The organism is Pseudomonas sp. SGAir0191 (assembly GCF_002812565.2).
Classification (GTDB): domain Bacteria; phylum Pseudomonadota; class Gammaproteobacteria; order Pseudomonadales; family Pseudomonadaceae; genus Aquipseudomonas; species Aquipseudomonas parafulva_B.
Map to the genome: position 1 here is coordinate 1,539,564 of NZ_CP025035.2, position 57,671 is coordinate 1,597,234.

Sequence of the window (57,671 nt, forward strand, 5' to 3'; positions counted from 1 at the left end):
GCTGTAGCGCTCTATCACTCCCCGTTCTGGAGCAATGTGCTGGAAGATCAGGAAGGCTTCTTCCAGTTCCTGATGGACATCGGCGTACGCATGGGCAATAAACGCAAGCGCGACCCCGACCCCGACCCCGCCAGTTGAGTCAGCACCGGCCCACGCTGGCGATCAAATCAAAGCTGGCGCAAAAGCTGCATTCGTCAGCCATTCGCCGGCTTTTTTGACGCCGGCCACTGGAGGAATGATGCGGAGCCTGGTCTTGGTGCTGACGCTTGCGGCGTTGGGCGGGTGCATGAAAGTGAGTGATATGGGGGAAGGTGTTCGCTATCACATGAGCGATGCCGGCCTGCTGGATCACAGCGATACCCGTCGTACACTGTCGATTCGACTGCAGCCCGATTCCTTCATCTTCATTGGGCAAGGCGCATTCGTGCCGCCCGGCAAAGGCCCTGTTCCGCAGCACAATGCAGTGGCCGAAGAGGCCTTCAAAAGCTTCGTCGAGTATTTCCCGATGGTACGCCGTGCCGAGGCACCGCTGGGTCTGGAAGAGGCGATCGCGCAGGCACGTTCATTTGGGGCCGACTACGTGCTCTATACCCGTTTCGCTCGCACCGATGACCGCATCGGCAATGGGGACGAGTGGTATGACGAACAGGCCGTGGACCGACTGGGTTGGGATAGCGGCGTGGTTCAGATGATGCTCATCGAAACCAGTACCCGCTACCTGATAGACACGGTCCGTATCAAAAGCCGTGGCGGTTTGTTGACGTTCCATGACCAGACGCCCAGGGATTTGCTTGCGGCGCCCATGCGCGAGTACGCTCGTAGCCTTCTTGGCATGAGTCGGTGAGGCACTGCGATGAATGAGACGGGCAAGGCCAATGACCTGCTGACGCAGCTACCAACGTCCAAGGGCTTGCCGCCTGTGCACCTCTGGAATCCCGATTTCTGCGGCAACATCGACATGCGTATCGCACGGGACGGGACGTGGTACTACCTGGGCACGCCTATCGGCCGCAAACCGATGGTAAAGCTCTTTTCTTCGATCATCCGCCGCGACGGTGATGATTACTTTCTGGTGACGCCGGTCGAGAAGGTCGGCATCAAAGTGGATGACGCGCCGTTCGTGGCCGTGGCCCTGGATGTGACGGGGGAGGGGGAGCAGCAGGTGTTGCGCTTTACCAACAATGTGGATGATCAGGTTGAAGCAGGGCCTGACCATCCGCTGCGGGTAGTAACTGACCCCGTCACCCGAGCGCCTTCACCTTATGTGCTGATGCGCAGCAATCTTGAGGCGTTGATTCACCGCAATGTCTTCTATCAACTGGTCGAGTTGGCCGTTACCCGGCAAATCGCAGATCAGCAATGGCTGGGCGTGTGGAGCCGAGGTGAGTTCTACCCCATAGGGCAGGTGGATCACTCCTGACTTACGCTTCACCGCACGTTTCACGGAGGATGAAGGCCGTGTGGAAGGTGGTTGATAACTAGCGCTCAACAAACACTGTAACGGCTCAACCTCACGGCTTCATACACCGTGAGGAACCTTGCCATGGGCCTGCAGATTCTGACCCCGCACGCCGAATCCGAGCTACGCGCCATCGCCGCCCCACTCGTGGCAGCCTGCCCCGATATGCGCCAGTCGGCCCGAGACACCGCTGCGGCGCTGTTGAGAAAACACAACTTGTCGCACTTAGACCCTGACCAGGTCTACCTCAACCGTTTCGATGCCGCCCAGAGCAGCCCTCGCACCTTCAGCGGCTGGCAGCACCTGGACCCGCCTGTCCAATCCTTCACACTGCCGCAGTTGGTCATGCACCGTTTCGACGTTCATGACCAGGACAACAGCGACCTGCTCAGTTATCTGACCGGCTTTTACAGTAATGGCCCTGGCCCTGGTTTCTATGACGAGCACAATGAGATCCGTTTGGAGCCCCAGGCTGTGCTCGAGGATTTCTGGCAAATCGACTTCAGTACCCAGTTCCACCATAGGCTCCAGGCGTTCTGGCAAAAACATGCTGAGCATTTTCGCGTACTGGCGAAGGTCAACTTCCTCGCCAAGGTGATCGAGATGTGCGCGGCCGACAGCAGTACCGCGTTGGCCCACCTCGTTCGCCGCGTCGCCACGGCGCTGACGGGTCTTGATATCGCATCACCCACGTTGGAGCAACTTCAGGCAGTTGTACCGCCAGCCGCGGGTTATCGCGTGTGTACCTTCGACATTGGCGGGCACGTTGCCAGCGACTTTCTGCGCATTGTGCTGGAGGATGGTTCGCAACTGCTGTACACCCCAGGTGAAACGGAGGCCCTGCACTTTTTCCCAACGCGTCAGGACCTTTACTGGTGGGTATTGAACAATACCAACGAAGCCGAAAACCGGACGCGCTTCATGGCGCACTTCCCATTGTCCAGCCGTGCGCAAAAAGACGATCGCCTCGGCCTCAATCACCTGATCGATCTACTGTTCTTCAATTGGGGTGGTGATGATCACAAGTGCCTCAATCAGCTCGATTCGACCCTGTCGGGCGATGCGTTCAGCCACCTGCGCGATGCCGCGCACCAGCGCATGATCGACGACGCACAGTTCGCCCTGCGCAGCAACGCTGACCTGCGTAAACAACTGTGGATCGGCTACCTCAAGGCCTTCGGCCAGGTAGCAGGGCCCATGGCAGCGGTCGACTGGCCGATTGCACTGGCGGTGGTCGGCGCAGGCCTTGCGGATATGGGGCTGAACATCGACCAGGCTGTCAACGGTCACACTACGAGCGAGCGACAGGCCGGTGTGACCGGCGCAATCTTCGCCGCCATTGATACCTTGTTCAACGCCGCCATGCTGGCCGGTGCCGTAGGCGTAGGTGACGAGCAAATGCTGATTGATCCACAGGTGCCTGAGGGCGACACCCTGGCCACGCCGGAAGAGGAGGTGGCCTGCGCGACACCCGCCGAGATTGAAACCTGGGTACCTGAACCGTTCCGACCGGTTGACCAGCACGACCTGCTGGCGCCTTTTGAAACCAACATCATCCTCAGCGCTGAGCCTGGGAGTGGCGGGCAGGAGGGTATCTATCTTCAGAATGGCAAGTTCTATGCGCTGATTGACGAGCGACCCTTCGAGGTCCGTTTTGTGCAGCAGATGGGCATCTGGGTGGTCATCGACCCGCAGAATCCATACTCGTTCTATCGCAACCTGCCCATCCGCATGACAGCAGACGGCCAGTGGCAGCCTCTACAGCGCTCGGGTTTACAGGGTGGCGGGCTGCCCCGCAAATTGCTCGGGGCATGGGGGCGGCGAAGCGATGCGCCTGCCGTGCAGCCTCTGCCTGCAACGCCCTACGAGATTCCGAGCGAAACGCGTCCTCTGCTTGAGGCCGCCGCCAATGCCCCGGGGGAGGGGCGCGCGCTGAGTGGAATCATGGGCAGCTTAGACCCTCAGGTAGAAGCAAGCTACCGGGCATTCCGTGCCAGCCGCGACGCGCTTGCCACCGACGCCGTCGGCTATCTTGAAAATGTCATACCGCCCGCGCGGCCTGCAATACCGACTCTGCCTCGTGATGCCAGTGCCAAGCTGACCATCCGCAGCCTCTACCAGAACAGCGGAGGGCTGGTCATCGGTGAAAGCCATTCGGGGCTGGGCAGCAAGCAGTTTCTGATAGACAACATGCCTGTGCTCAAGCGCGAAAAAATCAAGGTGCTCTACGTTGAGCATTTCATGACCGACTTCCATCAGGCTGACCTTGATGTATTCAACCGCTCGGGCAAGATGCCCGCCCAGTTGAGCACCTATGTGAATAATCTGGATGAAGGTCACGGGGTCGATCTGGCCAGCCGCTATTCGTTTCGCAACGTGCTGATTGCGGCGCAGAAGTCCGGCATCCGTATCCAGTCCATCGACTGCATGGCCAGTTATCGCCAGGCTTGGGCCAACCCGCCATCGGCGGTGATCCGCCAGCAAATGATGAACTTTTACGCGCATGAAATCATCGAGGCGGACCAGGCGGTGCGAGGCCCGAGCCGGTGGGTTGCGCTGATGGGAAATAGCCACGCCAGCGATTTCGAAGGCGTGCGCGGCGTAAGCGAACTTCAGGGGGCAATCAGCTTGCGCGTCGAGGATATTGAGGTGGGTCTGCCCGGCGGCATTGGTGCCGATCCTGGGCTGGCGGCCATTGATGAGGCCATGGAGGTACGACGGGTCCAGAGCGATCTTCGCCTGCAGGTACCGATTAAAGCGGCGAAGCCGGCCAGCGAGGAACTGTCGGTCATGCTCAGGCATACCGGCGCATTCACGTTCGAGAGCACCGATGGGCAGTTGCAGTTGGTGCATCGCAGCCGCACGTGCGGGTTGGTGTCTACGCCCATCGTCCAAGAAGGCGAGCGTTTTCATATCCGGCGGCCCGAGTGGCCATGGATCAGTGAGCGACGGCTAGCTAGCCTGCGAGAAATGCGGACCCTGCTGGAGCAGCATGGATTACGGTATGTGTTGACGTGATGCGTCGATGGGCTGGCACGTGGATATGGCCTACGCCTCATTGAGCGTTTGAACGGCACCCGTGCCGTGCTGACCAAACGATGAGCATTGGCCCAGGCATATCGACGTCAGGCACAAAAAAGCCGCTTTGGGTATGCCTGTTTCGACAGCATTCCTCAAAGCGGCGTTTCTGGATTTGCTACAAAACCCTGTGAAGGATCTTGATTATCTGGCTCCGCGACCTGGACTCGAACCAGGGACCCAATGATTAACAGTCATTTGCTCTACCGACTGAGCTATCGCGGAATGTGCACGTATCTTACTCAACAGCTGGGGTAAGTCAAGTCACCCCAGCGAAATCAATCAGTTACAGCACTTCAACGATGGCTTTGGTCACCACATGGATATTGCTCTGGTTCAGCGCAGCCACGGCTATGCGGCCAGTGTCCAGTGCGTAGATGCCGAACTCGTTCTTCAGCCGGGCCACTTGCTCCACGGTCAGGCCCGAGTAGGAGAACATGCCGACCTGGCGACCCACGAAGCTGAAGTCGCGCTTGGCACCATAATGGGCCAGCAACTCGACCATCTGCTTGCGCATGCCATGAATGCGCTCGCGCATTTCTGCCAGCTCGGTTTCCCACATCTGCCGCAACTCTGTGCTGTTGAGCACCGTCGCCACGATCGTGGCGCCATGGGTAGGCGGGTTGGAGTAGGTGGTACGGATGACCCGCTTGACCTGGGACAGGACGCGGGTGCTTTCGTCTTTGGACGCCGTCACGATCGACAATGCGCCCACGCGCTCACCGTACAAGGAGAACGATTTGGAGAACGAGCTGGAGACGAAGAACTCAAGGCCCGACTCGGCAAACAGGCGTACGGCAAAGGCGTCCTCGGCGATGCCGTCTCCGAAGCCTTGGTAGGCCATGTCCAGGAAGGGCACATGACCTTTGGCCTTGACCACTTGCAGGACGTTCTTCCAGTCTTCCAGGTCCAGGTCCACCCCGGTCGGGTTGTGGCAGCAGGCGTGGAGCACCACGATGGAGCCAGCGGGCAACGCTTCGAGGTCCTCGAGCATGCCAGCCCGATTCACGCCGTTGGTCGGGGCGTCATAGTAACGATAGGTATGAACCGGGAAGCCCGCTGACTCGAACAGCGCGCGGTGGTTTTCCCAGCTAGGATCGCTGATGGCTACCACGGCCTCGGGGGATACGCGCTTGAGGAAGTCGGCGCCGATCTTCAGTGCGCCCGTACCGCCCACTGCCTGGACGGTGACTACACGGCCATCGGCCAGCAATGGGGACTGGGCACCGAACAACAGTTTCTGCACCGCTTGGTCATAGGTCGCGATGCCGTCGATCGGCAGGTAGCCACGCGAGGCGTGCTGGGCGGCACGCTGGGTCTCGGCTTCGATCACGGCCCGCAGCAGCGGAATGCGGCCTTCCTCATTGCAGTAGACGCCCACCCCAAGGTTCACCTTGTCGGTGCGTGGGTCGGCATTGAATGCTTCGTTGAGGCCCAGGATAGGGTCGCGGGGTGCCAGCTCGACAGCGGAAAACAGGCTCATTGTTACCTTGGCTCGGATAGGAGTGTAAGGGGAGTATCCGCTCCAGCCGAATGCACTGAAGCGGGGCACAAACGGGGAGTCAGTATAGTGATCCGGCACGGTCACTGCGACACTGCGACGCCGCTTTTACGACTATTTGCGCAAAAAATTTTCGACCCTTGCAGCCTTTGCCCTGCCCACCGTAACACGGGGTCACCGTTGGGCCTTCAAAGCGTCCCCCAGCGTGCCCATTTGGGTATAGACTACTGGCTAAATTTACAGTGCAGCACCGCGAGGTTCGACATGTCCGAGTTCCAGCTCGTCACCCGGTTCCAGCCAGCAGGCGATCAGCCAGAGGCCATTCGGCAAATGGTCGAGGGCATCGAGGCGGGGTTGGCACACCAGACTTTGCTGGGCGTGACCGGCTCTGGCAAGACCTTCAGCATCGCCAACGTCATCCAGCAGGTGCAGCGCCCCACGTTGGTCCTGGCACCGAACAAGACGCTGGCGGCGCAGTTGTACGGCGAATTCAAGGCCTTCTTCCCCAACAATGCGGTGGAGTACTTCGTCTCCTACTACGACTACTACCAGCCCGAAGCCTATGTGCCCTCATCGGACACCTTCATCGAGAAGGATGCCTCGATCAACGACCATATCGAGCAGATGCGCCTTTCCGCCACCAAGGCGCTGCTCGAGCGGCGCGACGCGATCATCGTCACCACCGTGTCCTGCATCTACGGCCTGGGCAGCCCTGAAACCTACCTCAAGATGGTGCTGCACATCGACCGGGGCGATAAGCTCGACCAGCGCGCGCTGCTACGCCGGCTGGCCGACTTGCAGTACACCCGCAATGAAATGGACTTCGCCCGTGCCACCTTCCGTGTGCGTGGGGATGTCATCGATATCTACCCGGCCGAATCGGACCTCGAAGCCATCCGCGTCGAGCTGTTCGACGACGAGGTGGAAAACATCGCCGCATTCGATCCGCTGACGGGCGAAATCCTGCGCAAGTTGCCAAGGTTCACGTTCTACCCCAAGAGCCACTACGTGACGCCGCGAGAAACGCTGCTTCAGGCGGTGGAAGGCATCAAGGAAGAATTAGCCGACCGGCTTGAGTACCTGCACAAGGCCAACAAGCTCGTGGAGGCCCAGCGTCTTGAGCAGCGTACCCGCTTTGATCTGGAAATGATCATGGAGCTGGGTTACTGCAACGGTATCGAAAACTATTCTCGCTATTTGTCCGGTCGTCCTGCAGGTGCACCACCACCTACGCTGTATGACTACCTGCCCGCCGACGCGCTGCTGGTCATCGATGAGTCGCACGTCAGCGTTCCCCAGGTGGGTGCCATGTACAAAGGGGACCGTTCGCGCAAGGAAACGCTGGTGGAGTACGGGTTTCGTCTGCCGTCGGCGCTGGACAACCGCCCCATGCGCTTCGACGAATGGGAGAGCGTCAGTCCGCAGACCATCTTCGTATCCGCAACGCCCGGCCCTTACGAAGAGGCCCATGCTGGGCGCGTCGTCGAGCAGGTAGTGCGTCCGACAGGTCTGGTCGACCCGCAGATCGAAGTACGCCCTGCGCTGACCCAGGTAGACGACCTGTTGTCGGAGATCCGCAAGCGTGTGGCCCTGGGCGAGCGTGTGCTGGCCACCACATTGACCAAGCGCATGTCCGAGGACTTGACCGATTACCTGGCAGACCATGACGTAAGGGTCCGTTACCTGCACTCAGACATCGACACCGTGGAACGTGTCGAGATCATCCGCGACTTGCGGCTGGGCACGTTCGATGTACTGGTCGGCATCAACCTGTTGCGCGAAGGCCTGGACATGCCCGAGGTTTCGCTGGTTGCCATTCTGGATGCGGACAAGGAAGGCTTCCTGCGCTCCGAACGTTCACTGATCCAGACCATTGGCCGCGCTGCGCGCAACCTCAATGGCCGGGCGATTCTGTACGCCGACGCCATCACCGGTTCGATGCAGCGGGCCATTGACGAGACCGAGCGGCGTCGAGAAAAACAGATCGCCTTCAACCAAGCGCACGGTATCGTGCCCAAGAGTGTGGTCAAGGACATCACCGATATTCTTGAGGGTGCAACCGTCCCGGGCGCTCGCAGCAAAAAACGCAAGGGGATGGCCAAGGCGGCAGAGGAGAGCGCGCGCTACGAAGCCGAGTTGCGCACCCCAGGCGAGATCACCAAGCGTATCAAGCAGCTCGAAGACAAGATGATGCAGTATGCCCGTGACCTGGAGTTCGAAGCCGCTGCCCAATTGCGTGATGAGATCACCCAGCTGCGAGATCGCCTGATCGCAAGTTGATGCCTGGTGGCCTGCATGAGCAGGCGACATCGCCCTCCACGCAAGCCGCCCCACGGTAGGCCATACCGAGGGCGCGGCATCATGAGGGCAGGCTCAGGTTAACGGCATCGCTGGAGCCCGGTGCCCACCACCTGCTAACATCGAGGCTTTGTTTCATCTTCCGTTCGAGACTCCCATGACCACCGTACGCACGCGTATCGCGCCATCGCCTACCGGCGACCCCCATGTCGGCACCGCTTACATCGCCCTGTTCAACTACTGCTTCGCCAAGCAGCACGGCGGCGAGTTCATCCTGCGCATCGAAGACACCGATCAGCTGCGCTCCACGCGCGAGTCAGAGCAGCAGATCTTCGATGCGTTGCGTTGGCTGGGTATCGAATGGAACGAGGGCCCGGACGTGGGTGGTCCGCATGGCCCGTATCGGCAGAGCGAGCGCGGTGAAATCTACGCCCAGTATGCCAAGCAGCTGGTCGACGCCGGTCATGCGTTCTACTGCTTCTGCACCGCCGAGGAGCTGGAGCAGATGCGCGCCGAACAGCAGGCCCGCGGCGAGACGCCTCGTTACGACGGGCGTGCACTGCTGCTGAGCGCCGATGAAGTGCAGCGCCGCCTGGACGCAGGCGAGCCCCATGTGATCCGTATGAAAGTGCCCACCGAGGGTGTGTGCGTGGTGCCGGACATGCTGCGCGGCGACGTGGAGATCCCGTGGGATCGCATGGACATGCAAGTGTTGATGAAAAACGATGGCCTGCCCACGTACTTCCTCGCCAATGTGGTCGATGATCACCTGATGGGCATCACACACGTACTGCGCGGTGAAGAGTGGCTGCCGTCGGCGCCCAAGTTGATCAAGTTGTACGAGTACTTCGGTTGGGAGCAACCCAAGCTGTGCTACATGCCCCTGCTGCGTAACCCGGACAAGTCCAAGCTTTCCAAGCGCAAGAACCCGACGTCGGTGACCTTCTACGAGCGCATGGGCTTCATGCCCGAGGCCATGCTCAACTACCTGGGCCGGATGGGTTGGTCCATGCCCGATGAGCGCGAGAAGTTCTCGCTGGCCGAGATGGTCGAGCATTTCGACCTGTCTCGCGTTTCGCTGGGCGGGCCGATCTTCGACATCGAGAAGCTTTCCTGGCTCAACGGGCAATGGCTGCGTGAGCTCCCGGTGGAAGTCTTTGCCCAGCGCCTGCAGAAGTGGGCGTTCAACAGCGACTACATGATGAAGATCGCGCCGCATGTGCAGGGCCGGGTTGAAACGTTCAGTCAGGTGGTGCCCCTGGGCGGGTTCTTCTTCGAAGGCGCACTGAAGCTTGACGCCAAGCTGTTCGAAAGCAAGAAGTTGTCGGCCGATCAAGTGCGCCAGGTCCTGCAATTGATCCTGTGGAAGCTAGAGAGTCTGCGTCAATGGGAAAAAGAGCGCATCACCGGTTGCATCCAGTGCGTGGTCGATGCATTGGAACTGAAGCTGCGTGACGCCATGCCCTTGATGTTCGCCGCCATTACCGGGCAGGCAAGCTCGGTGTCGGTGCTCGATGCCATGGAAATCCTCGGCCCTGACTTGACCCGCTATCGTCTGCGTCAGGCATTGGATTTGCTGGGCGGTGTTTCCAAGAAAGAAAACAAGGAGTGGGAAAAGCAGCTGGCTACCATCGCTTGAGATGAGGAAGGCGGGCAGGCTGTCGTTGCCATGACGGTCTGCCGGTCTCGCGCGCAATGATCCAAGGCTGCAGGCTCTTCTGACCCTGCTGATCGGCCGATATTGCGGGGCAGGGCGGTAAGTGATTGTTATCTGTGAAAAAACTTTTGGTTTTTTTGAAGATTTAGTTTGACAGGCCTGCACCTGGATCTTAATATGCGCCCCGTCCACAGCGATGAACATAAACGAAATGCCAGGCACCCAGCCAGCGTATCGGTTCAGCGTGACTCTGTGGGGCTATAGCTCAGCTGGGAGAGCGCCTGCATGGCATGCAGGAGGTCAGCGGTTCGATCCCGCTTAGCTCCACCAAATTCCTGTTGTCAGCCAGTGGCTGGCACGTAGAACGGGCACCAGCAGCACGTTCTTGAAGGTAAGAAGGTTCGTCCCCTTCGTCTAGTGGCCTAGGACACCGCCCTTTCACGGCGGTAACAGGGGTTCGAGTCCCCTAGGGGACGCCAGTTTTATACAAGCAGTGTTTCGACAGTGCTGGGCCGCGAGGCTAAAAATCTGGGGCTATAGCTCAGCTGGGAGAGCGCCTGCATGGCATGCAGGAGGTCAGCGGTTCGATCCCGCTTAGCTCCACCAATTACTGCCAGGGTTTGCATTGCAGACTTTTGCGAAGGTTATGTCCCCTTCGTCTAGTGGCCTAGGACACCGCCCTTTCACGGCGGTAACAGGGGTTCGAGTCCCCTAGGGGACGCCAGTTTTACACAAGCAGTGTTTCGACAGTGCTGGGCCGCGAGGCTAAAAATCTGGGGCTATAGCTCAGCTGGGAGAGCGCCTGCATGGCATGCAGGAGGTCAGCGGTTCGATCCCGCTTAGCTCCACCAATTACTGCCAGGGTTTGCATTGCAGACTTTTGCGAAGGTTACGTCCCCTTCGTCTAGTGGCCTAGGACACCGCCCTTTCACGGCGGTAACAGGGGTTCGAGTCCCCTAGGGGACGCCACGTTTACCCGCGTTTTGCGGGACTTTAAAGGCTCATTCGCATATTGAATGGGCCTTTTGTTTTTTCTACCGAAAAAAATCCCAACGCCGCCCTCCGTTCTGGGGTAGACATTTTTCGTTCGCTCACTGCTAAATCCCTTTTTTGCCCTTGGGACATCAACATGAGCTGGGACCTGCCCACACCTTTCATCATCGACGTGCATGTCGGCAGCGAAGACATCGATGGCCTGGGGCATGCCAACAATGCCGTCTACGTCACCTGGCTGGAGCGGTGCGCCTGGCGGCATTCCCAACGCCTGGGGTTGGACCTGGCGGCGTATCGCCGGCTTGATCGCGCCATGGCGGTGGTCCGTCACGAAATCGATTACCTCGCCGCCGCTTACGAAGGTGACGAATTGGAATTAGCCACCTGGATCGTCGACTGGGACCAGCGTCTGCGCATGACCCGACGCTTTCAGCTGCGCCGTGCGCGCGATGGGGTGGTATTGCTCCGCGCCCGGACCACCTTTGCCTGTATCGAGCTCTCTACTGGCAAACCCAAGCGCATGCCTGCCGAATTTCTGGAAGGCTACGCGCCAGCGCTGATCCCGGCCTGAAGCATGCGCAAATTTTGCTAGACTGCCGCCTTTTGCGCCGAGAACATTCCATGCAAATTGCCCTGGCCCCGATGGAGGGGCTGGTCGACAACATTCTGCGAGACGTGCTGACCCGTGTAGGCGGCGTCGATTGGTGCGTCAGCGAATTCATCCGCGTCTGTGATCGTCTGCTGCCAGCTTCTTCGTTCCATAAACTGGCCCCCGAGCTGAGCAGCGGCGCGCACACGGCGGCAGGGGTGCCCATGCGTGTGCAACTGCTGGGGTCTGACCCGGCGTGCCTTGCCGATAACGCTGCATTGGCCTGCGAGCTGGGCGCCCCGGTAATCGACCTCAACTTTGGCTGCCCTGCCAAGACGGTAAACAAGTCGCGGGGCGGGGCGGTGCTGCTCAAGGAGCCTGAGCTGCTTCACGCCATTGTCCGCGAGGTCCGGCGCGCGGTGCCTGCCTCGATCCCCGTCACCGCCAAGATGCGCCTGGGTTTTGACAGCCCGGACGGGGCGCTGGACTGTGGCGTGGCCCTGGCCGAGGGCGGGGCGGCCCATTTGGTGGTGCATGCGCGGACCAAGGTTGAAGGCTACAAGCCACCCGCGCACTGGGAATGGGTGGCGCGCGTGCAGGACGTGGTCAAGGTGCCGGTGTTTGCCAATGGCGAGATCTGGACAGTCGAGGACTGGCGCCGTTGCCGGGAAGTCAGCGGCGCCGAGCACATCATGCTAGGGCGTGGCCTGGTTTCTCGCCCTGACCTGGGTGTGCAGATCGCCGCCGCCAATGCCGGGACGCCCTACCAGGCCATGTGCTGGGAGCAACTGCTGCCGCTACTTCAGGCGTTCTGGCGCCAGGCCCAGGCCAAACTGTCACCCCGTTACGCCCCGGGACGCATGAAGCAGTGGGTCGCCATGTTGACGCGCAGCTACCCCGAGGCCGTACTTCTGTTCGCCGAGCTGCGCCGCGAAGATGACTGCGCGCGCATCGGGCGCTTGCTTGGCCTGACGCCGACGGCGGATGAAGCACAGGTAGCGTGACCGCCTGGCACCGCCGAAATTTTTTTTGGCACTGCCCTTGAAAGGACATTGATGGGCCATATCTCTTGAGTACGCGATGCCGAATTCGGGTCGCGTAATGACTTACTTGCTGATATCTCAGGAGTTATGACCATGACTACCGCTTTCTCTCTTGCACCACTGTTCCGCCACTCCGTGGGTTTCGACCGCTTCAATGACCTGTTCGAATCCGCGGCCCGTAATGAGGCCGGTAGCAGCTACCCGCCCTACAATGTGGAAAAGCACGGTGATGATCAGTACCGCATCGTGGTTGCTGCGGCTGGTTTCCAGGAAGAGGATCTCGACCTTCAAGTCGAAAAAGGCGTGCTCACCGTAACCGGTGGCAAGCGTGACAATGGCTCGGCAGAAGTGACATACCTGCACCAGGGCATTGCCCAGCGCGCCTTCAAGCTCTCCTTCCGCCTAGCGGACCACATCGAGGTCAAGGCTGCGGGCTTGGCCAACGGTCTGCTCAGCATTGATCTGCTGCGTATCGTGCCCGAAGAAGCCAAGGCCAAGCGCATCCCGATCAACGGCGAGCACCCCGCGCTGAATTAATCCAGCGCACCTCCAAGAAGGGCACCCCAGGGTGCCCTTCTTGCGTTGTGCTGACACGCAGCCACTTCAGGGCGCTTGCAACAGTTGCCGAAACGCCTGCAGCGGCAAAGGCCGGCTGTGCAGGTAGCCCTGGTACAGGTGACACCCCAGTTTTTCCAGAAACGCCAGCTGTTCGGCCAGCTCTACACCCTCGGCGATTACCGCAAGACCAAGGCTAAGCGCCATGGCCACGATGGCGCGGACGATTTCAGCATCGTTGGGGTCTATCGTCACGTCACGGACGAACGTCTGGTCGATCTTCAGGGCGTCGACTGGAAGGCGTTTGAGGTAGGTCAGCGAGGAGTACCCTGTGCCGAAGTCGTCCATGGCAAACGTTACCCCGTGCCTTTGCAACTCCCGCATCTTGGCGATGGTGTCTTCCAGGTTCTGGATGACGATACCTTCGGTGATCTCGAGCTTGAGCAGTTTCCTGGGCAGTTGACTGTCGTCGAGGCTGCGCAAGACGCGGCCAACAAAATCTTTCTGGCGAAATTGCCGCGGGCTGATGTTGACGCACAGGCTGAAATCGTCGACATCGATCAAGCCGTCGGCCAGCAGGTGGGCGCAGGCAACGCACGCCTCATCGAGTACCCAGTTGCCCACCTCCAGAATCAACCCGCTTTCCTCCAGGACCTGGATGAACTGGCCCGGCGACTGCTGGCCGAGTTGAGGGTGGTGCCAGCGTAGCAGCACCTCGGCACCGACGATCCGTTTGTCGCGCGCGTCGACCTGCGGTTGGTAATGCAGGGCCATTTCGCCACGGGCCAGTGCCAGGCGTAGATCACTCTCCATGCGCAGGCGTTCGCTGGCCGCCTTCTGCATGGTGGCGTGAAACAGTTGAGTCGTATTGCGCCCGGAGTCCTTGGCGCGGTAAAGCGCGATGTCGGCGCGTTTGAGCAGATCGGCTGGGGTTGTGCCGTGGTCCGGGATCAAGGCCACGCCAATGCTGGGGGTCACCTGCAGGCGCTGGCCGTCGAGTGACATGGGCTGGGCCAACAGGGCGCGTACGGTGTCAGCCAGCTGGCGAACCGTATCCTCCACCTCATCACGATTGCCTTCCAGGCCGCTGAGCAGTACCACGAACTCGTCACCACCCAGCCGTGCCACGGTGTCCTCCACACGTACACTGGCCTCAAGCCTGGCCGTAATGATCTTGAGCACGGCATCACCGACCGGGTGGCCCAGCGAGTCGTTGATGTGCTTGAAATGATCCAGGTCGAGGAAAAGCAGGGCGCCACGCAAGTCGCGCCGCTTGAGCAGGGCAATCTGCTGACCCAGCCGCTCCATCAGCAGGGCACGGTTTGGGAGATTGGTCAGCGGGTCATGGTAGGCAAGGTGACGGATCTGTGCCTGGGCTTGTTTCAGTTGGCTGACGTCCCGGGCGGTCATCAGCAGGCACTCTACATCGTTGAGCATGATCTGCTCTACGGACACCTCTACCGTCAGGAGATCGCCGCGCTTGTTGCGCCCCAGCATTTCCCGATGATGTACCCGGCCATGCTCGCGCAGTTCAGTCAGCAAGGCGGTTCGCTGTTGCGCATCGGTCCAGATTCCGATGTCGAATACGGTGCGCCCGACGACGTCGCCCACCGAGTATCCAGTCAGCCGGCAGAAACCGTCGTTGATTTCCAGGTAGCGCCCGGTTAGGCATTCGGTAATGGTGATGGCGTCCGGGCTTGAGTGAAACGCCTTGGCGAATTTCTCTTCGCTGGATTTGAGCGCTGCCTCTGCCCGCTGTTGTTGAGTGATGTCGCGCAGCGTGGTGACGCTGCAGGGTTGGTTGTCCACGGTGATGAGGCGGCTGGAGATCAGGCAGGTCAAGGCTTCGCCACTGCGGTGGTGGACGACCAACGCCACGTTGGTCAAGGCCTGCTCGCGGATGACCCGCTCGATGCGGTGGGCTCGCAGGGCAGATTCGGCCCACAGGCCTATCTCCTGGGCCGTGCGGCCGATCAACTGCTCGGTCGTCCAGCCGAAGGTGTGGGTAAAGGCGGGGTTGATCTCGATGAACTGTCCTGTGTCCTGACGCGTCACGCAGATCGGGTCGGGGCTGACCTGAAACAGACTGGCAAATTTTTCTTCCGAGGCACTGAGGCGAAGCTCGCGTTCAACCTGGTCGGTGATGTCGAGCAGGGTGCCCGCCATGCGCAGAGGGTTGCTGTGCTCGTCGCGATACAAGCGCGCACGGCTTTCGATATACCGCGAGACGCCGTTCTCCAACTGTACTCGGTACGTGAACTGATAATTGCCGGCCGGCCCTTCGCGCAGGCTGCTGTAGGCCTTGCGCATGGAGAGGCGCTCCTGTTCCGGAACGCCTTCGAAAAACGCATCGAAGGATTCGTGAAAGGCTACTGGCGGCAACCCGTGCAGTTGTGCAGCCCGGGCCGAACCGTAGAGCATGCCGCTGGGAATGTGCCAGTCCCACGTGCCCAGCTGCGCCGAGTCCAGCGCCAGGTCCAGACGCTCCTGGCTGTCCTTGAGGGCAAGGTCCGCGCGCTTGCGCTCGGTGGTGTCGACGAAGGTACTGAGCTGATAGGTGGTGCCTTCGAGCTCGATGCCCTGGGTGCAAAGGATGCCATCATGGACCTTGCCGTCGCTGCCGCGGAACTGCACCTCCATGGTCAGCGGGCCGCCGCTCAGGCGAGAAGAATCGAGCATGTGCTGGCGTTGTGCGGCGTCGGCCCACAACCCCAGCGCCACGCTGGTGCGGCCGATGACCTGGCTGGCGGACCAGGCGAATATATCTTCGAAGTGCTGATTGACTTCGAAGATCATGCCGTCATGACGACGGGTCAACAAAATGGCGTTGGGGCTCAGGTGGAAGAGGGTAGCAAGGCGCTTTTCAGAGTTCATCAGCGCAGTTTCCCGCTCGCGCTGGCGTGTGATCTCGCGCACTACCCCAATCATCTGCGGTCTGCCGTGCGGGTCGCAGGTCAGGCTGCCATTGATCTCCAGCCAATGCAGGCTGCCGTCTGGCCAGCGAATGCGGTGGCGCATGGCTCGCCCCACCGGTTCGCCATCGAACACCGCCTGAAACGCCTTGCGTGTTCGCGCGCGGTCCTCCTCGGCCAGCAGGTCCAGGTAATCGATGTCTCCGGGCAGGGCGCGCAGCGGGTCGAAACCGAACAGGGCCTGGGTGCTCCGGGACCAACTGACCCGGCCGCTTTCGATATCCCAAAGCCACGCACCCAGGCGTGCACCGTTCAGGGCAGCCAACAGCTGCGGCGCACTCTGCCAAGCCTGCTCCGCCGCCTCGGGCTCTGCCGCATGGATTCGCGGCAGGCGCATCAAGCGATTTGCTGATTTGGGCATGATTACCAGACCTTTGGCATGGGACACATCCTTGAAGGGGCCGGGCTGACGGCTATTCAGGCGCTTGCCGCATGGCCATCGAGCAGGGCCATGAACGCCTTGGCAGCGTTGGACAGGGTGCGCTCGGTGTGCAGAATGTAGCCTAGCTGGCGGGACAACCCAATGCCGGGCAAGACGATGGGCGCCACCTGCTCGTCAAGCATCGTGCGCGGCAGCACGCTCCAGGCCAAGCCGATCGATACCATCATCTTGATGGTTTCCAGGTAGTTGGTGCTCATGGCGATGTTCGGTGTCAGGCCTTGGCTCTCGAACAGACGCTGGACAATGTGGTGGGTGAACGTATTGCCCCCTGGAAACACGGCGGGGTGGCACGCCACATCAGCAAGGGTAACGGCGTCGTTGTTGGCCAATGGGTGCTCCGGGGCGGCTACGAAATCCAGCGCGTCCTGCCATACCGGTACAGCGTTGATCAGGGGATGAGGTTCAGGTGCCAGGGTGATGACGGCGAGTTCGGCTCGACCATGCAGAATCTCATCGTAGGCCTGTTCCGAATCCAGGAACTGAATATCCAGCGCCACTGCCGGGTATTGGCGGGTGAAAGCCCGCAGCAGTGGGGGGAGGCGGTGCAGGCCGATGTGATGGCTTGTTGCCAGGGTCAGGCGCCCCCCCACTTCCCCTGACAGATTGGTCAGCGCCCGTCGGGTATCCTCCAGTACGTTGAGAATCTGGTAGGCCCTGGGCAACAGTGCCCGCCCGGCTTCGGTCAAGGTTACCTCGCGCCCCAGGCGGTCGAATAACCGTGTGCTCAACTGCTGCTCCAGGCCAGCAATGCGCTTGCTGACAGCGGGCTGGGTCAGGTACAGGCGTTCTGCCGCACTGGAAAAGCTGCCAGTTTCCGCAATGGCGATGAATGCGCTGAGATTGGCCAAGTCCATTTACTGAATTCCTTTTGGTTATCCAAAGGATAAAAAATATGAATTTGAGTTATTCAATCTAACCCCCTAGCATCGCCCATACAAGCCAAGTGGTCTTTGGCATAGAAAGACGCTGATGAGGAACAGTCCGATGGCTGGCAAAACGCTCTACGACAAACTCTGGGAAGCCCACGAGGTCAAGCGCCGTGATGATGGCTCGTCCTTGATCTACATCGACCGTCACATCATCCATGAAGTGACCTCGCCGCAGGCTTTCGAAGGGCTGCGCCTGGCCAAGCGCAAGCCATGGCGTATCGATGCCAACATCGCCACGCCCGACCACAACGTGCCGACCACCCCCGAGCGCAAGGGCGGGATCGAGGCCATCGTCGACCAGGTGTCGCGCCTGCAGGTGCAGACCCTCGACGAGAACTGTGACGAATACGGCATCGTCGAATTCAAGATGAACGACGAGCGCCAGGGCATCGTTCACGTCATCAGCCCCGAACAAGGCGCTACCTTGCCAGGCATGACCGTGGTCTGCGGCGACTCGCATACCTCAACCCACGGCGCCTTCGGTGCGCTGGCCCACGGCATCGGCACCTCCGAGGTCGAGCACGTACTGGCTACCCAGTGCCTGGTGGCCAAGAAGATGAAGAACATGCTGGTGCGGGTCGAGGGGCAACTGTCGCCGGGTGTCACGGCCAAGGACATCGTCCTGGCGGTAATCGGCAAGATCGGCACTGCCGGTGGCAACGGTCACGCGATGGAGTTCGCCGGCAGTGCCATTCGCGAGTTGTCGATGGAAGGCCGCATGACCATCTGCAACATGTCCATCGAAGCCGGTGCCCGTGTCGGGTTGGTGGCCACTGACGCCACCACCATCGCTTACGTTGAAGGCCGCCCGTACTCGCCCAAGGGCGAGCAGTGGACCCGTGCTGTCCAGGCCTGGAAAGACCTGGTCTCCGATGAGGATGCCGTTTTCGATACCGTGGTCGAACTCGATGCCACGCAGATCAAGCCGCAGGTCAGCTGGGGTACCTCGCCAGAAATGGTGCTTGCCGTCGACCAGCGTGTGCCGGACCCGGCTGCCGAAGCCGACCTGGTCAAGCGTGGCTCCATTGAGCGCGCCTTGAAGTACATGGGCTTGAAGGCCAACCAGGCGATCACCGATATCCACCTGGATCGCGTGTTCATAGGCTCGTGCACCAATTCGCGCATCGAAGACCTGCGCGCGGCAGCAGAGATCGCCAAGGGCCGCAAGGTGGCGAGCAGCGTCAAGCAAGCCATCGTCGTACCCGGCTCGGGCCTGGTGAAGGCTCAGGCCGAGCGCGAAGGCCTGGACAAGATATTCGTCGAAGCCGGCTTCGAGTGGCGCGAGCCAGGTTGCTCGATGTGCCTGGCCATGAACCCCGATCGGTTGGAAAGCGGCGAGCACTGCGCATCCACCTCCAACCGTAACTTCGAAGGGCGTCAGGGCGCAGGTGGCCGCACACACCTGGTGAGCCCGGCCATGGCCGCCGCAGCCGCCGTCACCGGCCACTTCATCGATGTCCGCGAGTTGATCCAAGGGAGCGCAGCATGAAAGCTTTCACTCAGCACATTGGCCTGGTTGCGCCGTTGGACCGTGCCAACGTCGATACCGACCAGATCATCCCCAAGCAGTTCTTGAAGTCGATCAAGCGCACAGGCTTCGGCCCCAACCTGTTCGACGAGTGGCGCTACCTGGACGTAGGTCAACCCTATCAGGACAACAGCAAGCGGCCGGTAAACGAGGAATTCGTGCTTAATCACCAGCGCTACCAAGGCGCCAGCGTGTTGTTGGCGCGGGAGAACTTCGGTTGCGGATCCAGCCGTGAGCATGCCCCTTGGGCGCTGGATGAGTACGGTTTTCGGAGCATCATCGCGCCCAGCTTTGCCGACATCTTCTTCAACAACAGCTTCAAGAATGGCTTGTTGCCGATCATCCTCAGCGATGAAGACGTCGATGAGCTGTTCAAGCAGGTGGAAGCTGCGCCAGGTTACCAGCTGACCATCGACTTGCAGGCCCAGGCTGTCACACGCCCAGATGGCAAGGTGCTGCACTTCGAGATAGACGCATTCCGCAAGCATTGCCTGCTCAATGGCCTGGACGACATTGGCCTGACCCTGCAGGACAGCGATGCGATCAAGGCGTTCGAGGACAAGCACCGTGCTGCGCAACCCTGGCTGTTTCGCGACGCCTGACTAAACCCTGCGCGCTCGCCGGCCTGCTTGCCAGCAGGTCGGTGCAAGCGGCGTCACCCACGCACCTTGGCTCAAGCCAGTACCACTGGCGCAATGGCCGATCCCATATCGGCGACTACTCCAACACCAGGACATTCCAATGACGCGTACTCAGCATACCGATGTGGTTCAGCGCCAGTTCGGCGATCAGGCTGGGGCCTACCTCAGCAGCGCCGTGCATGCTCAAGGCAGCGAGTTCGCGCTATTGCAGGCCCAGTTGCAGGGGCAGGTCGACGCACGCGTGCTGGACCTGGGCTGCGGGGCAGGTCACGTCAGCTTCCAGATTGCGCCGTTGGTGGCGCAGGTAGTCGCGTACGACCTTTCCCAGTCCATGCTGGACGTCGTCGCCAACGCTGCCGCCGATCGTGCGCTGACCAATATCATGACCGAGCGTGGCGCGGCAGAATCCCTGCCGTTTGCCGATGCTTCGTTCGATTATGTGTTCAGCCGCTACTCAGCCCATCACTGGAGCGACCTGGGCCTGGCGCTGCGCGAAGTGCGCCGCGTGCTCAAGCCAGGCGGTGTGGCTGCATTCATTGATGTCATGTCGCCGGGTAGCCCGCTGCTGGACACGTATCTGCAAGCAGTAGAGGTGTTGCGCGACACCAGTCACGTTCGCAATTACTCTGCTGCCCAGTGGCAGCGCTTGGTCAGCGAGGCCGGCCTGCGTGTTCGCAGTCATGCCCGGCAGTCACTGCGCCTGGAGTTCAGCAGTTGGGTCGAGCGCATGCGCACCCCTGAGCTGATGCGCATGGCCATCCGCGAACTGCAGCAAGCCATGGGCGAAGAAGTACGGCAGTATTACCAGATCGAGGCCGATGGCTCGTTCAGCACGGATGTGCTGGTGCTGTGGGCAGAACGTTAAGCCTTTTTCGGCGCGGCCCCATTCGCCGCGCTGCGTGAATGCATAGAGGAAAGCATGAGCAAGCAGATTTTGATTCTTCCGGGTGATGGCATTGGTCCTGAAATCATGGCCGAAGCCGTCAAGGTGCTGGAGCTGGCCAATGACAAGTTCCAGCTCGACCTGAGCCTGGCCCATGACGTGATCGGTGGCGCAGCCATCGACAAGCACGGGGTGCCGTTGGCCGATGAAACCCTGGAGCGTGCCCGCCAGGCCGATGCCGTGCTGCTCGGCGCCGTGGGCGGTCCCAAGTGGGACAAGATCGAGCGTGACATTCGCCCTGAGCGCGGCCTGCTGAAGATCCGCTCGCAGCTGGGGCTGTTTGCCAACTTGCGCCCGGCCATTCTCTACCCGCAGCTGGCCGATGCGTCCTCGCTCAAGCCGGAAATCGTCTCTGGCCTGGACATCCTCATCGTGCGCGAGCTGACCGGCGGCATCTACTTCGGTGCCCCACGTGGTCAGCGCGAGCTTGACGGTGGCGAGCGCCAGGCCTATGACACCTTGCCCTACAGCGAAAGCGAAGTGCGGCGCATCGCCCGCGTGGGTTTCGACATGGCGCGGGTGCGTGGCAAGAAGCTGTGCTCGGTGGACAAAGCCAACGTTCTGGCTTCCAGCCAGCTGTGGCGTGAAGTGGTCGAGAGCGTGGCACAGGATTACCCGGATGTGGAACTGAGCCACATGTATGTCGACAACGCGGCGATGCAGCTGGTGCGCGCGCCGAAGCAGTTCGACGTCATGGTGACCGACAACATGTTCGGCGACATTCTGTCGGATGAAGCTTCCATGCTGACCGGTTCCATCGGCATGCTGCCTTCGGCGTCGCTCGATGCCAACAACAAGGGCATGTACGAGCCTTGCCACGGCTCGGCGCCAGACATTGCCGGTGCAGGGATCGCCAACCCGTTGGCCACCATCCTGTCCGTGTCGATGATGCTGCGCTACAGCTTCGACCAGTCGGCTGCCGCCGAGGCCATCGAGCAGGCGGTCAGCCTGGTGCTTGACCAGGGCTTGCGCACTGGCGACATCTTCTCCGAAGGCTGCCGCAAAGTTGGTACGCAGGAAATGGGCGACGCAGTAGTCGCAGCGCTGCGGAATCTGTAATCTCTCTGGCCCGCCATCCCCAATCCCGATGGCGGCCCACTTTTAGCAAAGGTGTAGTTGCGATGAAACGTGTAGGTCTGATCGGTTGGCGCGGCATGGTTGGTTCCGTGCTCATGCAGCGAATGCTGGAGGAGCAGGATTTCGACCTTATCGAGCCCGTGTTCTTCACCACCTCCAATATTGGTGGCCAAGGCCCGAACGTGGGCAAGGATACCGCGCCGCTCAAGGACGCGTATTCCATCGAAGAGCTCAAGACCCTCGACGTGATCCTGACTTGCCAGGGCGGCGACTACACCAATGAAGTGTTCCCCAAGCTGCGCGAAGCAGGCTGGCAGGGGTACTGGATCGATGCGGCCTCGTCTTTGCGCATGCAGGATGATGCAGTCATCGTGCTCGACCCGGTCAACCGCAAGGTCATCGATCACCAGCTCGACGCCGGTACCCGCAACTTCATCGGCGGCAATTGCACGGTCAGCCTGATGCTGATGGGCCTTGGCGGATTGTTCGAGGCCGGTCTGGTGGACTGGATGAGCGCCATGACCTACCAGGCAGCGTCCGGTGCAGGGGCGCAGAACATGCGCGAGCTGATCAAGCAGATGGGCGCCACCCATGCGGCGGTCGCCGATGACCTGGCCAACCCGGCCAGCGCCATCCTCGACATCGACCGCAAAGTGGCCGAGACAATGCGCAGCGAGGCCTATCCGGCTGAAAACTTCGGCGTCCCCCTGGCCGGCAGCCTGATCCCCTGGATCGACAAGGAATTGCCCAACGGCCAGAGCCGTGAAGAATGGAAAGCGCAGGCCGAAACCAACAAGATTCTGGGTCGCTTCAAGAACCCGATTCCGGTGGATGGCATCTGCGTGCGCATCGGTGCCATGCGTTGCCACAGCCAGGCGCTGACCATCAAGCTGAACAAGGATGTGCCGATCGCCGACATCGAAGGCATGATCAGCCAGCACAATCCTTGGGTGAAGCTGGTGCCCAACCAGCGTGAAATCAGCATGCAGGAACTGACCCCTACCAAGGTGACCGGCACGCTGAATATCCCGGTTGGACGTTTGCGCAAGCTGAACATGGGTTCCCAGTACCTGGGGGCGTTCACGGTAGGCGATCAACTGCTGTGGGGCGCTGCCGAACCGCTGCGTCGCATGTTGCGGATCCTGCTAGAACGTTGATACGGCCATCTGTACCCGAACCCGCGCTGCTTCCAGCGCGGGTTTTTTATTTTGGGGCGCGCAGTGCAGGTAGCAGGGGGAACCTGCGCACAGGCAGGTGGCGACTGCCTGCCACGGGTCGGCGTTGGCCTCGGTTGTGTAATGCGGGTAAAGTGCCGCTCCCGTTTCGCCAGAGGCAGCCTGCATTATGAAACCATCATTCGATATCGCCGTCGTCGGTGCCACCGGCAGCGTCGGTGAGGCGTTGGTCCAGATTCTCGAAGAACTGGATTTCCCGGTCGCCACCCTGCACCTGCTCGCCAGCATCGAGTCGGCGGGCAGTAGCGTGATGTTCGCCGGCAAGAAGCTCAAGGTACGTGAGGTCGAGGGGTTCGATTTTGCGCAGGTCAAGCTGGCGTTCTTTGCAGCCAGTGCCGCGGTCAGTCGCAGCTTCGCCACCCAGGCTGTGCAAGCGGGCTGCACCGTCATCGACCTGTCCGGTGCCTTGGACAACGCACTGGCTGTCGTTCCAGAAGCCAACGCCGATCAAGTGGCTGGGCTGAAGCTGCCCGCGCTGATCACCAGCCCCTGTTCAGGCGCCGTGGCCGCCGCCGCCGCCCTGGCCCCGATCAAGCATTTGCTGGACATCGAGCATGTTCAGGTGGTGGCGTCTTTGGCAGTGTCGGCTCAAGGCCGTGAGGCGGTCAACGAGCTTGCGCGGCAAACGGCCGAGTTGCTCAATGCCCGCCCGTTGGAACCGCACTTCTTCGACCGCCAGGTCGCCTTCAACGTGTTGGCCCAGGTCGGCAAGGTCGACGAGCAGGGCCATACCACCGTGGAGCGGCGCATGGTGCAGGAGCTGCGCGAGCTGTTGGGCCAGCCTGAACTGAGTATTTCAACAAGCTGCATTCAAGTCCCGGTCTTTTTCGGCGATAGCTTCAATGTGGCCGTGCAGTGCCGCCACGCCGTGGATCTGGCGGCCGTCAACCAGGCGTTGGAGGTGGCGCCTGGCATCGAACGGGTAGACCTAGACGACTATCCAACGCCGGTGGGCGACGCAGTCGGGCAGGACGTGGTCTATGTTGGACGTGTACGCCATGGTGTTGATCAAGCGCAGCAGCTCAACCTTTGGCTGACCACCGACAATGTGCGCAAGGGCGCGGCGCTAAACGCTGTGCAGGTGGCGCAATTGTTGATTAAACACGGTCTGTAAAAGATACTGGCAGGCACTTTTGTCCTGCTCTGCCTGCACGTTTCGGGACGATCCATACAAGGGAAGAGTTCATGCTTCGAATCCGCAAACTGGTTCTGGCCATGGCAGCAGCCTCGGCGCTGTCCTCGGGCATGGCCAATGCTCTGGGCCTGGGAGAGCTGACCCTCAAGTCGGCGCAGAACCAGCCCCTGGAGGCCGAGATCGAACTGCTCGATGTGCGAGACCTGACCGCGGCGCAGTTGGCACCGAGCCTGGCCCCGCCTGAGGAATTCGCCAAGGCAGGCGTGAACTTCTCGAGCGCCTTGCAGGACTTGCGCTTCACGCCCGTGATCAACCCCAATGGCCGAAGCGTGCTTCGCGTGACCTCCAGCCAGCCCATGCCGGGGCCAGTGGTCAAGTTCCTGGTGCAGGTAATGTGGCCTCAAGGCCGCCTGTTGCGTGACTACAACGGCCTGCTGGATCAGGCCAAGGCCCAGGGCCCAGAAGCCGCAACAGGCAATGTCGCCGCTGCGACCACCGGCCCTGGCAGCTACACGACCCAGCGCCGCGATACCCTGTGGCAGATCGCAGCGCGTAATGCCCAGGGTGGATCGATCCAGCAAACGATGATCGCGATCCAGGCGCTGAACCCGGATGCGTTCATCGGCAACAACATCAACCAGCTCAAGGTTGGCCAGGTACTGCGCCTGCCCGATCAGCAACAGATCCAGAGCATTGCCCAAGGCGAAGCCAATCGCGAGGTCGCTGAGCAGTACGCGGCTTGGCGCGAGGGTCGTCGCCTGGGGCCGCGTGCCCGCCAGCTCGACGCCACCCGGCGTGGTGCCGCAGACGCCGCGCCCGCTGCCATCGCCCAAGGCGACAACCTGCGTCTGGTCAGCCCCGGCAACCAGCCTGGTGCTGGGCAGGCCAAGGCGCTGAACGACAAGTTGGCAGTGGCGCAGGAAAGCCTGGACACCAGTCGCCGCGACAACGAAGAACTCAAAAGCCGCATGTCCGACCTGCAGAGCCAGTTGGACAAGCTGCAGCGCCTGATCGAGCTCAAGAACGATCAGTTGGCCCGGCTGGAAGCGCAAGGCGCGGCTACCCCTGCGCCAGCAGCGACTGTCCCTGGCGAACCCGGTCAGCAGGCCCCGGCGCCGTCCCAGGCGGCTGTGCCTGTGACCGATCCGGTGCCGACGGCGAGCCAGCCGACCGTTCCCGATCAACCCGTGATCGCGCCAGCGCCCTCGGTTGCGCCAGACGCTCAACCCGCCGCACAAGCTCCGTCGGGCAGCACTCTGGACGACGTGCTCGCAAGCCGCTGGTTGCTATGGCTGATCGCCGGTTCTACCGTCTTGGTCCTGGCGCTGCTGCTCTGGCTGCTGGCGCGTAAGCGCAGGGCCCAACAGGAAGCCGAAAAGCATTTGCGCATGGCGCGCGCTTTGGAGGAGGAGCAGATCGAGGGTTTCGATCCAGAGGACGACAGCCTTGATGGCGTCGAAGTCGTGTCCCCGACCGTTACGCTGTCGCCAGCCGCAGTCGCCGCCTCAGCGGCAGCCGCAGCGGCCTCTGAAAAACCGGCTGCACAGCCTGTGCGTGAGCCTGCGGCAGACCCTTATGGGCCATTGTTGGCACAGGCGGACACGTGCATTGCCGAAGGCCGCCTGAACCGCGCCACCGAGCTGCTGGAGCCTGCAGTTGCCAGCGCGCCCAGGCGCGATGACCTGCGCTTGAAGTTGATGGAGGTCTATGCCCGCCAAGGTGATCAAAGCGCATTCGCCGAGCAGGAGCGCCAGTTGCCGGCGACGGCCGGGAACACGGCAGAAGTGGCCAGCCTTCGCGAGCGTTACCCGGCGATGTTGGCCCTCGCCGCGGCCGGCGTGGGTGCTGCTGCCTTGGCAGCCAAGCTAGACGAGCAGTATGTGCAAGGGTTGCTCGATGATCAGCCGGGTTCACCGCATGCAGAGCCAGCAGAGTCGGACACACAGGCCGCCGCCGGGCCGGACGCCTTCGACGATATTCCGACGCTCGACACTGCGGCGCTGGATGATCAGGCGCTGGAGGACAACTTCGACTTGAGCCTGGACGACCCTTCTCCCGAGCCCGCGACATCGGCTGCCGACCCGGCCGATGAGGCGCTCTCTGCAGGAGGACAGATACAAGACCCGGCCGATGCAGACTTCGAAACCTTGCTGGCGCAGGCCAGTGCTGAAGCTCAACCAGCCCAGGACCTGTCCGATTTCGACCTGGACATCGGGGAGCCCGAGGGGGCGGGTGGTCGGGATGACGCTGCGCCAAGTACGGTCGATCCGGTACCGGCTTTCGATCCGGCCACCGATTTCGACCTGCCGGCGGACTTCGACCTGTCCCTGCAGGACGACTCGCCAGGCGCGCAGCAGTTCGCCTCCGAGCTCGATGACGTCAACGCCGAGCTGGACAAGCTCTCGCAAAGCCTGGAGTCGCCCTCCCTGGAGCCTCACTTCACTGCCGAGGACGCCGCTGCGCAACCTGAGCTCGAACCGATCGACGACCTGGATTTCGACTTCTTTTCCGGAGCCGACGAAGTGGCCACCAAGCTCGATCTGGCCCGCGCCTACATCGATATGGGTGATCACCAGGGCGCCCGCGACATCCTCGATGAAGTGGTCAAGGATGGCGATGAGCGTCAGCGCGAAGAAGCAGAGGACATGCTTTCGCGTCTGGTCTAGGCCCTCGCGTGAAGCCCTTGGGTTGTAACGCGTGAACCTGATGGCAGCCCTGAACGGCTGCCATTGTCGTTATAATCTCCGGCATTTGGTTCACCAACAGGTTGCAGATTCTTGGACATCATCGACACCGCCTCGGCCGAATCCGCTGCCGAAGGCTGCACGCGCATCGCCCTGGGTGTGGAATACAAGGGCGCCCGCTACCGCGGCTGGCAACGTCAGGCCAGCGGCGTGCCCAGCGTTCAGCAAGCGTTGGAACAGGCACTTTCCAAAGTGGCCAACGAACCCATTTCAGTCGTTTGTGCAGGGCGTACCGACGCTGGCGTGCATGGCTGTGGGCAGGTCGTGCATTTCGACACCCGAGCGGTGCGTGATGAACGTGCCTGGACCATGGGCACCAATTTCAACTTGCCCCATGACATCAGCGTCGTATGGTCCAGGCCCATGCCTGCCGATTTTCATGCGCGGTTCAAGGCGTGTGCCAGGCGCTATCGCTACGTGATCTACAACGACCCGATTCGGCCTGCTCACCTGGCCGAAGAGGTGACCTGGAATCACCGCCCGCTCGACGTCGAGCGCATGGCCCAGGCTGCCTCAAGTTTGCTTGGCACCCATGATTTCAGCGCATTCCGCGCTAGCCAGTGTCAGGCCAAGTCGCCGATCAAGCACATTTACCACCTGCGGGTGACGCGTCACGGGCAGATGATCGTGCTGGATGTCCGGGCTACCGCCTTTCTGCATCACATGGTGCGCAACATTGCTGGCGTGCTGATGGCTATCGGCGCGGGGGAACGGCCGGTTGAGTGGGCGCGCCAGGTGCTGGAGGGACGGGACCGCCGCGAAGGGGGCGTCACGGCCCACCCCTACGGGCTTTACCTGGTCCAGGTGGAGTACCCGGAGGCGTTTGCGCTGCCTGAGCGTTACATTGGCCCACACTTTCTGACGGGCTACGATGCATTGGCGGACTGACGCACGAAGCGCCATTTGCTAAGATTCCGCCTTTGACCGCGCAAACAGGTGGCTGTCCATGAGCATCGTTCGCAGTAAAATCTGCGGGATCACCCGCATCGAAGACGCTCTGGCAGCTGCCGAGGCCGGCGCCGATGCCATCGGGCTGGTCTTCTATGCCAAGAGTCCGCGTGCCGTGAGCGTACAGCAGGCGCGTGCCATCATTGCCGCGCTTCCGCCCTTCGTGACCACGGTCGGGTTGTTCGTCAATGCCACGCGTTGCGAGCTGAGCGAAATACTCGAAGCGGTGCCCCTGGATCTTTTGCAGTTCCATGGTGATGAAACACCGCACGATTGCGCAGGCCATCACCGGCCGTGGATCAAGGCTCTGCGAGTACGTCCGGATGACGACCTGAAGCTTGCGTGCCGGCAATATGCTGGCGCATCCGGTATCTTGCTGGACACCTTCGTGCCGGGAGTGCCTGGGGGCACGGGCGAAGCGTTCGACTGGTCACTGGTGCCTGCCGACCTGGGCAAGCCGATCATCCTGGCCGGTGGCCTGTCGGCGGACAACGTCGGGCAGGCGATCGCCCAGGTGCGCCCGTACGCGGTCGATGTCAGCGGCGGTGTCGAGCAAGCCAAGGGCATCAAGGATGCGGCCAGAATAGAAGCATTCGTACGCGCGGTGAAACAGGCTTGAGCAGATGTGACGGCAGGCAGCGTGCCATCGTCCATAGCTATCTCAGCCCGTGGGCCGGCTGGCCCCGCGTGGGGCGGTCAACCGAATTGTTCAGGGTGGCGCGGCAGGGGTACTGAACCCGGATCGCCGTTTCACCCACGTTTTAAGCATTTGAGCTCAAAAGGGCAGGGCAGGCCGGCTACGCTGGTCCCCTCCCGCCGATACTGGAGAAAGAAAGCATGAGCAACTGGTTAGTCGACAAACTGATCCCTTCCATCATGCGTTCCGAGGTGAAGAAGAGCTCGGTACCTGAAGGCCTGTGGCACAAATGCCCGTCCTGTGAGGCCGTGCTGTACCGTCCGGAGCTGGAAAAGACCCTGGACGTATGCCCCAAGTGCAACCACCACATGCGCATCGGCGCACGTGCTCGCATCGATATCTTCCTGGATGCCGAGGGCCGTGCCGAGCTGGGTGCCGACCTGGAGCCGGTCGACCGGTTGAAGTTCCGCGACGGCAAGAAGTACAAGGACCGCCTGACCGGCGCGCAGAAGCAGACCGGTGAAAAGGACGCCCTGATCTCCATGAGCGGCACCCTGATGGGCATGCCGATCGTGGTCAGTGCGTTCGAATTCTCCTTCATGGGCGGTTCCATGGGTGCCATCGTCGGCGAGCGCTTCGTGCGCGCAGCCAACTATGCCCTGGAGCATCGCTGCCCAATGGTGTGTTTCTCGGCTTCCGGCGGTGCCCGCATGCAGGAAGCGCTGATCTCGCTGATGCAGATGGCCAAGACCTCTGCCGTGCTGGCGCGTCTGCGTGAAGAAGGCATCCCGTTCATCTCGGTACTGACCGACCCGGTCTACGGTGGCGTGTCCGCCAGCCTGGCGATGCTGGGCGATGTCATCGTTGGCGAACCCAAGGCCCTGATCGGCTTTGCCGGCCCGCGCGTCATCGAGCAGACCGTTCGCGAGAAGCTGCCTGAAGGCTTCCAGCGCAGCGAATTCCTGCTGGAGCACGGTGCCATCGACCTGATCATCTCTCGTGGCGACCTGCGTCCACGGCTGGCGCGCCTGCTGGCCCAGATGACCGGCCAGCAGACACCGGTCGAAGCCCTCGAGGCGGCTGCGGTCGCGTGATGACCCAACGGACCCTTGGCGAGTGGCTCGCCTATCTTGAGCAGTTGCACCCCTCGGCCATCGACATGGGGTTGGAGCGTTCGCAGGCGGTGCTGGCGCGCCTGGCGTTGGGCAAGCTTGCCCCGCGTGTGGTGACGGTAACGGGCACCAACGGCAAGGGGTCGACCTGCGCGTTCCTCGCTTCGCTGCTGCGTGCCCAGGGGTTGAAGGTCGGCGTGTACAGCTCGCCGCACCTGCTGCGCTACAACGAGCGGGTGATCATCGACGGCGTTGAAGCCAGCGATGCGCAGTTGTGCGAAGCGTTCGCAGCGGTCGACGCGGCACGCGGCGAAATCTCCCTGACCTATTTCGAGATGGGTACCCTGGCCGCGTTCTGGCTGTTCGAGCGTTCGCAGCTCGACGCAGTGGTGCTGGAAGTCGGGCTGGGCGGGCGGCTGGACACGGTGAATGTCGTGGACGCCGACATCGCGCTGGTGACCAGCATCGGGGTCGACCACATCGATTACCTGGGCGATACCCGCGAGCAGGTAGCCTTCGAGAAGGCCGGTATCTTCCGTGCCGGCAAGCCTGCGCTCTGTGGCGACCTCGATCCGCCCCAGCCGCTGCTGGACAAGGCCCGCGAACTGGCGGCCCCGCTGCGGTTGCGGGGTCGCGACTTCGACCTTCAGGTGGCCGAGCATGGCTGGAGCTGGTACGGGACGTCCGGCGAAGGTGAAAAAGTCGCCTTGATGGACCTGCCCCTGCTGGACCTGCCCATGGAAAACGCAGCCTTGGCCCTGCAAGCCTACCTGCTGAGCGGCCTGCCCTGGAGCCCTGCGCAGCTGAGCCAGGCATTGGCCCAGACGCGCATCACAGGTCGTCTCGACCGGCGCGTGATCCACTGGCGTGGCGTCGCGGTGGAGCTGCTGCTGGATGTAGGGCATAACCCACATGCAGCGCATTACCTGGCCCGGCGTCTGGCATCCCGGCCATTGGTCGGCCGGCGTCTGGCCGTGTTCGGCTTGCTTTGCGACAAGGACCTCGAGGGTGTGATTGCGCCCTTGCACGCCCTGGTCGATGAGTGGGCCGTCACGCCGCTTGCCACCCCGCGTAGCCGGCCTGCCGCTGAATTGGCAGAGGCCCTGACGAACCTCGGCGCCACGGTGAAGTCTTATGCCAGCGTCGACGCTGCCCTGGAGGGGCAGTGCGCGAACGCCACGGCAGATGATCAGATCCTGCTGTTCGGTTCGTTTTTCTGTGTCGCTCAGGCGCTGGAATGGTTGCAGCGGCATCCCCAGGAGGGTGGGATAGATGGCAGTGCTGGATAAAGGAATGAAGCAGCGCATGATCGGTGCGCTGGTGCTGGTGGCGCTGGCGGTGATTTTCCTGCCGATGCTGTTTTCGCGGCAGGATGAAATGCGTGAGGTGCACGTCGATGCCCCAAAAGCGCCTGCTGCACCGTCGCTGCCTGAAGTAAAGGTCGACCCTGTTGCCGTGCCAGAACCCCAGGCCTTGCCGGAGCAAGCGGACCCGTCGCCGGTGGTGGTAGACGAGTCATCAGCGCCTGCGCGTGCGCCCAGCCAACCCATCACGCCGTCGCCGCAGACACAGCAGGCCCAGCCTGCTCCGGCGGCCGTGGCCAAGGCCGAGCCCAAGGCGCCGGCCGCTTCTGCGCCAAATGCGACGTCGACCAAAGCTGCCGCGTCGTCCAAACTCGACGCCAACGGCCTTCCGGTCAGTTGGTCGATCCAGTTGGCGAGCTTGTCCAACCGGGCAGGCGCCGAGAAGCTCCAGCAGACCTTGCGTAGCCAAGGCTACAACGCCTATATCCGTGCTGCCGGTGGCATGAACCGGGTGTATGTCGGCCCGCTTATCGAGCGTGCCGACGCCGAGCGCACCCGCGATGCCATCAACCGCCAGAACAGCCTCAAGGGCTTTGTCGTGCGCTTCCAGCCGGAACGCAGCTGAAGGCGAGGGTCGGCACCGCCGTCCCGTGCCAGGCAGCGAGCCTGCGGGCGGTGCCCAGCAGGCTTGCTGTGCGGGCTGGATCATCCACTGACATTCCGCTTACCCAAGCCCTCGTCGCTCTGGTAAAATCCGCCGCCTCAACGATCTGCAGGCAGCACCGTGGCATTTACCCTGGTTGATTGGGCGATCATTGCGATCATCGCCGTCTCCACACTGATCAGTCTCAAACGCGGCTTCGTCAAGGAAGCCCTGTCCTTGCTCATCTGGATCATTGCCGGTGCGGTGGCGTGGATGTTCGGTGGCTCGCTTTCGGTGTACCTGGAAAGCTATATCCAGACGCCCTCCATGCGCGTGATCGCAGGCTGCGGTATCTTGTTCGTCGCCACCTTGCTGGTGGGGGCGATGCTCAACTTTCTCATCGGCGAACTGATTCGTGTCACCGGCCTGTCGGGCACCGATCGTTTTCTGGGCATGGTCTTCGGCGCCGCCAGGGGCGGCCTGCTGGTGGTCGTGGCACTCGGGCTGCTGAGCCTGGGGCCGGTTCAACAAGACGCGTGGTGGCAGGAGTCTCGCCTGATACCTCGGTTTCTACTGGTAGCCGACTGGTCTAAAAACCTGGTTGTGGGCTTCACCAGCCAATGGATGTCCGGCGGAGCGATCAGTACACCGTCTGATCTTCCGTTCAAGGAGCAGCTGCTCGGGCCGACCCGGCCTTGAGCGCTATTCACTCAAGTTTCATCAAAGTAGGGGTTGCGTCGCATGTGTGGCATCGTCGGTATCGTCGGTAAGTCGAACGTCAATCAGGCGCTGTATGACGCGCTTACGGTCCTCCAGCACCGCGGCCAGGACGCTGCCGGTATCGTGACCAGCCATGACGGCCGGTTGTTCCTGCGCAAGGATAATGGCCTGGTGCGCGATGTGTTCCAGCAGCGCCACATGCAACGCCTGGTGGGCAGCATCGGCATCGGCCATGTGCGCTACCCGACGGCGGGCAGCTCGACCTCCGCCGAGGCCCAGCCGTTCTACGTCAACTCGCCATACGGCATCACCCTGGCCCACAACGGCAACCTCACCAACGTCGAGCAGTTGGCCAAGGAGATCTACGAGTCGGACCTGCGTCACGTCAACACCAACTCCGATTCCGAAGTGCTGCTAAACGTATTCGCCCATGAGCTGGCCGTGCGCGGCAAGTTGCAGCCTACCGAAGAGGACGTGTTCGCCGCGGTCTCCCATGTACACAGCCGTTGCGTCGGCGGTTACGCTGTCGTTGCCATGATCACCGGCTACGGCATCGTCGGTTTCCGCGATCCCAACGGTATCCGCCCGGTCGTCTTCGGTCAGCGCCACACCGACGAAGGCGTGGAGTACATGATTGCTTCGGAAAGCGTTGCGCTCGACGTGCTCGGCTTCACCCTGATTCGCGACCTGGCGCCAGGCGAAGCGGTCTACATCACCGAAGAAGGTCAGCTGTACACCAAGCAGTGTGCCGAGGCCCCGAAACTGCAACCCTGCATTTTCGAACACGTCTACCTGGCCCGCCCGGACTCGATCATGGACGGTGTCTCGGTGTACAAGGCGCGTCTGCGCATGGGCGAGAAGCTCGCCGACAAGATCCAGCGCGAACGCCCGGACCACGGCATCGACGTGGTCATCCCTATTCCGGACACCAGCCGCACTGCCGCGCTTGAGTTGGCCAACCACCTGGGCGTGAAATTCCGCGAAGGTTTCGTCAAGAACCGCTACATCGGCCGTACCTTCATCATGCCGGGCCAGGCTGCCCGCAAGAAGTCGGTCCGCCAGAAGCTCAATGCCATCGAGCTTGAGTTCCGTGGCAAGAACGTCATGCTGGTTGACGACTCGATCGTGCGCGGCACCACCTGCAAGCAGATCATCCAGATGGCGCGCGAGGCCGGCGCCAAGAATGTCTATTTCTGCTCCGCAGCCCCTGCAGTGCGCTACCCTAACGTCTACGGCATCGACATGCCGAGCGCTCACGAACTGATCGCCCACAACCGTACCACTGAGCAGGTGGCCGAGTTGATCGGCGCCGACTGGCTGGTCTATCAGGACCTGCCTGACCTGATCGATTCGGTCGGCGGCGGCAAGATCAAGATCGAGCATTTCGATTGCGCAGTATTCAACGGTGAGTACGTCACTGGCGATATCGACGAAGCCTACCTTGACCGCATCGAGCAGGCCCGCAATGACCTGGCCAAGGTCAAGACGCAGGCGGTCAGCGCAATCATCGACCTCTACAACAACTGATTTCAGGGAGCGATGGCATGACCGATCAATGGGATGCCGGGCGACTGGACAGCGACCTGGAGGGTGTCGGCTTCGATACCCTGGCAGTGCGCGCCGGTCAGTGCCGTTCACCGGAGGCCGAGCACAGCGAAGCGCTGTTCCTGACCTCCAGCTACGTGTTCCGTACAGCTGCCGATGCGGCTGCGCGTTTTGCCGGTGAAACCCCGGGCAATGTCTATTCGCGCTATACCAACCCGACCGTACGGGCATTCGAAGAGCGCCTGGCGGCGATGGAAGGTGCCGAGCAGGCCGTGGCCACCTCCACCGGCATGGCGTCGATTCTGGCCGTGGTCATGTCCCTGTGCAGTGCAGGCGACCACGTACTGGTCTCTCAGAGCGTGTTCGGGTCGACCATCAGCCTGTTCGAGAAGTATTTCAAGCGCTTCGGCTTGCAGGTGGACTACGTGCCGTTGGTCGATCTTGCCGGCTGGGAGCAGGCCATCCAGGCCAATACCAAGCTGCTGATCGTCGAGTCGCCGTCCAACCCACTGGCCGAATTGGTCGATATCGCTGCGCTCAGCGAAATCGCCCATGCCCGTGGGGCCATGCTGGTGGTCGACAACTGCTTCAGCACACCGGCCTTGCAGCAACCGCTCAAGCTCGGCGCCGACATCGTCTTCCACTCCGCCACCAAGTTCATCGATGGCCAAGGCCGCTGCATGGGCGGTGCAGTGGCAGGCCGTGCCGAACAGATGAAGGAAGTGGTCGGTTTCCTGCGCACGGCAGGCCCGACGCTCAGCCCATTCAACGCGTGGGTATTCACCAAGGGCCTGGAGACGCTGCGCCTGCGTATGCGGGCTCACTGCGAGAGTGCTCAGGCACTGGCGCAATGGCTGGAACAGCAGGACGGCATTGAAAAAGTACATTACGCCGGCCTACCAAGCCATCCGCAGCACGAATTGGCCAAGCGCCAGATGAGTGGCTTCGGCGCTGTGGTGAGCTTCGAAGTCAAGGGCGGCAAGGAAGGGGCCTGGCGCTTCATCGATGCTACCCGGGTCGTTTCGATCACCACCAACCTGGGTGACAGCAAGACCACCATCGCTCATCCGGCCACCACCTCCCACGGCCGCCTGACGCCCCAGGAACGTGCGGCTGCCGGCATCCGCGATAGCCTGATTCGTGTGGCCGTGGGCTTGGAGGACGTGGCGGATCTGCAGGCCGACCTGGCGCGTGGACTGGCGGCATTGTGATCGAAATCGGTCTCAACACGCCCGGTCACAACGGCCGGGTCGCTTTGGTCACCGGTGCTGCGCGCGGTATCGGCCTTGGCATCGCCGCCTGGCTGATCTGCGAAGGTTGGCAGGTGGTGCTCAGTGACCTCGACCGCCAGCGGGGAGCGAAAGCGGCCAAGGCCCTGGGGGATAACGCCTGGTTCATCACCATGGATGTGGCAGATGAGTCCCAGGTCAGTGCCGGGGTGTCCGAGGTGCTCGGGCAATTCGGCAGGCTTGACGCGCTGGTGTGCAATGCTGCGATTGCCAACCCCCACAGCCAGACGCTTGAAAGCCTGAGCCTGGCTCAATGGAACCGCGTGCTGGCCGTCAATCTCAATGGCCCGATGCTGCTGGCCAAGCACTGTGCGCCTTACCTGCGCGCGCACAATGGCGCCATCGTCAACCTGACGTCCACGCGGGCGCGGCAGTCCGAGCCTGACACTGAAGCTTATGCCGCCAGCAAAGGGGGCCTTGTGGCACTCACCCATGCGCTGGCCATCAGCCTGGGCCCGGAGATTCGTGTCAACGCCGTGAGCCCGGGGTGGATCGATGCCCGGGATCCCTCTCAGCGCCGTGCCGAGCCGTTGAGCAATGCTGACCACGCCCAGCACCCCACCGGTCGCGTGGGCACCGTCGAGGACGTTGCAGCGATGGTCGCCTGGCTGCTGTCCCGGCAAGCAGCGTTCGTGACCGGTCAGGAGTTTGTGGTCGACGGCGGCATGACACGCAAGATGATCTACACCTGAAGGCCCTGTTGGACAGACCAGAAGAGGAGGGGACCGCAAGGTCCCTTTTTCGTGCCCGGGCTTGGCTGGGCACTAATCAAGGTGTGCTCGGCTTTGCACTGGGTAGCGTTAGCCGCACCTGCGAGTTGGAAAAAAACTCAACAGGGCTATTGACTTAGCGTCGTCACCTGCGTAAATTTCGCGGCCTCAGCGAAGCAAACGCAACACGTTACATCGCGAGGGTGATTAGCTCAGCCGGGAGAGCATCTGCCTTACAAGCAGAGGGTCGGCGGTTCGATCCCGTCATCACCCACCACTTCCTGAGATGTTCCTGACGCTCAAGGCTTCGCAAGAAGCTAACAGCCAGAGAGGAATGCACTGCGCAGCGGTAGTTCAGTCGGTTAGAATACCGGCCTGTCACGCCGGGGGTCGCGGGTTCGAGTCCCGTCCGCTGCGCCATTTTGATTAACAGATGGGTGCTTGTTGCCGGTCTGAAGCCACAAGGTCCAGCACCTTGGGCTGACCCAGTTTCAATCGGGCGCAAGCCTGAACGATACGCAGCGGTAGTTCAGTCGGTTAGAATACCGGCCTGTCACGCCGGGGGTCGCGGGTTCGAGTCCCGTCCGCTGCGCCATCTTCGCTCCAAGGTCCCTAGAACACCTTGAGGCAACCATGAACGAATGGTCATTGCACCGTTTTTCATGCCTTCCCCCAGCTTATCTGGTGGGTAGACCCAAGTTTCAATCGGGCGCAAGCCTGAATGATACGCAGCGGTAGTTCAGTCGGTTAGAATACCGGCCTGTCACGCCGGGGGTCGCGGGTTCGAGTCCCGTCCGCTGCGCCATCTTCGCTCCAAGGGCCTTTGAACACCTTGGCGCTACGTGAAAGCGACCTTCGGGTCGCTTTTTGCGTTTTTGGCGTTTGCCGTATTTACCTTGCCGCCTGCATGAAACCTTGCGGGTACTTCACCGACCAGTGGTTCCTGTACCTGGCTGCTGTGTTGCACAATAGGCACCTTCTTGAAATACCCGGAATCCTCGATGACAAGATCTTCCGTTTCTGGTGCGCTCGTGCTGGCCGCCCTGTTGGCCGTACTGAGCGGTTGTGCGTCCAAGAAACCTGCGGTGTACGAGCATGAGAACTTCGATGACTCAGGCACGTTCTCGCGCAGCTTTCCCGTAGGTGATGCCAACTCCTGCGAAGCGGCCCGCCGTGCGTTGCTCAGCCAAGGCTATATCATCACCAGCAGCGGCCCCAACCAGGTGGTCGGCAACAAGAGCTTCCAGCAGAACAGCGATAACCACCTGCAGATCAGCTTCAACGTCACGTGTGCCCCGGATGCGAGCGACGAACAGCACTCGACCATGTTCGCCAATGCCCTGCAGGACCGCTATGCCCTGAAAAAGTCCAATACATCGGCAAGCTTGGGCGTAGGGGTGCTGGGTTCGGTGTCGATGCCGATTGGCTCGAGCGATGACTCGATGGTGAAAGTCGCCAGTGAGACAGTTACGGCCGCGCAGTTTTACGACCGCTACTTCGCGTTGGTGGAAAGTTACCTGCCCAAGCCCAAGCCCAAGCCCAAGGCGCAATCGTTGAGCCAGCCCAAGGCCGAACAACCCGCGCCGAAGATCGAGAAGCCTTCGGTGGAACTGGGCTTGCCGGAGCAGTCTGCGGCCAGCCCGGCGCCGGTACCGGTCGAGGCTGCAGCTGCACCGGCTGCGCCAGACACGGCCCCCAAGGACGGTGCCTCACCCGCCGCGTTCGCGCCCGACCAGCAGACTGTCCAGGCACCTGCCAGTGGGGATCAACTGAGCTCGCAGCCCGTCGCGCCTCCCGCCGATGCAGCGCCCATCGAGGTGCAGCAGGCTGAGCCGGTCACGCCAGCCCCGCAGGATCAAACGGCCCCTCAAGGCCAGCCCTCAACGCCATGAGTCTGCAGGGCCGGTGCCGCCACGATTCAGGCGTCGAGGCGGCCAGGCCCTAGCCAGGTTTGACAGACCGGTCGATCAGCGGCACGCCGCTGAGTTCTTGCAGCGCTTGGAACGTGATTTGCGCGCAAATCTCGACCACTTCGAGCCCCGCCGGTGTCACGTCCATTACCGCGAGGTCCGTGTAGATGCGGCTCACGCAACCAATGCCCGTCAGCGGGTAGGTGCATTCGCTCACCAGTTTGCTTTCGCCGGTTTTGGTCAGATGGTCCATCATCACGAACACCTGTCGGGCGCCGGTGGCCAGGTCCATCGCGCCGCCCACTGCCGGGATCGACCCCTCGGCGCCGGTGTGCCAGTTAGCCAGGTCGCCGTTTACGGAAACCTGGAAAGCGCCGAGCACGGCGATGTCCAGGTGCCCACCGCGCATCATCGAAAATGAATCGGCATGGTGGAAATAGGCGCCACCGGTCAGCAGCGTCACATGCTGCTTGCCAGCGTTGATCAAGTCATCGTCCTCCTCGCCTGGCGCAGGGCTTGGGCCCATGCCCAGCACACCATTTTCACTGTGCAGGAACACTTCCTTGTCGCCCAGGTAGTTGGCGACCAGGGTGGGTGCGCCGATACCCAGGTTGACGTAGGCACCTTCCTCGATGTCGGCTGCAACGCGCTGGGCCATTGCCTCACGCGAGCGTCGTTGGGTGATGGTCATGGACGGGCCTCAGAATGGGTGGTTGGATGGGCGGCGTCGGGGACCGCCACCACGCGTTGCACGAAGATGCCCGGTGTGACGATATGCTCCGGGTCCAACTCACCTAGCGCGACGATCTGGTCGACCTGGACGATTGCAGTCTTGGCAGCCATGGCCATGATCGGCCCGAAGTTGCGGGCGGCCTTGCGGTAGACCAGGTTGCCCCAGCGATCACCCTTGTGCGCCTTGATCAAGGCGAAATCGGCATGCAACGGCATCTCCAGTACGTACTGGCGACCGTCGATCTCCCGCGTTTCCTTGCCTTTGGCGAGCAAGGTGCCATAGCCGGTGGGTGAAAAGAAGGCGCCGATGCCAGAGCCTGCCGCGCGAATGCGCTCGGCCAGGTTACCTTGCGGTACGACCTCCAGCTCGATCTTGCCAGCCCGGTACAAGGCGTCGAAAACATACGAGTCGGATTGGCGCGGGAACGAACAGATGATCTTGCGCACGCGTGCGGCCTTGAGCAATGCAGCGAGGCCGGTGTCGCCGTTGCCAGCATTGTTGCTGATGATGGTCAGGTCGCGTGCACCAGTGGCGATCAACCCGTCGATGAGCTCAGAGGGCATGCCAGCGGTACCGAAGCCGCCGACTAGCAGGGTCGAGCCATCGGCGATGCCCGCCACGGCGCTGGCAATGGTTGCATGGGTCTTGTCGATCAAGGCGTAGCTCCCGTCGATGCTTTTAAAAATGCCATCGTGCAGTGCACGATGCGCCCAGCACTGGCTGGCGCTTGATGGGGGATGAACGTGAGCTAGCTTGCCGCAAGCCGGGCCATGGGCGCAGTGGTCAAGGCAAGTTCTGGGCGATTACCGAACCATTGTTGCAAGCGCGCGCCGCGTCGGTCCGTGTTAGGGACGTATTGGATTAAACGAACGCGCCCGTCCACAGGTCCATGTTCCTGATACGAGAGGGCGCACTGCGCGAAAAGCATCGTCACGTCACCCCCATGTCATGTCACCGCTAAGGTGCCGACGAACTCAGCAACCCGTATTCGGATAAGGACGCAGGAAGATGGACGATTACCAGGAAGAGCTGTTGGAGTTTCAGGCCCACGAGATGGACACGCCCGAGCCGGCAGAAGACGCAACCGAACTCTAGTCCCCGCGTCGCTGCGTGCGGCGGTACGCGCCAGGCGTAAGGCCAGTCCAGCGCTTGAACGCGCGCTGGAAGGCCTCTGCCGAAGCGAACCCCAGCAGGTAGGCGATTTCGCCGAAGCTCAACTGGGTATCGCGGATGTAGGTCTCGGCCAGGTCACGCCGCGTGCCGTTCAACAGGTCACGAAAACGCGTGCCTTCTTCTGCCAGCCTGCGCCGCAGCGTCCAGGGCGGCAGTTGAAGCTGCAGGGCAATTTCGTCGAGCTCCGGTTCACGTCCCCCATTGAGCAGCGGCCCGAGCAGGTGGGTGATGCGTTCGCCCAGGCTGCGCACGCGCGTCAGCTGATGCATGTGTGCCTCGCTTAAGGTCAGCAGTTGATGCCAGGTGCTGGGGCAATGCCTGGGGTTTGGCAGTTGCAGCGTGGCGCGGCTCAGGCGCAACTGGTTGCACTCGGCGGCAAAGCGGACCGGCGCGCTGCACAGGGGCTGATAGAGGGGGGCGTAGCTTGGGGCTGCAAACTCGATATCCACGCGCTCGGCCACCACTGGCGTACCGACCAGGTCGCCCAGCTGGGCCAGCCAGCCGGCGAGCAGCGAGTCGACCACAAAGCGGTTATAGGCGTTGTACGGGCTGATGGAGTAAAAACGCAGCCAGGCGCCTTCGCCATCTTCGCAGTAAGTGGAGTGGCCTCGATAGTTGGAGGCGTACAGCGGCTCGAAGCGCAGCAAGGTGCGCGCCGCCTCGCCCAGGGTTGGCGCTTGCGCTGCCGTGACCCCGGCCAGCCCGGTATGGGCCAGCCGGCTCAACTGGCCAATCTGCAAACCCAGTGCAGGTTCGGCGCACAATGCGATGGCGGCGTGGCCCAGGTGCATGTAGCGCGGTATCGACAGGCGCGCATTGGCCTGGGCCAGCCGCGCCGTGTCCAGGCCATAGCGTTCGAGCAAGGGTGCAGGGTCGTGGCCCTGCCGTCGAATTGCGTCCGCCAAGGGTTGCACGAAGCCTACCGACAGGTCGCCCAGCCTTACCTGCGGGCGGCTCATGGTGCTAGAGCCATATATTCAGCAAGCGGGCACCTGGGCTGGGTGGCCCGGTCAACAGGTCGCCGGCTTGCCAGGCAAATCCTTGCCCGTCGGCGCCTTGCTCCCAGAACTGGCCGCGCATGAAGACGCTCACACTGCTCACCTGATGACCGACAGCCGCGGTCAGCCGGTGCCAGGCCTCTTGCTCGCTGGCCTCGCCACGCTTGACGGGCAAGCGCGTGCTGACAGGCTGGTGGCGATTGCCGCGCCAGGGTGTCAACCAGCTGTGCCTGCCGCTCAGAAAGGCAGGAATGGCCACCAGTTCGACCGATTGGGCCAGCAGCTGCTGGTGATTCTCCGGATACCAGCTGTCGCTCCCCACCAATACCCCAAGCCGCCCCGCAGGCGTGTGCAGCACCTGCAGAGGCTGGTCCACACCAGGGTGGATGAACCGCCTGTTCTCGCTGTCCGGATAGTGCTGGCGCTGGGGTTGGCCCAGGATGCTACCGTCACCGGCGAATACCACGCTGCTGTTGAAAAGCGGCCCGCGCCCGGGGTGCAATGCACCCTCGCTGACATAGGGCTGCGGAAGCACGATCGAGCCAGCTACCAGGGTGACGCCGAATTCCTTGGCCAAGCCGCCGAACACCTGCTGGTAATCGGCGGCCATCTGATCGGCCTTCATGCGCAGATGGGCATCGGCCCGTCGGTCATCGCCCTGGGCCGCAAGCATGGCCCAGCCATAGCGGAGCGGGTTACTCAGTTCGAACCATTGCAGTGCTTCACGCTGCTGGGTCACCTGGTAGAACGCGTTTTTCTCGCCACGTGCCCACAGCCAGGTACCGATGTGCTCAGGCAATACCACCACGGTGCGAGGCGTGATCAGGCCTAGCGTGCGCGCCTGCTCGAGGTAGGCGGCAAGTTTGCGGTGCAGGCGTTGCAGGTCCTGGTAGTCCCCTGGGTACAGCAGCGGCTCGACGCCCAGCAGGTTGCCATGCTCGCCGGGTTGCCCGTGGTTGACTGCCAGCTCGATGCGCAGGTCGGACAGGTAGTGCCCCTGTGGGCGCTGTTGGGTCCAGAAGGCGTAACCACACAGGGCGGCGAACACCCCCAGCAGCAGGGCACTTGTCAGAAATTTTTTCATGAAACGCTACAAGGCAATGGGCATGAAGGAGCCCTAGGGTAGACGCGCTGTTCGGGATGATCAATAACTTGTCAGTTCTGGTCATTGAGCCGGTTCAAACGGCTGTTTACTGTCTGCTTCATATAACGACAGGGCCGCCTCAGGGCGAATGCCCGTTTACCGTGATCACCAGAGAAGCCGAACCATGACCGACACTCGCTACCCGCACCTGCTGGCCCCGCTGGACCTGGGCTTCACCACGTTGCGCAACCGTACTCTGATGGGCTCCATGCACACGGGTCTTGAGGAACGTCCAGGCGGGTTCGAGCGCATGGCTGCCTATTTTGCCGAACGGGCACACGGCGGCGTAGGCCTGATGGTCACCGGTGGCATTGCACCCAACGATGAAGGCGGCGTTTACGCAGGCGCCGCCAAACTCAGCACCGAAGCCGAAGCCGAGCAGCACCGTATCGTCACCGAGGCGGTGCACGCCGCAGGGGGCAAGATTTGCCTGCAGATCCTTCACGCCGGGCGCTATGCCTACAGCCCGCGCCAGGTGGCGCCAAGCGCCATTCAAGCGCCGATCAACCCGTTCAAACCGCGGGAATTGGACGAGGCGGGGATCGAAAAGCAGATTGCCGACTTCGCCCACTGCGCGCTGCTTGCGCAGAAAGCTGGTTACGACGGTGTCGAGGTCATGGGCTCGGAAGGCTATTTCATCAACCAGTTCCTCGCCGCCCACACCAACCATCGCACCGACCGTTGGGGCGGCAGCTACGACAATCGCATGCGCCTGGCCGTGGAAATCGTCAGCCGGGTGCGCCGCGCGGTGGGCCCTAACTTCATTATCATCTTCCGCCTTTCGATGCTCGACCTGGTCGAAGGCGGCAGCACCTGGGACGAGATCCAGACCCTGGCCAAGGCCATCGAGCAGGCGGGGGCAACGTTGATCAATACCGGTATTGGCTGGCACGAGGCGCGCATTCCCACCATCGCCACCAAGGTGCCGCGTGCAGCCTTCAGCAAGGTCACCGCCAAGTTGCGCGGTGTAGTGGGTATTCCTTTGATCACCACCAACCGTATCAATACGCCAGAAGTGGCCGAGGCGGTGCTGGCCGAAGGGGATGCGGACATGGTGTCCATGGCCCGTCCGTTCCTGGCCGATCCTGCCTTCGTCAACAAGGCTGCCGCCGGGCGTGCTGATGAAATCAATACCTGTATCGGCTGCAACCAGGCGTGCCTGGACCATACGTTTGGCGGCAAGCTGACTAGTTGCCTGGTAAACCCAAGGGCCTGCCATGAAACCGAACTCAACTACCTGCCCGTGCGCATGGCCAAGCGCATTGCCGTCGTGGGCGCCGGCCCAGCAGGCCTTGCCGCTGCAACGGTGGCTGCCGAGCGTGGCCATGTGGTGACCTTGTTCGAATCGGCTAGCGAAATTGGCGGTCAGTTCAATGTTGCCAAGCGCGTGCCAGGCAAGGAGGAATTCAACGAGACCCTGCGGTATTTTCGCAACAAGCTGCGCAGCACTGGCGTTGACGTGCGCTTGAACACGCGCGTCGACGTGCCAGCGCTTGTGGCCGGCGGTTATGACGACATCATCCTCGCGACCGGCATCCTGCCCCGTGCACCGGCGATCCCGGGGATCGCGCACCCCAAGGTGCTCAGCTACCTGGATGTGCTGCTCGAGCGTAAGCCTGTGGGCAAGACAGTGGCTGTGATCGGCGCAGGGGGCATCGGTTTCGATGTATCCGAATACCTGGTGCATCAGGGCGTGTCCACCAGCCTGGACCGCGAAGCGTTCTGGAAGGAGTGGGGTATCGACACCCACCTCCAAGCCCGCGGCGGTGTGGCCGGTATCACGCCCCAGCCCCACGCACCTGCCCGGCAGGTGTACCTGATGCAGCGCAAGACCTCCAAGGTGGGGGACGGCCTGGGCAAGACCACTGGCTGGATCCACCGTACCGGCTTGAAGAACAAGCAGGTGAAGATGCTCAATGGGGTCGAGTACCTGGCCATTGATGACGCAGGCCTGCACGTGCGCATTGGCGGCGGCGAGCCGCAGGTGCTGGCGGTGGACAACGTGGTGATCTGCGCAGGCCAGGACCCGCTGCGCGAATTGCAGGACGGGCTGGTGGCTGCGCGGCAGTCGGTACACCTGATCGGCGGTGCTGACGTGGCGGCAGAGCTCGACGCCAAGCGGGCGATCGACCAGGGGTCGAGGTTGGCGGCGCAGCTTTGATTCACCGCCCGCGCCAGATGCTCTGCTGATAGACTGGCGCCCATGCCTGTCGAACTCCCCTTGGCCCCTCTGCAACGCCTGACATTGCCCTGGCTGGCGAGGGCCCAGGTCGAGGCTGCCATCCTGCGCCTTGACCTGATCGACCCCCTGGTCAGCGGCAACAAGTGGTTCAAGCTGCGCCACCATCTGGAAAAGGCGCTCGATGCCAAGGCCCCCGGCCTGGTGAGCCTGGGCGGCAACCATTCCAACCACCTCCATGCGCTGGCCGCTGCCGGCAAGCGCTTGGGCCTGGCCACGGCCGGCCTGCTGCGGGGTCATCCACGCCAAACACCCACCGTGCAGGATTTGCAGGCCATGGGCATGCAACTGCACTGGCTGGGCTACGAGGGCTACCGTGGTCGTAACGAGGCGGGTTTCTGGACGCCTTGGCACACGCACTATCCCGGCTGGCACTGCATCCCCGAAGGCGGAGGCGGGCAGGCCGGTGCGCAGGGGTGCGCGTCGATCGTGACTCAACTGCACGCGCAGCTTGCGACGCTGGGCTGGTCGGACTATGACGCCTGGTGGTTGGCCGCTGGCACGGGCACCACGCTGGCGGGCCTGGTGCTGGCCGAATCAGGGGCCCATGCCGTGCATGGGGCGCTGGCCGTACCCGAGCACTATGGCGTGGCCGAGACCGTGGCGGCACTTGCCGGCACGCAGGGCTACCGCCTGCACAGCGCCAGCCGGGGCGGCTTCGGCAAGTTCGACGATCAACTGCTGGCCTTCATCGCCGATTGCGAGCAGCAGGCCGGCGTTCCTTTCGAGGCGCTCTACACCGGCAAGGCATTGCTTGCGCTCAAGGCTCAGGTCGAAGCCGGGCTGTTCGCGCCCGGCACTCGCCTGGTGTTCGTCCATACCGGCGGTTTGCAGGGCCGCCGGGGTTACTTGTAAGGCAGCATGCGCAACAACGTATTGTCGCGTTTGACATAGTGATGATAAAGGCCGGCCAGTGCATGCAGTCCGATCAGCCAGTAGCCCCAGGTGCCGATACGCTCATGCCAGCCCTTGATGAACTTGGCCAGGTCCAGATCAGGGCCGATCAGGTGCGGCAACTCCAGGCCATAGAACGGCACCGGTTTGTCGGCGGCGCTGAGTATCAACCAGCCGGCCAGCGGCATGCCGATCATCAGCAGGTAGAGCAGCAGGTGAACCAGATGGGCCAGCCCGGTTTGCCAGGCAGGGGGGTTAGGGGATATGGGCGGCGCGCGATGAAGCACGCGCATGGCCAGGCGCAGCCACACCAGCACGAATACGCTCAGGCCCAACATGAAATGCAGGTCTTTCATCAGGTTGCGCTCTGCACTGTCGCGCGGGAAGATTCCGCGAAACTCGATACAGGCATAGACAGCGGCCAGCAGCACCAGCATCAGCCAGTGCAGGACAATGGACATGCGTGCGTAATGGCGCGCCGGGGTGCTCGAAACCATGCTTGTTCCTCATCGGTCGGTGGGGTGGCGCTCTTGGTGGCGCTCAGCTCCAGTTTACTGGGTACCTGCGCAGCATCATTGCTCCAGGTCGGTGAAAAAATGGTTGTCATCCCTGAGCAAGCGCTGCGGTCAGAGAGCCAAGGCGCCCGGCCACTGATCGGCAACCAGAAATATCCGCTCTAGCTCTTGCCAGCTGCCGTCGTGCTGGCGTTGCATGTTCACCAGCAATTGCGCAGGCGCATCGGGTGGCAGCAGGTGCAGCCACGCGGCGAACTGAGCAGCGCTCCAGACCTCGCATGCCGCGCACCGTGCAGGGGCAAGCCAGGCGCTGCGCGCCAGCGGCTGCCAATGCGCGCCGGGTGCGCTGATCCAGTCCTTGCGATGCAACCAGCGGCCACGCAGGTGCAGGGGGTGTACACCCAGTGGCGCCTCGCTCGGGGCCAGCGCCGGATAGAACAGGTAGCCCCCCATCCACATGCTGGCCTGCACCGGGGGCAGGTCGAGCCGCTCAAGGGCGGTACGGCCCTGGGTGCTGGCCGACATGGGCAACTGGTGGCGGCGGATGTGTTCCAGCTTGGCTTGCAGGCGATCGTGGCAGCCAGGCCCTAGCCAGCCGCCCGGGTCGGTACCAAAGCGCTCGGGGCCCAGGTACAGCTTGATGGCCAGCTCCAGGTGATGCACCCCGTCGCGATCACGCAGCACCACATCCAGCTCGCCCAGGGTCCGGCCGTCTTCACGGATAGCCAAGTTGGCCGCCAACAGTTCCACGCCGGGCGCCTGTTGCAACGCAAATTGCCACAGGCGCTCGTAATACAGCCCAAGGCGGCGACTGCCAAGGCCCTTGAGCCAGTGCTGCAAGGGCGTGTCATCAATGTCCAGCCCGTACAACCAGGCCTGCAATGCCTGCGGCCGTTCGATCCAGAGGCTGCCTGCCAGCGGGTGGCGCTGGGGGCAGCCTGCGCGCTCGAGCAGCGGCGGCGAGAGCAGGGTCCAGGCAAGGTCACGCACCGCAGGGCGCTGTAATAGCCGGGGCAGGTGCACGAGCGAAGGAAATGGCATCATCCTGCGAGCATAGCCGGTTTGCCGCTGCTTCGTGGTTCGCCCATAATCGCTGCATCGTCACCCGTCGCAGAGCCTTGCAGGAGCCCCATGGAGCAATTTCGCAATATCGGTATCATCGGTCGTCTCGGCAGCTCGCAGGTGCTGGACACCATCCGCCGACTGAAAAAATTCCTCCTCGAGCGCCACTTGCACGTGATCCTCGAAGACACCATCGGTGAAGTCCTGCCGGGCCATGGGCTGCAGACCTCCACCCGCAAGCTGCTGGGCGAGGTCTGTGACCTGGTCATCGTGGTCGGCGGCGACGGCAGCCTGCTGGGCGCTGCGCGTGCCCTGGCGCGGCATAATATCCCGGTACTGGGCATCAACCGGGGCAACCTGGGCTTTCTGACCGACATCCGTCCGGATGAGTTGGAAGAGAAAGTCTCCGAAGTGCTCGATGGTCACTACCTGGTCGAGAACCGTTTCCTGCTGCAAGCCGAAGTGCGCCGTCACCAGGAGGCGATCGGCCAGGGCGATGCGCTAAACGACGTGGTCCTGCACCCAGGCAAGTCCACCCGCATGATCGAATTCGAGATCTACATCGACGGCCAGTTCGTCTGCAGCCAGAAGGCCGACGGCCTGATCGTCGCCACCCCGACCGGCTCCACGGCCTACGCCTTGTCCGCCGGCGGCCCGATCATGCACCCCAAGCTCGATGCAATCGTCATCGTGCCCATGTACCCGCACACCTTGTCTGGGCGGCCGATCGTCGTCGATGGCAACAGCGAACTGAAGATCGTGGTGGCCAAGGACCTGCAGATCTACCCGCAGGTGTCGTGCGACGGTCAGAACCACTTCACCTGCGCACCCGGTGACACCATCACGGTGAGCAAGAAGCCCCAGAAGCTGCGCCTGATCCACCCGCTGGACCACAACTACTACGAAGTCTGCCGCACCAAGCTTGGCTGGGGCAGCCGCCTGGGGGGCAGGGACGACTGATGCTGGATCCGGCGCGCAGTTTCGACATCATCGGTGACGTTCACGGCTGTGCCTTGACCCTTGAGCGCTTGCTCGATGCCCTCGGTTACCAGCGCATTGCCGGCGTCTGGCGCCACCCTCGGCGGCAGGCGCTGTTCTTGGGCGATATCGTGGACCGCGGCCCGCGTATCCGCCAAGCCCTGCACATCGTTCACGACATGGTCGCCGCCGGGCAGGCGCACTGCATCATGGGCAATCACGAATACAGTGCACTGGGCTGGGTGACGCCGGCACTGCCGGGCAGCGGCAAGGCCTTCGTGCGCGAACATACCCCTCGCCACGCCAGGCTCATCGACGAAACCCTCACCCAGTTCGCCAATCACCCTGCGGACTGGCAGGCGTTTCTCGACTGGTTCCAGACGCTGCCACTGTTCATCGATGCCGGTCGATTCCGCCTGGTGCACGCCTGCTGGGATGCAAGCCTGATCGAGCCGCTGCGGCGCCAGTACCCCGATGGGCGCGTCGATCGCCACTTCGTCCAAGCCTCGGCGGTGAGCGGCAGCTTTGCCGCCAACGTTTGCAACCGCTTGCTGCGTGGCACCGACATGCGCCTGCCCGATGGCCTCACCCTGACCGGTGGCGATGGCCTGACCCGCGCCTTCTTCCGTACCAAGTTCTGGGAAGATGATCCGCAGACCTATGGCGATATCGTCTTCCAGCCCGATGCGCTGCCGGCGGAGGTGGCCAACACACCGCTCAGCCACAGCCAGAAAAGCGCGTTGCTGCGCTATGCCGAGGACGAGCCCATGCTGTTCGTTGGCCATTACTGGCGCAGCGGCCGGCCCGCCCCGATTCGCAGCAACCTGGCCTGCCTGGACTACAGCGCCGTGCTGTACGGCAAGCTTGTCGCCTACAGGCTGGACGATGAAACCCGTATCGACCCCCGCAAGTTCGTCTGGGTGGATGTCGACCGACCACAGGCTAGCCAATGAACATTATCCAAGTGATGCGCCTGCCGCTGACGGTAGACCTCAGCGGTTTCGTGCAGATGTTGCAACGCTTGCAGGTGCCGCACCGGGTCAGCGAAGAGGGCGAGGACCAGGTACTCTGGGCGCCTGAGGCCCTGGCTGACGAGGTGTTGCACCTCTACCAGCGCTACCCCGATGGCAACGCCGACCTGCAGGCCGAGCCTGACGCCGCGCTGCCCGACCAGCAGGGCCAGGACATGCCACAGCCGTCGCTGCTGGCCCAGGCCAAGGCCTGCAAGGTCACCGCCCTGACGCTGTTGCTGACGTTCGTGGTCGCCGGGCTTACGGGCTTGGGCGACAACTTCACCACCATCGGCTGGTTCACGTTTCTCGATTTTCACGTGCAGGGCGATTACCTGTACTTCACGCCGCTGGCCGAGGGTCTGGCGCACGGGCAATGGTGGCGGCTGGTCTCGCCGATGCTGCTGCATTTCGGTGCGCTGCACCTGGCCATGAACAGCCTGTGGTTCTGGGAGCTGGGCAAGCGCATCGAATTGCGCCAGGGCCCATGGACGCTGCTGGGGCTTACCGCGCTGTTCAGCCTGGTATCGAACCTGGCCCAGCACTACACCACAGGGCCTGGCCTGTTCGGTGGGCTTTCAGGCGTGCTCTATGGCCTGCTCGGGCACATCTGGCTGTACCAATGGCGGGCACCGAACCCGCACTTCAACCTGCCCAAGGGCGTGCTGGTGATGATGCTCCTCTGGCTGGTGGTGTGCCTGACCGGCGTCGTCGGCACGCTGGGCCTGGGCCAGATCGCCAACGCCGCGCACGTCGGTGGGTTGCTTATCGGATGCCTGACCGGGCTCTTGGGTGGGGCGCTCGCCCGGCGTAAACTGTCGGCTTGAATCAGGAGACAACATGTCCACTTTCGCGCAAATGATCGAAAACATCACCCCGGAAATCTACGAGAGCCTGAAGCTGGCCGTGGAAATCGGCAAATGGTCGGACGGCCGCAAGCTGACTGCCGAGCAGAAAGAGCTGTCCCTGCAAGCGGTCATCGCCTGGGAGATGAAAAACCTGCCCGAGGACCAGCGCACCGGTTACATGGGCCCGCAGGAATGCGCGTCCAAATCCGCCCCCGTCCCCAACATCCTGTTCAAGTCGGACTCGGTACATTGATCGAACTCGCTCGTGGCTCGTTGAGCAAGATGGCCGTCAGCCTGGCCGACCCCGTGGTGCAATACAGCTTTCGCCTAGGCGATACCCTGGTGCCGGTCAACCCCCTGATCGGCAAGCCGCTGCGCCTGCAATACCTCGGTGCCATCCACTGCAGCCACTGCGGCAAGCGCACCAAGAGCAGCTACAGCCAGGGTTACTGCTACCCCTGCATGACCAAGCTGGCCCAGTGCGACATGTGCATCATGGCTCCGGAGCGCTGCCACTACGACGCAGGCACCTGCCGTGATCCGTCCTGGGGCGAGCAGTTCTGCATGACCGATCACGTGGTCTACCTGGCCAACTCCTCCGGTATCAAGGTCGGTATCACCCGCGCCACCCAGCTGCCCACCCGCTGGCTCGATCAGGGGGCCAGCCAGGCCTTGCCTATCCTCAGGGTGGCCACTCGGCAGCAGTCCGGGCTGGTCGAAGACCTGCTGCGCAGTCAGGTGCCGGACCGCACCAATTGGCGCGCCCTGCTCAAGGGTGACGCCCAACTGCTCGACCTGCCGGCATTGCGCGATCAGGTGCTGGAGGCATGTGCCGAAGGGCTTGGCCAGCTGCAGGCGCGCTTCGGCCTGCAGGCGATTCAGCCTCTGACCGACGCCGAGGTCGTGCACATGACATACCCGGTCCAGGCTTACCCGACCAAAGTGGTCAGCTTCAACCTGGACAAGAACCCGGTCGTGGAGGGTACGCTGCTGGGCATCAAGGGCCAGTACCTGATCTTCGACACCGGTGTGATCAATATTCGCAAGTACACTGCCTATCAGTTGGCCGTGCTCCAGTAAAAGGGACCTGCAGATGCGTACCGAACAACCGCAAGTGATCCATCTCAAGGACTACAAGGCGCCTGAGTACCTGATCGACGAGACGCACCTGACCTTCGAGCTGTTCGAAGACCACACCCTGGTCCACGCGCAACTGATCATGCGCCGCAACCCGGTGCACGGGGGCGGCCTGCCTGCGCTGGTGCTCGACGGTCAGCAACTCGAACTGGTGCGCGCCGCCCTGGACGATGAACCCTTGCAGGAAGGCGACTACCAGATCGACGCAAGCAGCCTGACCGTTCAGCCACGGGCAGAGCACTTCACCCTCGACACCACCGTCAGGATCCATCCCGAAACCAACACGGCGCTCGAGGGCTTGTACAAGTCCGGCAAGATGTTCTGCACCCAGTGCGAGGCCGAGGGTTTCCGCAAGATCACCTACTACCTCGACCGCCCCGATGTGATGAGCATCTTCACCACCACGGTGATCGCTGAACAGCACCGCTACCCGGTGCTGCTCTCCAACGGCAACCCGGTAGGCAGCGGCCCTGCCGAGGACGGCCGTCACTGGGCGACCTGGGAAGACCCGTTCATGAAGCCGGCCTACCTGTTCGCCCTGGTCGCAGGCGACCTGTGGTGCGTGGAAGACACCTTCACCCGCCAATCGGGCCGTGATGTGACCCTGCGCATCTATGTGGAGCCGGAGAACATCGACAAGTGCGACCACGCCATGGTCAGTCTGAAAAAGTCCATGCGTTGGGATGAAGAGGTCTACGGCCGCGAGTACGACCTGGACATCTTCATGATCGTCGCGGTCAACGACTTCAACATGGGGGCCATGGAGAACAAAGGCCTGAACATCTTCAACTCCAGCTGCGTGCTGGCGCGCGCCGAGACGGCCACCGATGCCGCGCACCAGCGGGTCGAAGCCGTGGTAGCCCATGAATACTTCCACAACTGGTCGGGCAACCGCGTCACCTGCCGCGACTGGTTCCAGTTGTCGCTCAAGGAAGGCTTCACGGTGTTCCGCGATGCCGAGTTCAGTGCCGACATGAATTCACGCACCGTCAAACGCATCGAGGACGTTGCCTACCTGCGCACCCATCAGTTCGCCGAGGATGCGGGCCCCATGGCCCATCCGGTGCGCCCGGACAGCTTCATCGAGATTTCCAACTTCTACACCCTGACCGTGTACGAGAAAGGCTCGGAAGTGGTACGCATGGTGCGCACGCTGCTGGGGGCCGAGGGCTTCCGCCAGGGCAGCGACCTGTATTTCGAGCGTCACGATGGGCAGGCGGTCACCACCGACGACTTCATCAAGGCCATGGAAGACGCCAACGGCGTGGACCTGACGCAGTTCAAGCGCTGGTACAGCCAGGCCGGTACGCCGCGCCTGGAAGTGACCGACGCCTACGACGAAGCGGCGCTCACCTATAGCCTGACGTTCCGCCAGAGCTGCCCACCCACCCCGGACAAGGCCGAGAAGCTGCCCTTCGTGATCCCCGTCGAACTGGGCCTGCTCGATGCCCAGGGCAACGACCTGCCGCTGCAATTGGCGGGCGAGTCCTCGGCAGTGGGCAGCACCCGGGTGCTGTCGGTGACCGAGGCCGAGCAGACTTTCGTCTTCCAGGGCATCCAGGCGCGGCCGTTGCCGTCGCTGCTGCGCGGTTTCAGTGCCCCGGTCAAGCTGAGCTTCCCGTACGACCGCGACCAGTTGATGTTCCTGATGCAGCACGACAGCGATGGTTTCAACCGCTGGGAAGCTGGTCAGCAACTGGCCGTGCAGGTGCTGCAGGAGCTGATCGGTCAGCACCAGCGTGGCCAGGCGCTGCACCTGGACCCGCGTCTGGTCAGGGCGTTGGCTACGGTACTGGGCGACACTTCGCTCGATGCTGCCATGGTGGCCGAAATGCTCTCGCTGCCAGGGGAGGGCTACCTGACCGAGATCAGCCAGGTGGCCGATGTGGACGCCATCCACGCAGCCCGCGAGTTCGCCCGCCGGCAAATTGCCGAGCAATTGTTCGAGCCGCTCTGGACGCGTTACCAGGCCAACCGCGCGGTCTCGCGTAACACCGCGTACGTTGCCTCTGCCGAGCACTTTGCCCGCCGCAGCCTGCAGAACATCGCCCTGTCGTACCTGATGCTCAGCGCTAAACCGCAGGTGCTGCAAGCGACCCTGGAGCAGTTCGAGCAGTGCGACAACATGACCGAGCGCCTCACGGCCCTGGCGGTGCTGGTGAACTCACCCTTCGAGGCCGAGCGCGCCAAGGCCCTGGAAAGCTTTGCAGAGCACTTCAAGGACAACCCCCTGGTCATGGACCAATGGTTCAGCGTGCAGGCGGCCAGTACCTTGCCAGGGGGCCTGGCACGGGTGAAGGCGTTGATGCAGCACCCCGCGTTCACCCTGAAGAACCCGAACAAGGTGCGCGCGGTGGTCGGTGCCTTTGCCGGCCAGAACCTGGTCAACTTCCATGCCGCCGATGGCTCCGGTTATCGCTTCCTGGCGGATCTGGTGATCGAGCTCAATGCCCTTAACCCGCAGATCGCCTCCCGGCAGTTGGCGCCGCTGACCCGCTGGCGCAAATACGACGCCGCCCGCCAGGCCCTGATGAAGGGTGAGCTGGAGCGGATTCTGGCTTCTGGTGAGCTCTCCAGCGACGTCTATGAAGTGGTGAGTAAAAGCCTGGCATGACGCCGGGGCCCGCTTGAGGGCCCCGCTTTCAACTGCCGACGTTGTTACGCTGCACAGGCAGCGCCTGCGGGTGAGTCGTGTTCGCCCGCAGGCGCTGCATCCTCTGCGCGCGAACGGCTCGTCCTGCGCCGATAACAAAACATAACACCCCGCCCGTTGTGCTCCGCCAAATCCTCCCGTTACGATCACCGCACGCCCTTGCAGGCCTCTATTGCGGGCATTTGTGCGTCCTGCAAGGTATTGACCCACCCAACAAAAATACAATCGGGGGCAGTCATGAGGAAATGGAGCAGGCGCGCTGGATGGCCGGTAGCGGCCGCTGCAGCGCTCACCCTTGCACTGAGTGGATGGCAAGGCGCGCAGGCTGCGTCAGCCGATGAATACTCCACCGAATCGGCCAAGGCCAGTCAAAGGCTGTTGATCGACGCTGCCCATGCAGGCACGCGTGTGGTCGTGGTCGGCGACCGGGGCCATATCCTGTTCTCTGACGACCAGGGCAGCACCTGGACCCAGGCCCGTGTGCCAACCCGCCAGCTGCTGACGGCCGTTTTTTTCCTTGATGACAAGCGCGGTTGGGCCGTCGGCCACGATGCGCAGATCCTCGCCACTGGCGACGGCGGGGCGACCTGGAGCAAACAGTTCGAAGACCTGTCACGCGAAGCACCCTTGCTCGACATCGTGTTCCTCGACGCCCAGCACGGCCTGGCCGTGGGCGCCTACGGCGCTTTGCTCGAAACCACGGACGGGGGCCAGCATTGGCAGGACGTGGCCGAGCGCCTCGACAACCCCGATCAGTTGCACCTCAATGCCATCGCCAAGGTGCGTGACGCTGGCTTGTTCATCGTTGGGGAGCAGGGCGGCATGTTCCGCTCCGAGGACAATGGGCAGCACTGGCAGAAAGTCGAAGGGCCTTACCAGGGGTCGCTGTTCGGCGTGATCGGCACTGCCCAGCCGCGTACCTTGCTGGCGTTCGGCTTGCGCGGCAACCTGCTGCGCTCCACCGACTTCGGCGACACCTGGCAATCCATCCCCTTGCAGGCTGCGCGAGGCGAGCTCGAGTTCGGCCTGGCCGGTGCCACGCTGCTCGACGATGGCACTGTCGTGGTGGTCGGCAACGGCGGCAGCGTGCTGCGCAGCACCGATGCCGGCCAGACCTTCAGCGTCCACAACCGCCCGGACCGCATCGCCCTGTCCGGTGTCAGCGCCCTGCCCAACGGCGAGCTCCTGCTGGTAGGGCAGGGCGGCGCCCACATCGCCAATGCCAAGGGGCTCGACGCCGCCGACAGTGAGGCACAGCCATGAGCAGCCAGGAGCACCTTCCCATGCAGCCGCATCATCAGGACAAAGCCACACTGCTCGAACGCCTGATCTTCAACAACCGGCCGGCGGTCATCATCCTCTGTGTGCTGGTCAGCCTCTTCCTGTTCTGGCAGGCCACACAAATTCGCCCCTCCACCAGCTTCGAGAAGATGATCCCGTTGCAGCACCCCTTCATCGAACAGATGATGGAGCACCGCAACGATCTGGCCAACCTGGGCAACACCGTGCGTATCTCGGTCGAGGCGGTCAAAGGCGACATCTTCGACAAAAACTACATGGAGACTCTGCGCCAGATCCACGACGAGGTGTTCTACATCCCAGGCGTCGATCGGGCCGGGCTCAAGTCCCTGTGGAGCCCGAGCGTGCGCTGGAGCGAAGTCACCGAGGAGGGGTTTTCCGGTGGCGAGGTGATTCCCAACACCTATGACGGCTCGCAGGCCAGCCTCGATACCCTGCGCGACAACGTGCTGAGGTCCGGGCAAATAGGCCGGCTGGTGGGCAACAACTTCAAATCCAGCATCATCGACGTGCCACTGCTGGAAAGTTACCCCGACCCGCAGGACCCGGGGCGGGTGGTCAAGCTCGACTACCAGCAGTTCTCCCACTTGCTCGAAGAAAAGATCCGCGACAAGTTCCAGGCCCAGAACCCCAATGTGAAGGTGCATATCGTCGGGTTCGCGAAGAAGGTCGGTGACCTCATCGACGGGCTGGTCATGGTGGTGATGTTCTTCGGCATCGCCCTGCTGATCACCTGGGTGTTGTTGTACTGGTTCACCTGGTGCATCCGCAGCACCATCGCGGTGCTGATTACCACTTTGGTGGCGGTGGTGTGGCAACTGGGGCTGATGCACGCGGTCGGCTTCGGCCTGGATCCGTATTCGATGCTGGTGCCGTTTCTGATCTTTGCCATCGGTATTTCCCACGGTGTGCAGAAGATCAACGGCATCGCCCTGCAATCGAGCGATGCAGACAACGCCCTGACGGCGGCCAGGCGCACGTTCCGGCAGCTGTTCCTGCCGGGCATGATTGCCATCCTCGCCGATGCAGTGGGCTTCATCACCCTGTTGATCATCGACATCGGCGTGATCCGCGAACTGGCCATCGGTGCCTCCATCGGCGTCGCGGTGATCGTCTTCACCAACCTCATCCTGTTGCCGGTGGCCATCTCCTATGTGGGTATCAGCAAGAAAGCCATCGAGCGCAGCAAGCGCGATGCCACGCGCGAGCATCCGTTCTGGCGTCTGTTGTCGCGCTTTGCCAGCCCCAGGGTGGCGCCTGTTTCCATTGCCCTGGCCCTGGTCGCCTTCGCCGGGGGGCTGTGGTACAGCCAGAACCTGAAGATCGGCGACCTCGACCAAGGGGCACCGGAGTTGCGGCCCGACTCACGCTACAATCAGGACAACAACTTCATCATCAGCAACTATTCCACCAGCTCCGATGTGCTGGTGATCATGGTCAAGACGGCCGCCGAGCAGTGTTCGGTGCATTCGACCCTGGCGCCGATCGACGAGCTGATGTGGACCATGGAAAACACGCCTGGGGTGCAGTCGGCCATTTCCCTGGTCAGCGTGTCCAAACAGGTGATCAAGGGCATGAACGAGGGTAGCCTCAAGTGGGAAACCCTCTCGCGCAACCCCGATGTCCTCAACAACTCCATCGCACGGGCCGATGGCCTGTACAACGGCGATTGCTCGCTGGCGCCGGTGCTGGTGTTTCTCAATGACCACAAGGCCGAGACCCTCGAACGGGTGACGGCAGCTGCCAAGGCGTTTGCCGACAGCCACGACAGGGAAGGTTTGCAGTTCCTGCTGGCTGCCGGCAATGCCGGTATCGAAGCGGCCACCAACGAGGTGATCAAGTCGGCCGAGCTGACCATCCTGATCCTGGTCTACCTGTGTGTGGCGATCATGTGCCTGATCACCTTCCGCTCCTTCGCCGCAACCCTGTGCATCGTGCTGCCCTTGGTGTTGACCTCGGTGCTGGGCAACGCGCTGATGGCGTACATGGGCATCGGCGTCAAGGTGGCGACGCTGCCGGTGGTTGCGCTGGGCGTGGGTATTGGCGTGGACTATGGCATCTACATCTACAGCCGCCTGGAGAGCTTCCTGCGCGCTGGGCTGCCGTTGCAGGAGGCCTATTACCAGACCCTGCGCTCCACCGGCAAGGCTGTGCTGTTCACCGGCCTGTGCCTGGCCATCGGGGTGTGTACCTGGATCTTCTCGGCCATCAAGTTCCAGGCGGATATGGGCCTGATGCTGACCTTCATGCTGTTGTGGAACATGTTCGGTGCGCTGTGGCTGCTGCCGGCGCTGGCGCGGTTCCTGATCAAGCCCGAGAAGATGGCAGGCAAGGCGGGGGGCTCGATTTTCGCCCATTGAAACGACCGGGTGTTGTGCGTCCATGGGGGTATAATGCGGGGCTTTTCCACACGCAATGTCCCGTACAGGTACCCCCATGTCCCCTCTCGCCAGCGCCTTGCAACACTGCGACATGCTTTTGATAGACGGCCTTCACGCGTTCGATTTCACCTGCGACGAGCAGGGCCTTGCCATCGAATGCATGGACGGCCGCCAACTGCGCCGTTGGGTATTCACCGCCGCGCAGGTCGAAGCAGCCAGTAAAGAAGTGAACGACTGGCGCATCTGCACTGCCGAAAGTGAGCACCGACTCATCTGTCTGGATGCATTTCGCCCCCCGGAAGAAGACCATGAACCGGACCTGGAAGACCCTGCTAACCGCTAGTTGCATGACCCTGACCTACACTGCCCAGGCTGCCACCTTGCTGGTTGGCACCTACACAGACGGTGCCAGCCAAGGCATCTACCGCTACGCCTTCGACAGCGAAGCAGGCACAATCCGCCCCGAGCCGCTGCAGGTGGTAGAGAGCGTCAGCCCCTCGTGGCTGGTGCTTGCCGAAGACAAGCGCCTGCTGTTTGCCGTCAATGAAACCGCAGACGGTCACGTCAGCGCATTCAACATTGCCTGTGATGGGAATGTACGCCTGATCGATCAACTGCCTAGCCAGGGCGACGAGCCAACCCACGCCAGCCTTAGCCAGGACCAGCGTTACCTGTTCGTGGCCAACTACGCGGTCGACCCCGACCCAGGCGGCAGCCTTTCGGTATTGCCGGTTGACAGGCAAGATCCCTTGCAGCCGGTGGTTCAGCAGGCGCGCCACCAGGCCAGCGGGGTCAACCCCGAGCGGCAGGCCAGCGCCCATGTCCATTCGGTGGTGCCGTCCCCGGACGGCCAGCATGTCTATGCCAGCGACCTGGGTGCTGACAAGGTGTTCGTCTACCGCTATGACGGGGCGAGCACGAACAAGCCACTGACCCCGTCGCAGCCTGCCTCGGTTTCGTTGCCTGCGGG

At 62.3% G+C, this 57,671-nt stretch carries 47 protein-coding genes and 11 tRNA genes (2 of these 58 cut by a window edge); 48 read left to right on the top strand and 10 right to left on the bottom strand.

Features of this window, described 5'->3' with window-relative positions; genetic code table 11:
• From CWR53_RS07000 to CWR53_RS07015, 4 genes are all read left to right on the top strand, one after another.
• Positions 1-138, top strand: the end of a protein-coding gene (locus CWR53_RS07000; protein WP_100851125.1) for a TetR/AcrR family transcriptional regulator. The gene continues 504 nt to the left of window position 1, outside the view; only the last 138 of its 642 coding nucleotides appear in the window; the start codon falls outside the window, past its left edge; the stop codon is at positions 136-138.
• Positions 139-238: 100 nt separating this feature from the next.
• A complete protein-coding gene (locus CWR53_RS07005; RefSeq protein ID WP_058605556.1) occupies positions 239-844 on the top strand; it encodes a DUF4823 domain-containing protein in 606 nt (201 codons plus the stop codon).
• 9 nt (positions 845-853) lie between these two features.
• The gene (locus CWR53_RS07010; protein ID WP_100851126.1) at positions 854-1,420 is read left to right on the top strand and encodes a DUF1285 domain-containing protein; all 567 of its coding nucleotides are present in this window, start codon (positions 854-856) and stop codon (positions 1,418-1,420) included.
• Between the two features lie 123 nt (positions 1,421-1,543).
• Entirely contained in the window at positions 1,544-4,477 is a 2,934-nt protein-coding gene (locus CWR53_RS07015; RefSeq protein WP_100851127.1) for a membrane-targeted effector domain-containing toxin, read from the top strand.
• Positions 4,478-4,686: 209 nt separating this feature from the next.
• Here the strand turns inward: CWR53_RS07015 and CWR53_RS07020 are convergent.
• Both CWR53_RS07020 and CWR53_RS07025 read right to left on the bottom strand, forming a co-directional pair.
• A tRNA-Asn gene (locus tag CWR53_RS07020) sits at positions 4,687-4,762 on the bottom strand.
• 61 nt (positions 4,763-4,823) lie between these two features.
• Positions 4,824-6,020 carry an amino acid aminotransferase gene (locus tag CWR53_RS07025; RefSeq protein WP_058605554.1) on the bottom strand — a complete coding sequence of 399 codons (1,197 nt, stop codon included), beginning with the start codon at positions 6,018-6,020 and terminating at the stop codon, positions 4,824-4,826.
• 282 nt (positions 6,021-6,302) lie between these two features.
• Between CWR53_RS07025 and uvrB the strand changes: the two genes are divergently transcribed.
• From uvrB to CWR53_RS07080, 11 genes are all read left to right on the top strand, one after another.
• Positions 6,303-8,318 (top strand): excinuclease ABC subunit UvrB, encoded by a 2,016-nt coding sequence (gene uvrB / locus CWR53_RS07030; RefSeq protein ID WP_058605553.1) that lies wholly within the window; start codon positions 6,303-6,305, stop codon positions 8,316-8,318.
• 175 nt (positions 8,319-8,493) lie between these two features.
• Positions 8,494-9,975, top strand: coding sequence for a glutamate--tRNA ligase (gene gltX, locus CWR53_RS07035; protein WP_058605552.1), 1,482 nt, complete (start codon positions 8,494-8,496; stop codon positions 9,973-9,975).
• Positions 9,976-10,247: 272 nt separating this feature from the next.
• Positions 10,248-10,323, top strand: a tRNA-Ala gene (locus tag CWR53_RS07040).
• 73 nt (positions 10,324-10,396) lie between these two features.
• A tRNA-Glu gene (locus CWR53_RS07045) sits at positions 10,397-10,472 on the top strand.
• A 51-nt stretch (positions 10,473-10,523) separates the two neighbouring features.
• Positions 10,524-10,599: transfer RNA gene (locus CWR53_RS07050), tRNA-Ala, on the top strand.
• A gap of 42 nt (positions 10,600-10,641) precedes the next feature.
• Positions 10,642-10,717 (top strand) — tRNA-Glu (locus tag CWR53_RS07055).
• A gap of 51 nt (positions 10,718-10,768) precedes the next feature.
• A tRNA-Ala gene (locus CWR53_RS07060) sits at positions 10,769-10,844 on the top strand.
• A gap of 42 nt (positions 10,845-10,886) precedes the next feature.
• Positions 10,887-10,962 (top strand) — tRNA-Glu (locus CWR53_RS07065).
• A 160-nt stretch (positions 10,963-11,122) separates the two neighbouring features.
• The gene (locus tag CWR53_RS07070) at positions 11,123-11,557 is read left to right on the top strand and encodes a thioesterase family protein (protein WP_058605551.1); all 435 of its coding nucleotides are present in this window, start codon (positions 11,123-11,125) and stop codon (positions 11,555-11,557) included.
• A 50-nt stretch (positions 11,558-11,607) separates the two neighbouring features.
• Positions 11,608-12,579 carry a tRNA-dihydrouridine synthase gene (locus CWR53_RS07075; RefSeq protein ID WP_058605550.1) on the top strand — a complete coding sequence of 324 codons (972 nt, stop codon included), beginning with the start codon at positions 11,608-11,610 and terminating at the stop codon, positions 12,577-12,579.
• Positions 12,580-12,711: 132 nt separating this feature from the next.
• Complete coding sequence (locus CWR53_RS07080; RefSeq protein ID WP_058605549.1) at positions 12,712-13,155, top strand: Hsp20 family protein; 444 nt, start codon at positions 12,712-12,714, stop codon at positions 13,153-13,155.
• A gap of 66 nt (positions 13,156-13,221) precedes the next feature.
• Here the strand turns inward: CWR53_RS07080 and CWR53_RS07085 are convergent, their stop codons facing one another.
• A complete protein-coding gene (locus CWR53_RS07085) occupies positions 13,222-16,506 on the bottom strand; it encodes a bifunctional diguanylate cyclase/phosphodiesterase (protein ID WP_058605548.1) in 3,285 nt (1,094 codons plus the stop codon).
• A 56-nt stretch (positions 16,507-16,562) separates the two neighbouring features.
• Complete coding sequence (locus CWR53_RS07090; protein ID WP_058605547.1) at positions 16,563-17,441, bottom strand: LysR family transcriptional regulator; 879 nt, start codon at positions 17,439-17,441, stop codon at positions 16,563-16,565.
• A 130-nt stretch (positions 17,442-17,571) separates the two neighbouring features.
• On the opposite strand from CWR53_RS07090, the gene leuC reads away from it, so the two are divergent.
• The 21 genes from leuC (at position 17,572) to CWR53_RS07195 (ending at position 37,619) form a co-directional block, all read left to right on the top strand.
• The gene (gene leuC, locus CWR53_RS07095) at positions 17,572-19,005 is read left to right on the top strand and encodes a 3-isopropylmalate dehydratase large subunit (RefSeq protein ID WP_058605546.1); all 1,434 of its coding nucleotides are present in this window, start codon (positions 17,572-17,574) and stop codon (positions 19,003-19,005) included.
• Positions 19,002-19,646, top strand: a complete 645-nt coding sequence (gene leuD, locus CWR53_RS07100) for a 3-isopropylmalate dehydratase small subunit (protein WP_058605545.1) — start codon at positions 19,002-19,004, stop codon at positions 19,644-19,646. Before leuC ends, leuD begins: the two co-directional genes overlap by 4 nt.
• A 139-nt stretch (positions 19,647-19,785) precedes the next feature.
• Positions 19,786-20,550, top strand: a complete 765-nt coding sequence (locus CWR53_RS07105) for a class I SAM-dependent methyltransferase (RefSeq protein WP_058605544.1) — start codon at positions 19,786-19,788, stop codon at positions 20,548-20,550.
• A 54-nt stretch (positions 20,551-20,604) separates the two neighbouring features.
• A complete protein-coding gene (leuB, locus tag CWR53_RS07110; protein WP_058605543.1) occupies positions 20,605-21,687 on the top strand; it encodes a 3-isopropylmalate dehydrogenase in 1,083 nt (360 codons plus the stop codon).
• A gap of 62 nt (positions 21,688-21,749) precedes the next feature.
• Positions 21,750-22,862, top strand: coding sequence for an aspartate-semialdehyde dehydrogenase (gene asd, locus CWR53_RS07115; protein ID WP_058605542.1), 1,113 nt, complete (start codon positions 21,750-21,752; stop codon positions 22,860-22,862).
• Positions 22,863-23,049: 187 nt separating this feature from the next.
• Positions 23,050-24,054 carry an aspartate-semialdehyde dehydrogenase gene (locus CWR53_RS07120; RefSeq protein ID WP_058605541.1) on the top strand — a complete coding sequence of 335 codons (1,005 nt, stop codon included), beginning with the start codon at positions 23,050-23,052 and terminating at the stop codon, positions 24,052-24,054.
• Positions 24,055-24,125: 71 nt separating this feature from the next.
• Complete coding sequence (locus tag CWR53_RS07125) at positions 24,126-26,741, top strand: FimV/HubP family polar landmark protein (RefSeq protein WP_100851128.1); 2,616 nt, start codon at positions 24,126-24,128, stop codon at positions 26,739-26,741.
• 111 nt (positions 26,742-26,852) lie between these two features.
• A complete protein-coding gene (gene truA / locus CWR53_RS07130; protein ID WP_058605539.1) occupies positions 26,853-27,707 on the top strand; it encodes a tRNA pseudouridine(38-40) synthase TruA in 855 nt (284 codons plus the stop codon).
• 58 nt (positions 27,708-27,765) lie between these two features.
• A complete protein-coding gene (locus CWR53_RS07135) occupies positions 27,766-28,386 on the top strand; it encodes a phosphoribosylanthranilate isomerase (protein ID WP_100851129.1) in 621 nt (206 codons plus the stop codon).
• Positions 28,387-28,604: 218 nt separating this feature from the next.
• Positions 28,605-29,498 (top strand): acetyl-CoA carboxylase, carboxyltransferase subunit beta, encoded by an 894-nt coding sequence (gene accD, locus CWR53_RS07140; RefSeq protein ID WP_023535975.1) that lies wholly within the window; start codon positions 28,605-28,607, stop codon positions 29,496-29,498.
• Positions 29,498-30,805: a bifunctional tetrahydrofolate synthase/dihydrofolate synthase gene (folC, locus tag CWR53_RS07145; RefSeq protein ID WP_100851130.1), complete on the top strand. Its 1,308-nt coding sequence runs from the start codon at positions 29,498-29,500 to the stop codon at positions 30,803-30,805. The genes accD and folC overlap by 1 nt, the downstream gene beginning before the upstream one ends.
• Entirely contained in the window at positions 30,789-31,445 is a 657-nt protein-coding gene (locus tag CWR53_RS07150) for an SPOR domain-containing protein (RefSeq protein WP_100851131.1), read from the top strand. The genes folC and CWR53_RS07150 overlap by 17 nt, the downstream gene beginning before the upstream one ends.
• A gap of 159 nt (positions 31,446-31,604) precedes the next feature.
• Positions 31,605-32,162, top strand: coding sequence for a CvpA family protein (locus CWR53_RS07155; protein ID WP_100851132.1), 558 nt, complete (start codon positions 31,605-31,607; stop codon positions 32,160-32,162).
• Positions 32,163-32,204: 42 nt separating this feature from the next.
• On the top strand, positions 32,205-33,710 hold the full coding sequence (gene purF, locus CWR53_RS07160) for an amidophosphoribosyltransferase (protein ID WP_058605533.1): 1,506 nt from the start codon (positions 32,205-32,207) through the stop codon (positions 33,708-33,710).
• Between the two features lie 17 nt (positions 33,711-33,727).
• Positions 33,728-34,939, top strand: a complete 1,212-nt coding sequence (locus tag CWR53_RS07165; protein ID WP_027916499.1) for an O-succinylhomoserine sulfhydrylase — start codon at positions 33,728-33,730, stop codon at positions 34,937-34,939.
• Positions 34,936-35,709 (top strand): SDR family oxidoreductase, encoded by a 774-nt coding sequence (locus CWR53_RS07170; protein ID WP_058605532.1) that lies wholly within the window; start codon positions 34,936-34,938, stop codon positions 35,707-35,709. Before CWR53_RS07165 ends, CWR53_RS07170 begins: the two co-directional genes overlap by 4 nt.
• A gap of 219 nt (positions 35,710-35,928) precedes the next feature.
• A tRNA-Val gene (locus tag CWR53_RS07175) sits at positions 35,929-36,004 on the top strand.
• Between the two features lie 66 nt (positions 36,005-36,070).
• Positions 36,071-36,147 (top strand) — tRNA-Asp (locus CWR53_RS07180).
• 98 nt (positions 36,148-36,245) lie between these two features.
• Positions 36,246-36,322, top strand: a tRNA-Asp gene (locus tag CWR53_RS07185).
• Positions 36,323-36,455: 133 nt separating this feature from the next.
• Positions 36,456-36,532 (top strand) — tRNA-Asp (locus CWR53_RS07190).
• A 196-nt stretch (positions 36,533-36,728) separates the two neighbouring features.
• Entirely contained in the window at positions 36,729-37,619 is an 891-nt protein-coding gene (locus CWR53_RS07195; protein ID WP_100851133.1) for a DUF2242 domain-containing protein, read from the top strand.
• A 49-nt stretch (positions 37,620-37,668) separates the two neighbouring features.
• Here CWR53_RS07195 and CWR53_RS07200 read toward each other — a convergent pair whose 3' ends face one another.
• The 4 genes from CWR53_RS07200 to CWR53_RS07215 form a co-directional block, all read right to left on the bottom strand.
• Positions 37,669-38,328, bottom strand: a complete 660-nt coding sequence (locus CWR53_RS07200) for a 3-oxoacid CoA-transferase subunit B (protein ID WP_058605530.1) — start codon at positions 38,326-38,328, stop codon at positions 37,669-37,671.
• A complete protein-coding gene (locus CWR53_RS07205) occupies positions 38,325-39,026 on the bottom strand; it encodes a 3-oxoacid CoA-transferase subunit A (RefSeq protein ID WP_100851134.1) in 702 nt (233 codons plus the stop codon). The genes CWR53_RS07200 and CWR53_RS07205 overlap by 4 nt, the downstream gene beginning before the upstream one ends.
• A gap of 435 nt (positions 39,027-39,461) precedes the next feature.
• Positions 39,462-40,502: an AraC family transcriptional regulator gene (locus CWR53_RS07210; RefSeq protein ID WP_058605528.1), complete on the bottom strand. Its 1,041-nt coding sequence runs from the start codon at positions 40,500-40,502 to the stop codon at positions 39,462-39,464.
• A 4-nt stretch (positions 40,503-40,506) separates the two neighbouring features.
• Positions 40,507-41,625 (bottom strand): nitrilase-related carbon-nitrogen hydrolase, encoded by a 1,119-nt coding sequence (locus tag CWR53_RS07215; protein ID WP_100851135.1) that lies wholly within the window; start codon positions 41,623-41,625, stop codon positions 40,507-40,509.
• A gap of 184 nt (positions 41,626-41,809) precedes the next feature.
• On the opposite strand from CWR53_RS07215, the gene CWR53_RS07220 reads away from it, so the two are divergent.
• Entirely contained in the window at positions 41,810-43,846 is a 2,037-nt protein-coding gene (locus CWR53_RS07220; RefSeq protein WP_058605526.1) for an NADPH-dependent 2,4-dienoyl-CoA reductase, read from the top strand.
• A gap of 42 nt (positions 43,847-43,888) precedes the next feature.
• Positions 43,889-44,779 (top strand): 1-aminocyclopropane-1-carboxylate deaminase/D-cysteine desulfhydrase, encoded by an 891-nt coding sequence (locus CWR53_RS07225; protein WP_100851136.1) that lies wholly within the window; start codon positions 43,889-43,891, stop codon positions 44,777-44,779.
• Here the strand turns inward: CWR53_RS07225 and CWR53_RS07230 are convergent.
• Together CWR53_RS07230 and CWR53_RS07235 are read right to left on the bottom strand one after the other, a co-directional pair.
• Positions 44,770-45,315: a cytochrome b gene (locus CWR53_RS07230; protein ID WP_100851137.1), complete on the bottom strand. Its 546-nt coding sequence runs from the start codon at positions 45,313-45,315 to the stop codon at positions 44,770-44,772. The genes CWR53_RS07225 and CWR53_RS07230 overlap by 10 nt on opposite strands.
• A gap of 129 nt (positions 45,316-45,444) precedes the next feature.
• Complete coding sequence (locus tag CWR53_RS07235; RefSeq protein ID WP_258313216.1) at positions 45,445-46,377, bottom strand: DUF1853 family protein; 933 nt, start codon at positions 46,375-46,377, stop codon at positions 45,445-45,447.
• Between the two features lie 87 nt (positions 46,378-46,464).
• Here CWR53_RS07235 and CWR53_RS07240 point away from each other — a divergent pair, with 87 nt between their 5' ends.
• The 10 genes from CWR53_RS07240 to CWR53_RS07285 form a co-directional block, all read left to right on the top strand.
• On the top strand, positions 46,465-47,355 hold the full coding sequence (locus CWR53_RS07240; protein WP_023533692.1) for an NAD(+) kinase: 891 nt from the start codon (positions 46,465-46,467) through the stop codon (positions 47,353-47,355).
• Positions 47,355-48,326 (top strand): metallophosphoesterase, encoded by a 972-nt coding sequence (locus tag CWR53_RS07245; protein WP_058605522.1) that lies wholly within the window; start codon positions 47,355-47,357, stop codon positions 48,324-48,326. The genes CWR53_RS07240 and CWR53_RS07245 overlap by 1 nt, the downstream gene beginning before the upstream one ends.
• Positions 48,323-49,210, top strand: a complete 888-nt coding sequence (locus tag CWR53_RS07250) for a rhomboid family intramembrane serine protease (RefSeq protein ID WP_058605521.1) — start codon at positions 48,323-48,325, stop codon at positions 49,208-49,210. The genes CWR53_RS07245 and CWR53_RS07250 overlap by 4 nt, the downstream gene beginning before the upstream one ends.
• 13 nt (positions 49,211-49,223) lie before the next feature.
• Entirely contained in the window at positions 49,224-49,484 is a 261-nt protein-coding gene (locus CWR53_RS07255; protein WP_023533690.1) for a YeaC family protein, read from the top strand.
• Positions 49,481-50,311 carry a DUF2797 domain-containing protein gene (locus CWR53_RS07260; RefSeq protein WP_100851139.1) on the top strand — a complete coding sequence of 277 codons (831 nt, stop codon included), beginning with the start codon at positions 49,481-49,483 and terminating at the stop codon, positions 50,309-50,311. The genes CWR53_RS07255 and CWR53_RS07260 overlap by 4 nt, the downstream gene beginning before the upstream one ends.
• 13 nt (positions 50,312-50,324) lie before the next feature.
• Entirely contained in the window at positions 50,325-52,982 is a 2,658-nt protein-coding gene (gene pepN / locus CWR53_RS07265) for an aminopeptidase N (RefSeq protein ID WP_100851140.1), read from the top strand.
• Between the two features lie 276 nt (positions 52,983-53,258).
• On the top strand, positions 53,259-54,284 hold the full coding sequence (locus CWR53_RS07270) for a YCF48-related protein (protein WP_058637658.1): 1,026 nt from the start codon (positions 53,259-53,261) through the stop codon (positions 54,282-54,284).
• Positions 54,285-54,304: 20 nt separating this feature from the next.
• Positions 54,305-56,680 (top strand): RND family transporter, encoded by a 2,376-nt coding sequence (locus tag CWR53_RS07275; protein WP_058605517.1) that lies wholly within the window; start codon positions 54,305-54,307, stop codon positions 56,678-56,680.
• Between the two features lie 76 nt (positions 56,681-56,756).
• Positions 56,757-57,044 carry a DUF5629 family protein gene (locus CWR53_RS07280; protein ID WP_100851141.1) on the top strand — a complete coding sequence of 96 codons (288 nt, stop codon included), beginning with the start codon at positions 56,757-56,759 and terminating at the stop codon, positions 57,042-57,044.
• A protein-coding gene (locus CWR53_RS07285) for a lactonase family protein (protein ID WP_100851142.1) crosses the window boundary here: on the top strand, positions 57,010-57,671 show its 5' portion. The gene runs 469 nt beyond the window's last position; 662 of the gene's 1,131 nt are visible here — the first part of the coding sequence; it begins with the start codon at positions 57,010-57,012; its stop codon lies off the right edge, out of view. Before CWR53_RS07280 ends, CWR53_RS07285 begins: the two co-directional genes overlap by 35 nt.

Bases quoted from the DNA above. Each gene is read 5' to 3' on its own strand.
- CWR53_RS07005 (WP_058605556.1), top strand. From the start codon at position 239: ATGCGGAGCCTGGTCTTGGTGCTGACGCTTGCGGCGTTGGGCGGGTGC.
- CWR53_RS07010 (WP_100851126.1), top strand. From the start codon at position 854: ATGAATGAGACGGGCAAGGCCAATGACCTGCTGACGCAGCTACCAACG.
- CWR53_RS07015 (WP_100851127.1), top strand. From the start codon at position 1,544: ATGGGCCTGCAGATTCTGACCCCGCACGCCGAATCCGAGCTACGCGCC.
- CWR53_RS07025 (WP_058605554.1), bottom strand. From the start codon at position 6,020: ATGAGCCTGTTTTCCGCTGTCGAGCTGGCACCCCGCGACCCTATCCTG.
- uvrB (WP_058605553.1), top strand. From the start codon at position 6,303: ATGTCCGAGTTCCAGCTCGTCACCCGGTTCCAGCCAGCAGGCGATCAG.
- gltX (WP_058605552.1), top strand. From the start codon at position 8,494: ATGACCACCGTACGCACGCGTATCGCGCCATCGCCTACCGGCGACCCC.
- CWR53_RS07070 (WP_058605551.1), top strand. From the start codon at position 11,123: ATGAGCTGGGACCTGCCCACACCTTTCATCATCGACGTGCATGTCGGC.
- CWR53_RS07075 (WP_058605550.1), top strand. From the start codon at position 11,608: ATGCAAATTGCCCTGGCCCCGATGGAGGGGCTGGTCGACAACATTCTG.
- CWR53_RS07080 (WP_058605549.1), top strand. From the start codon at position 12,712: ATGACTACCGCTTTCTCTCTTGCACCACTGTTCCGCCACTCCGTGGGT.
- CWR53_RS07085 (WP_058605548.1), bottom strand. From the start codon at position 16,506: ATGCCCAAATCAGCAAATCGCTTGATGCGCCTGCCGCGAATCCATGCG.
- CWR53_RS07090 (WP_058605547.1), bottom strand. From the start codon at position 17,441: ATGGACTTGGCCAATCTCAGCGCATTCATCGCCATTGCGGAAACTGGC.
- leuC (WP_058605546.1), top strand. From the start codon at position 17,572: ATGGCTGGCAAAACGCTCTACGACAAACTCTGGGAAGCCCACGAGGTC.
- leuD (WP_058605545.1), top strand. From the start codon at position 19,002: ATGAAAGCTTTCACTCAGCACATTGGCCTGGTTGCGCCGTTGGACCGT.
- CWR53_RS07105 (WP_058605544.1), top strand. From the start codon at position 19,786: ATGACGCGTACTCAGCATACCGATGTGGTTCAGCGCCAGTTCGGCGAT.
- leuB (WP_058605543.1), top strand. From the start codon at position 20,605: ATGAGCAAGCAGATTTTGATTCTTCCGGGTGATGGCATTGGTCCTGAA.
- asd (WP_058605542.1), top strand. From the start codon at position 21,750: ATGAAACGTGTAGGTCTGATCGGTTGGCGCGGCATGGTTGGTTCCGTG.
- CWR53_RS07120 (WP_058605541.1), top strand. From the start codon at position 23,050: ATGAAACCATCATTCGATATCGCCGTCGTCGGTGCCACCGGCAGCGTC.
- CWR53_RS07125 (WP_100851128.1), top strand. From the start codon at position 24,126: ATGCTTCGAATCCGCAAACTGGTTCTGGCCATGGCAGCAGCCTCGGCG.
- CWR53_RS07135 (WP_100851129.1), top strand. From the start codon at position 27,766: ATGAGCATCGTTCGCAGTAAAATCTGCGGGATCACCCGCATCGAAGAC.
- accD (WP_023535975.1), top strand. From the start codon at position 28,605: ATGAGCAACTGGTTAGTCGACAAACTGATCCCTTCCATCATGCGTTCC.
- folC (WP_100851130.1), top strand. From the start codon at position 29,498: ATGACCCAACGGACCCTTGGCGAGTGGCTCGCCTATCTTGAGCAGTTG.
- CWR53_RS07150 (WP_100851131.1), top strand. From the start codon at position 30,789: ATGGCAGTGCTGGATAAAGGAATGAAGCAGCGCATGATCGGTGCGCTG.
- purF (WP_058605533.1), top strand. From the start codon at position 32,205: ATGTGTGGCATCGTCGGTATCGTCGGTAAGTCGAACGTCAATCAGGCG.
- CWR53_RS07165 (WP_027916499.1), top strand. From the start codon at position 33,728: ATGACCGATCAATGGGATGCCGGGCGACTGGACAGCGACCTGGAGGGT.
- CWR53_RS07195 (WP_100851133.1), top strand. From the start codon at position 36,729: ATGACAAGATCTTCCGTTTCTGGTGCGCTCGTGCTGGCCGCCCTGTTG.
- CWR53_RS07200 (WP_058605530.1), bottom strand. From the start codon at position 38,328: ATGACCATCACCCAACGACGCTCGCGTGAGGCAATGGCCCAGCGCGTT.
- CWR53_RS07210 (WP_058605528.1), bottom strand. From the start codon at position 40,502: ATGAGCCGCCCGCAGGTAAGGCTGGGCGACCTGTCGGTAGGCTTCGTG.
- CWR53_RS07215 (WP_100851135.1), bottom strand. From the start codon at position 41,625: ATGAAAAAATTTCTGACAAGTGCCCTGCTGCTGGGGGTGTTCGCCGCC.
- CWR53_RS07220 (WP_058605526.1), top strand. From the start codon at position 41,810: ATGACCGACACTCGCTACCCGCACCTGCTGGCCCCGCTGGACCTGGGC.
- CWR53_RS07225 (WP_100851136.1), top strand. From the start codon at position 43,889: ATGCCTGTCGAACTCCCCTTGGCCCCTCTGCAACGCCTGACATTGCCC.
- CWR53_RS07230 (WP_100851137.1), bottom strand. From the start codon at position 45,315: ATGGTTTCGAGCACCCCGGCGCGCCATTACGCACGCATGTCCATTGTC.
- CWR53_RS07235 (WP_258313216.1), bottom strand. From the start codon at position 46,377: ATGATGCCATTTCCTTCGCTCGTGCACCTGCCCCGGCTATTACAGCGC.
- CWR53_RS07240 (WP_023533692.1), top strand. From the start codon at position 46,465: ATGGAGCAATTTCGCAATATCGGTATCATCGGTCGTCTCGGCAGCTCG.
- CWR53_RS07245 (WP_058605522.1), top strand. From the start codon at position 47,355: ATGCTGGATCCGGCGCGCAGTTTCGACATCATCGGTGACGTTCACGGC.
- CWR53_RS07250 (WP_058605521.1), top strand. From the start codon at position 48,323: ATGAACATTATCCAAGTGATGCGCCTGCCGCTGACGGTAGACCTCAGC.
- CWR53_RS07255 (WP_023533690.1), top strand. From the start codon at position 49,224: ATGTCCACTTTCGCGCAAATGATCGAAAACATCACCCCGGAAATCTAC.
- pepN (WP_100851140.1), top strand. From the start codon at position 50,325: ATGCGTACCGAACAACCGCAAGTGATCCATCTCAAGGACTACAAGGCG.
- CWR53_RS07270 (WP_058637658.1), top strand. From the start codon at position 53,259: ATGAGGAAATGGAGCAGGCGCGCTGGATGGCCGGTAGCGGCCGCTGCA.
- CWR53_RS07275 (WP_058605517.1), top strand. From the start codon at position 54,305: ATGCAGCCGCATCATCAGGACAAAGCCACACTGCTCGAACGCCTGATC.
- CWR53_RS07280 (WP_100851141.1), top strand. From the start codon at position 56,757: ATGTCCCCTCTCGCCAGCGCCTTGCAACACTGCGACATGCTTTTGATA.